This is a genomic window from Rhizobium sp. FG113 (genome assembly GCF_057809895.1).
Genome location: NZ_JBMDKV010000020.1, coordinates 1 through 54,544, shown reverse-complemented (window position 1 = coordinate 54,544; position 54,544 = coordinate 1). Strand labels below are relative to the sequence as shown.

At 62.6% G+C, this 54,544-nt stretch carries 56 protein-coding genes (1 of these 56 cut by a window edge); 32 read left to right on the top strand and 24 right to left on the bottom strand.

What is annotated here, in order from left to right:
• The 4 genes from ACODTZ_RS30300 to xylA all read left to right on the top strand — a co-directional run.
• Positions 1-976: the 3' portion of an alpha/beta fold hydrolase gene (locus ACODTZ_RS30300; RefSeq protein WP_489030299.1), read on the top strand. Its footprint begins 20 nt before the window's first position; the window shows 976 of its 996 coding nt (coding positions 21-996); the start codon falls outside the window, past its left edge; it ends in the stop codon at positions 974-976.
• 87 nt (positions 977-1,063) lie between these two features.
• Entirely contained in the window at positions 1,064-2,089 is a 1,026-nt protein-coding gene (locus ACODTZ_RS30295) for a LacI family DNA-binding transcriptional regulator (RefSeq protein ID WP_489030297.1), read from the top strand.
• Between the two features lie 18 nt (positions 2,090-2,107).
• Positions 2,108-3,562, top strand: a complete 1,455-nt coding sequence (gene xylB / locus ACODTZ_RS30290) for a xylulokinase (RefSeq protein WP_489030295.1) — start codon at positions 2,108-2,110, stop codon at positions 3,560-3,562.
• Between the two features lie 217 nt (positions 3,563-3,779).
• The gene (gene xylA, locus ACODTZ_RS30285) at positions 3,780-5,090 is read left to right on the top strand and encodes a xylose isomerase (protein ID WP_489030293.1); all 1,311 of its coding nucleotides are present in this window, start codon (positions 3,780-3,782) and stop codon (positions 5,088-5,090) included.
• A 79-nt stretch (positions 5,091-5,169) separates the two neighbouring features.
• On the opposite strand, the gene ACODTZ_RS30280 is transcribed toward xylA, so the two are convergent.
• Positions 5,170-6,771 carry an inorganic phosphate transporter gene (locus ACODTZ_RS30280; RefSeq protein WP_489030291.1) on the bottom strand — a complete coding sequence of 534 codons (1,602 nt, stop codon included), beginning with the start codon at positions 6,769-6,771 and terminating at the stop codon, positions 5,170-5,172.
• Between the two features lie 85 nt (positions 6,772-6,856).
• Between ACODTZ_RS30280 and ACODTZ_RS30275 the strand changes: the two genes are divergently transcribed.
• Positions 6,857-6,985, top strand: a complete 129-nt coding sequence (locus ACODTZ_RS30275) for a hypothetical protein (RefSeq protein WP_489030289.1) — start codon at positions 6,857-6,859, stop codon at positions 6,983-6,985.
• A gap of 92 nt (positions 6,986-7,077) precedes the next feature.
• On the opposite strand, the gene ACODTZ_RS30270 is transcribed toward ACODTZ_RS30275, so the two are convergent.
• Genes ACODTZ_RS30270 through ACODTZ_RS30260 form a run of 3 tightly spaced genes read right to left on the bottom strand, consistent with a single transcriptional unit; the run spans position 7,078 to position 8,866 of the window.
• Entirely contained in the window at positions 7,078-7,401 is a 324-nt protein-coding gene (locus ACODTZ_RS30270; RefSeq protein WP_489030288.1) for an addiction module antidote protein, read from the bottom strand.
• Positions 7,394-7,699 carry a type II toxin-antitoxin system RelE/ParE family toxin gene (locus tag ACODTZ_RS30265; protein WP_489030286.1) on the bottom strand — a complete coding sequence of 102 codons (306 nt, stop codon included), beginning with the start codon at positions 7,697-7,699 and terminating at the stop codon, positions 7,394-7,396. Before ACODTZ_RS30265 ends, ACODTZ_RS30270 begins: the two co-directional genes overlap by 8 nt.
• A 60-nt stretch (positions 7,700-7,759) precedes the next feature.
• A complete protein-coding gene (locus tag ACODTZ_RS30260) occupies positions 7,760-8,866 on the bottom strand; it encodes an SDR family oxidoreductase (protein WP_489030284.1) in 1,107 nt (368 codons plus the stop codon).
• A 59-nt stretch (positions 8,867-8,925) separates the two neighbouring features.
• Between ACODTZ_RS30260 and ACODTZ_RS30255 the strand changes: the two genes are divergently transcribed.
• From ACODTZ_RS30255 to ACODTZ_RS30240, 4 genes are all read left to right on the top strand, one after another.
• Positions 8,926-9,303, top strand: a complete 378-nt coding sequence (locus tag ACODTZ_RS30255) for a winged helix-turn-helix transcriptional regulator (protein WP_489030282.1) — start codon at positions 8,926-8,928, stop codon at positions 9,301-9,303.
• Between the two features lie 150 nt (positions 9,304-9,453).
• Entirely contained in the window at positions 9,454-10,503 is a 1,050-nt protein-coding gene (locus tag ACODTZ_RS30250; RefSeq protein ID WP_489030281.1) for an alpha/beta fold hydrolase, read from the top strand.
• A gap of 9 nt (positions 10,504-10,512) precedes the next feature.
• Entirely contained in the window at positions 10,513-11,025 is a 513-nt protein-coding gene (locus ACODTZ_RS30245) for a cytochrome P460 family protein (RefSeq protein ID WP_489030279.1), read from the top strand.
• Between the two features lie 203 nt (positions 11,026-11,228).
• Entirely contained in the window at positions 11,229-11,687 is a 459-nt protein-coding gene (locus tag ACODTZ_RS30240) for a hypothetical protein (protein ID WP_489030277.1), read from the top strand.
• Positions 11,688-11,705: 18 nt separating this feature from the next.
• On the opposite strand, the gene ACODTZ_RS30235 is transcribed toward ACODTZ_RS30240, so the two are convergent.
• Positions 11,706-12,737 (bottom strand): LacI family DNA-binding transcriptional regulator, encoded by a 1,032-nt coding sequence (locus ACODTZ_RS30235; RefSeq protein ID WP_112981757.1) that lies wholly within the window; start codon positions 12,735-12,737, stop codon positions 11,706-11,708.
• A 167-nt stretch (positions 12,738-12,904) separates the two neighbouring features.
• On the opposite strand from ACODTZ_RS30235, the gene ACODTZ_RS30230 reads away from it, so the two are divergent.
• The 3 genes from ACODTZ_RS30230 to ACODTZ_RS30220 all read left to right on the top strand — a co-directional run bounded on the left by ACODTZ_RS30230 (position 12,905) and on the right by ACODTZ_RS30220 (position 16,537).
• The gene (locus ACODTZ_RS30230; protein ID WP_489030276.1) at positions 12,905-14,428 is read left to right on the top strand and encodes a sugar ABC transporter ATP-binding protein; all 1,524 of its coding nucleotides are present in this window, start codon (positions 12,905-12,907) and stop codon (positions 14,426-14,428) included.
• Between the two features lie 82 nt (positions 14,429-14,510).
• Positions 14,511-15,512 carry an ABC transporter permease gene (locus tag ACODTZ_RS30225; protein ID WP_018901969.1) on the top strand — a complete coding sequence of 334 codons (1,002 nt, stop codon included), beginning with the start codon at positions 14,511-14,513 and terminating at the stop codon, positions 15,510-15,512.
• A 77-nt stretch (positions 15,513-15,589) separates the two neighbouring features.
• The gene (locus ACODTZ_RS30220) at positions 15,590-16,537 is read left to right on the top strand and encodes a substrate-binding domain-containing protein (protein ID WP_018901968.1); all 948 of its coding nucleotides are present in this window, start codon (positions 15,590-15,592) and stop codon (positions 16,535-16,537) included.
• A 45-nt stretch (positions 16,538-16,582) separates the two neighbouring features.
• Here the strand turns inward: ACODTZ_RS30220 and ACODTZ_RS30215 are convergent, their stop codons facing one another.
• The gene (locus tag ACODTZ_RS30215) at positions 16,583-18,373 is read right to left on the bottom strand and encodes an adenylate/guanylate cyclase domain-containing protein (protein ID WP_489030273.1); all 1,791 of its coding nucleotides are present in this window, start codon (positions 18,371-18,373) and stop codon (positions 16,583-16,585) included.
• 267 nt (positions 18,374-18,640) lie between these two features.
• On the opposite strand from ACODTZ_RS30215, the gene ACODTZ_RS30210 reads away from it, so the two are divergent.
• Entirely contained in the window at positions 18,641-19,693 is a 1,053-nt protein-coding gene (locus tag ACODTZ_RS30210; RefSeq protein ID WP_489030271.1) for a sugar phosphate isomerase/epimerase family protein, read from the top strand.
• A gap of 247 nt (positions 19,694-19,940) precedes the next feature.
• Positions 19,941-21,128 (top strand): Gfo/Idh/MocA family protein, encoded by a 1,188-nt coding sequence (locus ACODTZ_RS30205; RefSeq protein ID WP_047509694.1) that lies wholly within the window; start codon positions 19,941-19,943, stop codon positions 21,126-21,128.
• Between the two features lie 222 nt (positions 21,129-21,350).
• Here ACODTZ_RS30205 and ACODTZ_RS30200 read toward each other — a convergent pair whose 3' ends face one another.
• From ACODTZ_RS30200 to ACODTZ_RS30190, 3 genes are all read right to left on the bottom strand, one after another.
• A complete protein-coding gene (locus tag ACODTZ_RS30200; RefSeq protein WP_112981752.1) occupies positions 21,351-21,758 on the bottom strand; it encodes a DoxX family protein in 408 nt (135 codons plus the stop codon).
• Between the two features lie 133 nt (positions 21,759-21,891).
• Positions 21,892-22,620: an esterase family protein gene (locus ACODTZ_RS30195; protein ID WP_489030268.1), complete on the bottom strand. Its 729-nt coding sequence runs from the start codon at positions 22,618-22,620 to the stop codon at positions 21,892-21,894.
• Positions 22,592-23,581, bottom strand: a complete 990-nt coding sequence (locus ACODTZ_RS30190; protein ID WP_489030266.1) for an acetylxylan esterase — start codon at positions 23,579-23,581, stop codon at positions 22,592-22,594. The genes ACODTZ_RS30195 and ACODTZ_RS30190 overlap by 29 nt, the downstream gene beginning before the upstream one ends.
• A 419-nt stretch (positions 23,582-24,000) precedes the next feature.
• On the opposite strand from ACODTZ_RS30190, the gene ACODTZ_RS30185 reads away from it, so the two are divergent.
• The 7 genes from ACODTZ_RS30185 to ACODTZ_RS30155 all read left to right on the top strand — a co-directional run bounded on the left by ACODTZ_RS30185 (position 24,001) and on the right by ACODTZ_RS30155 (position 32,983).
• Positions 24,001-25,599 (top strand): ABC-F family ATP-binding cassette domain-containing protein, encoded by a 1,599-nt coding sequence (locus tag ACODTZ_RS30185; protein ID WP_489030264.1) that lies wholly within the window; start codon positions 24,001-24,003, stop codon positions 25,597-25,599.
• A 113-nt stretch (positions 25,600-25,712) separates the two neighbouring features.
• Entirely contained in the window at positions 25,713-27,104 is a 1,392-nt protein-coding gene (locus ACODTZ_RS30180; protein WP_489030263.1) for a GH1 family beta-glucosidase, read from the top strand.
• A 365-nt stretch (positions 27,105-27,469) separates the two neighbouring features.
• Positions 27,470-28,501, top strand: a complete 1,032-nt coding sequence (locus ACODTZ_RS30175) for a methionine ABC transporter ATP-binding protein (protein WP_489030370.1) — start codon at positions 27,470-27,472, stop codon at positions 28,499-28,501.
• Complete coding sequence (locus ACODTZ_RS30170) at positions 28,491-29,159, top strand: methionine ABC transporter permease (RefSeq protein WP_209235614.1); 669 nt, start codon at positions 28,491-28,493, stop codon at positions 29,157-29,159. Before ACODTZ_RS30175 ends, ACODTZ_RS30170 begins: the two co-directional genes overlap by 11 nt.
• Before the next feature lie 39 nt (positions 29,160-29,198).
• The gene (locus tag ACODTZ_RS30165) at positions 29,199-29,975 is read left to right on the top strand and encodes a MetQ/NlpA family ABC transporter substrate-binding protein (protein WP_489030260.1); all 777 of its coding nucleotides are present in this window, start codon (positions 29,199-29,201) and stop codon (positions 29,973-29,975) included.
• Positions 29,976-30,069: 94 nt separating this feature from the next.
• Complete coding sequence (locus ACODTZ_RS30160) at positions 30,070-30,612, top strand: NADPH-dependent FMN reductase (RefSeq protein ID WP_489030258.1); 543 nt, start codon at positions 30,070-30,072, stop codon at positions 30,610-30,612.
• A gap of 160 nt (positions 30,613-30,772) precedes the next feature.
• On the top strand, positions 30,773-32,983 hold the full coding sequence (locus ACODTZ_RS30155) for a bifunctional diguanylate cyclase/phosphodiesterase (RefSeq protein ID WP_489030256.1): 2,211 nt from the start codon (positions 30,773-30,775) through the stop codon (positions 32,981-32,983).
• Between the two features lie 30 nt (positions 32,984-33,013).
• Here the strand turns inward: ACODTZ_RS30155 and trhO are convergent, their stop codons facing one another.
• Genes trhO through ACODTZ_RS30140 form a run of 3 tightly spaced genes read right to left on the bottom strand, consistent with a single transcriptional unit; the run spans position 33,014 to position 35,383 of the window.
• Positions 33,014-33,949: an oxygen-dependent tRNA uridine(34) hydroxylase TrhO gene (gene trhO / locus ACODTZ_RS30150; protein WP_489030255.1), complete on the bottom strand. Its 936-nt coding sequence runs from the start codon at positions 33,947-33,949 to the stop codon at positions 33,014-33,016.
• 59 nt (positions 33,950-34,008) lie between these two features.
• Complete coding sequence (locus ACODTZ_RS30145; RefSeq protein ID WP_489030253.1) at positions 34,009-34,917, bottom strand: CHAD domain-containing protein; 909 nt, start codon at positions 34,915-34,917, stop codon at positions 34,009-34,011.
• Positions 34,895-35,383, bottom strand: coding sequence for a CYTH domain-containing protein (locus ACODTZ_RS30140; protein WP_113197908.1), 489 nt, complete (start codon positions 35,381-35,383; stop codon positions 34,895-34,897). Before ACODTZ_RS30140 ends, ACODTZ_RS30145 begins: the two co-directional genes overlap by 23 nt.
• Before the next feature lie 154 nt (positions 35,384-35,537).
• Between ACODTZ_RS30140 and ACODTZ_RS30135 the strand changes: the two genes are divergently transcribed.
• The 3 genes from ACODTZ_RS30135 to ACODTZ_RS30125 all read left to right on the top strand — a co-directional run bounded on the left by ACODTZ_RS30135 (position 35,538) and on the right by ACODTZ_RS30125 (position 37,345).
• A complete protein-coding gene (locus ACODTZ_RS30135; protein ID WP_047509676.1) occupies positions 35,538-36,176 on the top strand; it encodes a 2-dehydro-3-deoxy-phosphogluconate aldolase in 639 nt (212 codons plus the stop codon).
• Between the two features lie 119 nt (positions 36,177-36,295).
• On the top strand, positions 36,296-37,009 hold the full coding sequence (locus ACODTZ_RS30130) for a tellurite resistance TerB family protein (RefSeq protein WP_489030250.1): 714 nt from the start codon (positions 36,296-36,298) through the stop codon (positions 37,007-37,009).
• 120 nt (positions 37,010-37,129) lie between these two features.
• On the top strand, positions 37,130-37,345 hold the full coding sequence (locus tag ACODTZ_RS30125) for a hypothetical protein (protein WP_018901949.1): 216 nt from the start codon (positions 37,130-37,132) through the stop codon (positions 37,343-37,345).
• A gap of 189 nt (positions 37,346-37,534) precedes the next feature.
• Here ACODTZ_RS30125 and ACODTZ_RS30120 read toward each other — a convergent pair whose 3' ends face one another.
• The 5 genes from ACODTZ_RS30120 to ACODTZ_RS30100 all read right to left on the bottom strand — a co-directional run bounded on the left by ACODTZ_RS30120 (position 37,535) and on the right by ACODTZ_RS30100 (position 40,873).
• Positions 37,535-38,626 (bottom strand): nickel/cobalt transporter, encoded by a 1,092-nt coding sequence (locus tag ACODTZ_RS30120; RefSeq protein ID WP_489030247.1) that lies wholly within the window; start codon positions 38,624-38,626, stop codon positions 37,535-37,537.
• Positions 38,620-39,261, bottom strand: a complete 642-nt coding sequence (locus tag ACODTZ_RS30115) for a DUF1007 family protein (protein WP_413395858.1) — start codon at positions 39,259-39,261, stop codon at positions 38,620-38,622. Before ACODTZ_RS30115 ends, ACODTZ_RS30120 begins: the two co-directional genes overlap by 7 nt.
• A 143-nt stretch (positions 39,262-39,404) precedes the next feature.
• Positions 39,405-40,298 (bottom strand): LysR family transcriptional regulator, encoded by an 894-nt coding sequence (locus ACODTZ_RS30110; protein ID WP_047509896.1) that lies wholly within the window; start codon positions 40,296-40,298, stop codon positions 39,405-39,407.
• 18 nt (positions 40,299-40,316) lie between these two features.
• The gene (locus ACODTZ_RS30105) at positions 40,317-40,649 is read right to left on the bottom strand and encodes a type II toxin-antitoxin system PemK/MazF family toxin (RefSeq protein WP_489030245.1); all 333 of its coding nucleotides are present in this window, start codon (positions 40,647-40,649) and stop codon (positions 40,317-40,319) included.
• Positions 40,646-40,873 carry an antitoxin MazE-like protein gene (locus tag ACODTZ_RS30100; protein WP_489030243.1) on the bottom strand — a complete coding sequence of 76 codons (228 nt, stop codon included), beginning with the start codon at positions 40,871-40,873 and terminating at the stop codon, positions 40,646-40,648. Before ACODTZ_RS30100 ends, ACODTZ_RS30105 begins: the two co-directional genes overlap by 4 nt.
• A 563-nt stretch (positions 40,874-41,436) precedes the next feature.
• On the opposite strand from ACODTZ_RS30100, the gene odc2 reads away from it, so the two are divergent.
• The gene (gene odc2 / locus ACODTZ_RS30095) at positions 41,437-42,570 is read left to right on the top strand and encodes an ornithine/lysine decarboxylase (RefSeq protein WP_018901943.1); all 1,134 of its coding nucleotides are present in this window, start codon (positions 41,437-41,439) and stop codon (positions 42,568-42,570) included.
• 88 nt (positions 42,571-42,658) lie between these two features.
• The gene (locus ACODTZ_RS30090; RefSeq protein ID WP_209191720.1) at positions 42,659-43,249 is read left to right on the top strand and encodes a GNAT family N-acetyltransferase; all 591 of its coding nucleotides are present in this window, start codon (positions 42,659-42,661) and stop codon (positions 43,247-43,249) included.
• 151 nt (positions 43,250-43,400) lie between these two features.
• On the opposite strand, the gene ACODTZ_RS30085 is transcribed toward ACODTZ_RS30090, so the two are convergent.
• Entirely contained in the window at positions 43,401-43,535 is a 135-nt protein-coding gene (locus tag ACODTZ_RS30085; RefSeq protein ID WP_018901941.1) for a hypothetical protein, read from the bottom strand.
• 607 nt (positions 43,536-44,142) lie between these two features.
• Between ACODTZ_RS30085 and ACODTZ_RS30080 the strand changes: the two genes are divergently transcribed.
• From ACODTZ_RS30080 to ACODTZ_RS30070, 3 genes are all read left to right on the top strand, one after another.
• Complete coding sequence (locus ACODTZ_RS30080; RefSeq protein WP_489030240.1) at positions 44,143-44,373, top strand: DUF6719 family protein; 231 nt, start codon at positions 44,143-44,145, stop codon at positions 44,371-44,373.
• Positions 44,374-44,467: 94 nt separating this feature from the next.
• Positions 44,468-45,475: a serine hydrolase domain-containing protein gene (locus ACODTZ_RS30075; protein WP_489030238.1), complete on the top strand. Its 1,008-nt coding sequence runs from the start codon at positions 44,468-44,470 to the stop codon at positions 45,473-45,475.
• Between the two features lie 102 nt (positions 45,476-45,577).
• Positions 45,578-46,735: a GGDEF domain-containing protein gene (locus ACODTZ_RS30070; RefSeq protein WP_489030236.1), complete on the top strand. Its 1,158-nt coding sequence runs from the start codon at positions 45,578-45,580 to the stop codon at positions 46,733-46,735.
• 71 nt (positions 46,736-46,806) lie between these two features.
• On the opposite strand, the gene cysE is transcribed toward ACODTZ_RS30070, so the two are convergent.
• The 6 genes from cysE to ACODTZ_RS30040 all read right to left on the bottom strand — a co-directional run bounded on the left by cysE (position 46,807) and on the right by ACODTZ_RS30040 (position 51,578).
• The gene (gene cysE, locus ACODTZ_RS30065; protein ID WP_489030234.1) at positions 46,807-47,613 is read right to left on the bottom strand and encodes a serine O-acetyltransferase; all 807 of its coding nucleotides are present in this window, start codon (positions 47,611-47,613) and stop codon (positions 46,807-46,809) included.
• A gap of 189 nt (positions 47,614-47,802) precedes the next feature.
• Complete coding sequence (locus ACODTZ_RS30060) at positions 47,803-48,792, bottom strand: WD40 repeat domain-containing protein (protein WP_489030232.1); 990 nt, start codon at positions 48,790-48,792, stop codon at positions 47,803-47,805.
• The gene (locus ACODTZ_RS30055) at positions 48,792-49,934 is read right to left on the bottom strand and encodes a CobW family GTP-binding protein (RefSeq protein ID WP_489030230.1); all 1,143 of its coding nucleotides are present in this window, start codon (positions 49,932-49,934) and stop codon (positions 48,792-48,794) included. Before ACODTZ_RS30055 ends, ACODTZ_RS30060 begins: the two co-directional genes overlap by 1 nt.
• Before the next feature lie 118 nt (positions 49,935-50,052).
• Positions 50,053-50,451, bottom strand: a complete 399-nt coding sequence (locus tag ACODTZ_RS30050) for a type II toxin-antitoxin system VapC family toxin (RefSeq protein WP_489030228.1) — start codon at positions 50,449-50,451, stop codon at positions 50,053-50,055.
• Entirely contained in the window at positions 50,448-50,714 is a 267-nt protein-coding gene (locus tag ACODTZ_RS30045; protein WP_489030226.1) for a type II toxin-antitoxin system prevent-host-death family antitoxin, read from the bottom strand. Before ACODTZ_RS30045 ends, ACODTZ_RS30050 begins: the two co-directional genes overlap by 4 nt.
• Positions 50,715-50,786: 72 nt before the next feature.
• The gene (locus ACODTZ_RS30040; protein ID WP_489030224.1) at positions 50,787-51,578 is read right to left on the bottom strand and encodes a creatininase family protein; all 792 of its coding nucleotides are present in this window, start codon (positions 51,576-51,578) and stop codon (positions 50,787-50,789) included.
• Positions 51,579-51,763: 185 nt separating this feature from the next.
• On the opposite strand from ACODTZ_RS30040, the gene ACODTZ_RS30035 reads away from it, so the two are divergent.
• From ACODTZ_RS30035 to ACODTZ_RS30025, 3 genes are all read left to right on the top strand, one after another.
• A complete protein-coding gene (locus tag ACODTZ_RS30035; RefSeq protein ID WP_026283624.1) occupies positions 51,764-52,276 on the top strand; it encodes a MarR family winged helix-turn-helix transcriptional regulator in 513 nt (170 codons plus the stop codon).
• Between the two features lie 136 nt (positions 52,277-52,412).
• On the top strand, positions 52,413-53,435 hold the full coding sequence (locus ACODTZ_RS30030) for a LacI family DNA-binding transcriptional regulator (RefSeq protein WP_047509648.1): 1,023 nt from the start codon (positions 52,413-52,415) through the stop codon (positions 53,433-53,435).
• A 55-nt stretch (positions 53,436-53,490) separates the two neighbouring features.
• Entirely contained in the window at positions 53,491-54,438 is a 948-nt protein-coding gene (locus tag ACODTZ_RS30025; RefSeq protein WP_489030221.1) for a 2-hydroxyacid dehydrogenase, read from the top strand.
• Positions 54,439-54,544 lie beyond the last annotated feature (106 nt).

Genomic DNA, 54,544 nt, shown 5'->3' with positions numbered 1-54,544 from the left:
ATTCGTTGTACTCCTCACGCTTATGCTGTCCGTCGCCGTGAACCATGTGTTTGCCGCCAATCCATCCGCCGACGAGGCACGCATCGATGTCGGCGGCTACAGGATGAACAGTCTTTATCTCAAAGCGCGGCGGCCGGATCTGCCACCGATCGTGTTCATCCACGGTGCCAGCGCCAATCTCCACGATCCGGTGTTTTCGTTTCGAGATCGGCTGGAAGGGCGCGCCGATCTCCTGTTTGTCGATCGTCCCGGCCACGGGCGCTCGGATCGCGGCCGTCCGGAGAATGCATTGCCCGACGGGCAGGCCGATGCCATCGCTGATGTCATGACGAAACGCGGTATCAACAAGGCGATCATCGTCAGCCATTCCTTCGGCGGCGCGGTGGCGGCGAGCTTCGCGCTCCGGCATCCCGACCGGGTGCTCGGCCTCGTCTTTCTGTCGCCCGCCGTCTACCCCTGGCCGGGTGGTATCGCCTGGTATTACGATGCCGCGAAGGTGCCGGTGACGGGCGCGCTGTTCAGCGCCATCGTCGTGCCGCCGGTGGGGCTTGCGATGATCGACAGCGCCACGCGCTCGGTTTTCGCGCCCAATCCTCGGCCGCCCGGCTACATCAAGGAGACGCGGGCGCTGCAGGCGCTTGGGCCGAAGGCGTTCCGCGACAACGCCATCGATGTCGCCAATCTCCTGGAATGGACGAAGCGCAATTCGCCGCGCTATGGTCGCATCCATGCGCCGACGGTGATCATTTCCGGCGATACCGACAGCGTCGTCTCGCCTGATATCCACGCGCGCCATCTTGCCCGCGCCATCAAGGGCGCACGGCTGCTGATGATCCATAACATGGGCCACAAGTCGGATTACATCGCGCGGGATGTGGCGGTGGCGGCGATCGAAAGCATCGCCGGCAGGCCGCGTGATCTGAAGCGTGCGGCAGCCAGGCTCGAAGCAGAGATCGCCAAGGATCACGAAAAATAGCAGTCATTTCAATACGCAAAACACGTCGCCGAAAAATCTGATTTACGTACATCAGAAATGGCGCTAAAGGTCTCGTCAGGAGGAGCGATGAGACCTACGGTTCACGACATTGCCGCAGCTGCGGGCGTCAGCCTTGCGACTGTCGATCGGGTGCTGAACCAGCGCCCGGGCGTTCGGCACGTGACGCGGGAGAAGGTCGAAACCGCCATTCGCGAGATCGGTTATGTGCGCGACGTCGCCGCCGCCAATCTCGCGAAGGGGCGGACCTATTCGTTCGTGTTCATCGTCCCCGCCAGCGACAATTCCTTCATGCACGGGCTGAACGCCGAGGTGATGGCCGCCGTTGCGCGCTCGCCGGTGGAGCGCACGGATATCCGCACCGTCGAGGTTCCGGCCTTCGACCCTACGGCCCTTGCCGCTGCACTCGATACGCTGCGCAGCGAGCGGCCCGCCGGCGTGGCCCTGGTCGCGACCGATGCGCCCGAGGTTCGCGATGCCGTCGACCGGCTGGTGCAGGATGGCATTCCCGTCGTCACCGTGGTCTCCGATCTCACCGGTTCGCTGCGCCATCATTATGCCGGCGTCGACAATATCGCGGCCGGTCGCACGGCGGCGCGGCTGCTCGGCCGTTTTCTCGGTGGTGCCAAGGGCGATGTCGCGGTTCTCGCCGGCTCCATGCTGGTGCGCGACCATCGCGAGCGGCTGGAGGGTTTTGCGGCCGTCATGGCGGAAGAGTTTCCCGGTCTCTCCATCCTGCCCGTTATCGAGGGGCGCGACGATCCTGATATGGCGCATATGCGGGTTTCGGATGCGCTGTCGAAGCGCGACGGCATCATCGGCGTCTACAGCCTCGGCGCCGGCAACCGCAGCCTGATCCGGGCGCTGAAGGAGAAATCCGTCGACCGGGCGCTCACCGTCATCGCGCATGAGCTGACGGATCATACGCGCACGGCCCTTCTCGACGGTACGATCGACGCAATCTTGAACCAAGATGCGGGCCACGAGGTGCGCAGCGCCATCCGCGTGTTGAAGGCCAAGGCCGATGGGCTCTCGGTCATCGACGCGCAGGAGCGCATCCGTCTCGATATCTTTCTGAAAGACAATCTGCCGTAACGGCAAAGGGAGAAACACATGTATCTGGGTCTCGATCTCGGAACCTCCGGCGTCAAAGCCATGCTGATCGATGGCGATCAGAAGATCATCGGCTCGGCCAACGGTTCGCTCGACGTGTCGCGTCCGCATCACGGATGGTCGGAGCAGGAGCCGTCGCACTGGGTGCGCGCCACCGAGGAGGCGATCGCTGGGCTGAAGGCGAAGCATCCGAAGGAGCTTGCGGCCGTCAAGGGCATCGGCCTCTCCGGCCAGATGCACGGCGCGACGCTGCTTGATGCCGACGACAAGGTGCTGCGTCCCTGCATTCTCTGGAACGACACGCGCAGCTATCTTGAGGCGGCAGCGCTCGATGCCGATCCGAAGTTCCGCAAGCTCACCGGCAACATCGTTTTCCCCGGCTTCACCGCGCCGAAGCTTGCCTGGGTCGCCAAGCACGAGCCGGAGATTTTCGCCAAGGTCGCGAAGGTGCTGCTGCCGAAGGATTATCTGCGCCTGTGGCTGACCGGCGAGCACATTTCCGAAATGTCGGATTCGGCTGGCACCTCCTGGCTCGACACCGGCAAGCGCAATTGGTCATCCGAGCTCTTGGCCGCCACCGGTCTCGATGAAAAGCATATGCCAACGCTGGTCGAAGGCACGGAAGAGGGCGGCAAGCTGCGCGGCGAGCTCGCCTCGCAGTGGGGCATCACCGGTTCCGTCGTCGTTGCCGGCGGGGCGGGCGACAACGCGGCATCCGCCTGCGGCATGGGCACCGTCAGCCATGGCGCGGCCTTCGTGTCGCTCGGCACCTCGGGCGTGCTTTTTGCCGCCAACGGTTCCTATCTTCCCAAGCCGGAGAGTGCCGTTCACGCCTTCTGCCACGCGCTGCCCAACACCTGGCACCAGATGGGCGTCATTCTCTCGGCCACCGACGCGCTGAACTGGCACTCGCATGTGACGTCCAAGTCGGCGGCGGAACTGACCGCCGAGCTTGGCGAAACGCTGAAGGCGCCATCCGGCGTCACCTTCCTTCCCTATCTCTCCGGCGAGCGCACGCCGCACAACGACGCCGTCATCCGCGGCGCCTTCATCGGGCTCGAGCATGAGAGCAGCCGCGTGGTGCTGACCCAGGCGGTTCTCGAAGGCGTGTCTTTTGCGATCCGCGACAATCTCGAGGCGCTGCGCTCGGCCGGCACCGATATCGCCCGCGTCACCGCCATCGGCGGCGGCTCGCGCTCGCGCTACTGGCTGGCCTCGATCGCCACAGCACTCGGCGTCCCCGTCGACCTGCCCGCCGACGGCGACTTCGGCGCTGCCTTCGGCGCCGCGCGGCTTGGCCTGATTGCGGCGACTGGCGCTGACCCGGTCGCGGTATGCACGCCGCCGGCAACGGATGGGACGATCGAGCCGGTTGCTGCGCTGAGCGGGGCGTATGAGGAGGCTTATGGCCGCTATCGTGCGCTTTATCCGGCGATCAAGGCTTTGGCGCATTGAGCAGATCTTACTGGGAGGTGTCGAAAGACCCCTCCCCAACCCCTCCCCACAAGGGGGAGGGGCTTCGTGCCCCGCGCGCCCGCCTTCCGAGGTGAGGGGCGGTGCCACCAGCTTTCTCCCCCCTTGTGGGGGAGATGCCGGCAGGCAGAGGGGGTCTTAAGCCACAGGCTCCACGGAACACCATCACCATCGAACCACACCCAAGGAGGAGTACCCCATGAGCACCGGATTTTTCGGCGATATCCAGAAGATCAAGTATGAAGGCCCGGACAGCACCAATCCGCTGGCCTTCCGCTATTACCAGCCCGACGAGATCGTTCTCGGCAAGCGGATGGAAGACCATCTGCGTTTCGCCGTTGCCTACTGGCACACGTTCACATGGCCGGGCGGCGATCCCTTCGGCGGTCAGACCTTCCTGCGTCCGTGGTTCGAAGACACGATGAAGGCTGCGAAGCTGAAGGCCGATGTGGCTTTCGAATTCTTCTCGCTGCTCGGCGCGCCCTATTACTGCTTCCACGACGCCGATGTGCGCCCCGAGGGCAAGAACTTCGCCGAGAACACCAAGAACCTCAACGAGATCGTCGATTACTTCGCCGAGAAGCAGGCTGCCACCGGCACCAAGCTGCTCTGGGGCACGGCGAACCTCTTCTCCAACCGCCGCTTCATGTCGGGTGCGGCAACCAATCCCGATCCCGATGTCTTCGCTTTCTCCGCCGCGACCGTAAAGACCTGCATGGACGCGACGATGAAGCTCGGCGGCGAGAACTACGTTCTGTGGGGCGGTCGCGAAGGCTATGAGACGCTGCTCAACACCGACCTCAAGCGCGAGCTCGACCAGATGGGCCGCTTCCTCAACCTCGTGGTCGAGTACAAGCACAAGATCGGCTTCAAGGGCCAGATCCTGATCGAGCCGAAGCCGCAGGAGCCGACCAAGCACCAGTACGACTACGACGTCGCCACCGTTTACGGCTTCCTGAAGAAGAACGGCCTCGAAAACGAAGTGAAGCTCAACATCGAGCAGGGCCACGCGATCCTCGCCGGCCATTCCTTCGAGCACGAGCTGGCGCTCGCCAATGCGCTCGGCATCTTCGGTTCGATCGACATGAACCGCAACGACTATCAGTCCGGTTGGGATACCGACCAGTTCCCGAACAACGTTCCGGAAATGGCGCTGGCCTATTACCAGGTTCTGGCAGGCGGCGGGTTCACCTCCGGCGGCACCAACTTCGACGCCAAGCTGCGCCGCCAGTCGCTCGATCCGGCCGACCTCCTGATCGGTCACATCGGCGGCATGGATTGCTGCGCCCGTGGTCTGAAGGCTGCCGCCAAGATGATCGAGGACAAGGCGCTGTCGCAGCCGCTCGCCAACCGCTATGCTGGCTGGGATTCGGCCGAAAGCCAGAAGATGCTGCGCGGCGAATATTCGCTGGAGCAGATCACGGCGCGCGTCGAGAGCGAGGATATCAACCCGCAGCCGAAGTCCGGCCAGCAGGAACTGCTCGAAAACGTCGTCAACCGCTACGTCTGATCGGCAGCGGATTGCTGAAACAAAAAGGCCGGGGAGCATTCGCTTCCCGGCTTTTTCAATTGCGCTATCGGCTCACGCCTCAGAACACCTGGCGCAGGATGATGAAGAGCACGAAGGCGATGGCGATGGAGGCGGGTAGCGTCAGGATCCAGGCCATCAGCATGTTGCGCACCGTCGACCATTGCAGGCCGGAGCCGTTCGCGGCCATCGTGCCGGCGACGCCCGACGAGAGCACGTGGGTGGTTGAAACCGGCAGGCCGAGATGGTCGGCGGCGCCGATGGTGACCATGGCGACGACTTCGGCGGCTGCCCCCTGGCCATAGGTCAGGTGGGTCTTGCCGATCTTTTCGCCGACGGTGATGACGATGCGCTTCCAGCCGACCATGGTGCCGAGGCCGAGCGCGATGGCGACGGCGATCTTGACCCATAGCGGGATGAACTTGGTCGCGTTGTCGACCGCCTTGTGATAGGCGCTCACCGCCTGCAGGTCGGCCGGCTCCATGGCGAGCAGCTTCTGCTTGTCGATCAGCTTCAAGGCTTCGCCGATCAGGTAGATGTCGTTGCGGACGTTGCTGACCAGATGCGTGGGCACGGCCTCCAGCGTCGGGAAGGCGGCGACTTCGGCGCTTGTGGCGTGGATGAATTGCTGAAGTGCCGGCGTCGTCGCGTCCGTCCAGACCTTGTTCTTCACGGCGTTGCTCACCTCGACGCGGAAATCGCCGGCGGCCGCACCCGGCTTCACATATTTGCCGAGCGCGGTTTCCACCTGGGCCGAAGCGCTCTTGTAGGCTTCGAGATAGTTGACGTCAGGGGTGCGGTTGAGCGCGAAGGCGGTGGGGACAAGGCCGATCAGGATCAGCATGATCAGGCCCATGCCCTTCTGGCCGTCATTCGATCCGTGGGCGAAGCTGACGCCGGTGCAGGTGAAGATCAAAAGGCCGCGGATCCAGAGAGGCGGCGGGTTGTTGCCCTTCGGCTCCTCGTAGAGCGCCTTGTTGCGCACCAGCACCTTCATGACCAGAAGCAGGACGGCGGAGAGGCCGAAGCCGATCAGCGGCGAGATCAGCAGCGACAGGCCGATATTGGTGGCCTGCGACCAATCTACACCGCTGGTGGCGCTGCCTGATGGCGCCAGGAACTGGTTGGCGAGGCCGACGCCGATGATCGAGCCGACAAGCGTGTGCGAGCTCGACGACGGCAGGCCGAGATACCACGTGCCGAGGTTCCACAAGATGGCGGCGATCAAGAGCGCGAAGACCATGGCGAGGCCGGAACCGGAGCCGACCTGCAGGATGAGCTCGACCGGAAGCAGCGCCAGGATACCGAAGGCGACCGCGCCGCTCGACATCATGACGCCGAGGAAATTGAAGAAGCCCGACCAGATGACGGCGAGTTCGGCCGGCATGGAGCGGGTGTAGATGACGGTGGCTACGGCGTTGGCGGTATCGTGGAAACCGTTGACGAATTCGAAGCCGAGCGCGATGAGCAATGCCAAGCCGAGCATGATCCAGGGAACGGCGGCGACGCTGGTGAGATCGCGCCCGAGCGCGTAACCGACATAGCCGAGACCGGCGACAAGCAGCAGGATGATCGCTGGAAGGAACCACTTTTTCGAAGCCGACCCGTGCAGCGGGTGGTTTTCGTGATCCCGGTGAATAGTCTCGTTGGTGATGTCAGCCATCTCAGTTCCTCTCTCAGAAGCCGTCCCTTCGAGTTATGCCTGCTGCGTGAACCTCTCATGACAATCGTCAATTCCATGTGCCGGCATGGCACGCGATGTCGCATTGCGGCTGACCGCGATCTCGGCTCTATTGCGCATAGAAATCAGCATGCATGATCGGGAGGATCACATGAGCTCGCCTTTCAAGCTCGCCGGCTGCGCCGAGATGTTCTGACGCGACCGACCGATCAAATGCCGGGCCGCTCGGCATGGAAGCGTTTGCCTCGGGTGATCCCGAGGCGGCGCTTGCGGCGTGCCGCGAGGCGTTTACGGTTTAACGGCCGCCTTTGCCTCTCGATCGGCGTGCGCCGGCACTTTTGCCGTCAGGCCGATGCCAAGCGCCTTCATGACGGATAGCGTCGTCTTCAGCGTCGGGTTGCCCTCGGCGCTGAAGGAGCGATAGAGCTGCTCGCGGGAGAGCCCCGTCTCACTGGCAATCTGGGTCATGCCCTTGGCGCGCGCAACGACGCCCAGCGCATGGGCGATATAGCCGGCGTCCTCGGTCTCGAACGCTTCCTCGATGAAGACGGCAATTGCTTCGTCCGATGTCAGGTCATCGGCCGGATCATAGTGAGTGAATTTCTCAGCCATCGTTCTCATTCCATTCGCTGAGCAGCCGTTTCGCCTCGGCGATATCGCGCTTCTGGCTGCCTTTGTCGCCACCGCAAAGCAGGATGATCAGCGTTTTGCCATCCTGTTTGAAGTAGATGCGGTAGCCTGGTCCGTAATGTATCCTCAGTTCGCTGATCCCGTCGCCGACTGGAGCAGCATCGCCGGCATGGCCGAACGCCAGCCTATCCAGCCGTGAAGCGATCAACGCCCTGGCGCGCTCGTCTTTCAAGCGCGCCCGCCATTTTCGAAAGGTCTCGGACTGCCTAAGTTCGAACACAGGCGATCGTAGTTTTAAAACTACATTTCGTCAATGATCCGCGTTTGGCGAAGGCGGACCTTACGGAATCAACCGGTCCGCCCTTAGCCGCTTGAACAGGTCGAAAAACGCGTCGTCGGTGGGCTGGTAGTCGAGGAAGCCCATGCGGCGGCTTTTCGACATGTCGGTGACCACCTCGATCGGCCGGCCGAGGTCGGCGTCGGTGTGCCAGGGCGAGGCCAGGTGGTTGAGATCAGGCTCGGCGAGGCCGTGGCGCTTGGCGATCTCGCGCCAGAGGTCGGCGTCTTCGGCCATCTGCTGTTCCAGCGGGCGGACCACGCCATCGAAGGCGACCGGTTCGATGCCGAACCACGCGGCGATCCGGCCCCACATCCAGCTCCAGCGGAAGACGTCGCCGTTGACGACGTTGAAGCCGTGGTTGGCGGCGGCTGGCGTCGTCGATGCCCATTCGATGTGGCGCGCCAGCAGGCGTGCGTCGGTCATGTCGGTGAGGCTCTCCCATTGCGCGGCAACGCCGGGGAAGCGGAAGGGGCGGCCGGTTTCCTTGCAGATGCTGGCATAGACGGCGAGCGTGGTGCCCATGTTCATGGCGTTGCCGACCGCCTTGCCGACGATCGTGTGCGGACGGTGGACGCTCCAGGTGAAGCCGTCGCGGGCGGCGGCCGCGAAGACCTCGTCTTCCTGCGCGTAATAGAAGTTGTCGATATCGAGACGGGCCTGCTCCTCGCGAAACGGCGTCTGCGGCAGGCTGCCCTTGCCATAGGCTTCGAAGGGGCCGAGATAGTGCTTGAGGCCGGTGACCAGCGCGACGTGGCGCACCGAGCCCGAGAGCCTGACGGCATCGAGCAGATTGCGGACCATGGCCGAATTCACGCGGATGTTCTCCGCTTCCGTCGGCTGCCGCAGCCAGGTGGAGATGACGATGTGCGTGGGGGCGACATCGGCAAGCGCCGATTTGAGCGATGCTGGATCGAGCAGGTCGGCGGCAAGCGGCTGCACGCCGGGCGCTGCTTGCGGCTTGCGCGCGAGGCCGAAGACCTGCCAGCCCTTGGCGCTCAAGAGTTCCGCCGTGGCGCTGCCGACGATGCCGCTTGCGCCTGCGATCAATGCCTTGTTCAAATGCCTGTCTCCTGATGTCTCTCGGGCTGTTTTTCGGGATGTAGCCATTTCGACCGTTTGTCGCTAGAAGGCACCCATTCGAGACATAGACACCCTGAGGTAACCACATGCGAGCCGGCTCACCCGATCACGAATGGCGCGAGGATTGCGCGCCGCGCCGTGTTCTGGAGATCTTCTCCAGCAAATGGACGAGCATGATCCTGCATGTGCTGGACACGCGCCTCGACGGCTGCGCGCGTACCGGCGTGCTGCAGCGCAGTCTTCCAGGGATATCGAAGAAGATGCTGACGCAGACGCTGCGCGACATGGAGGCGGACGGGCTGGTGACGCGCCGGGTCTATGGGACGGTGCCGCCGGCCGTGGATTACACGCTGACGCCGCTCGGCAAGCGGTTCGTGGAGCCGATCGAGCTGCTCTACGGCTGGGGGCGGGCCAATGCGGATGCGCTCGACAGCCTGGCCGAAAGGCGCGCGGAGAAGGCGTGAGCCTATCCTTGCCGCGTATGGGCGCGTCCGCGCTCTATACCAACATATAGGCCATTTCATACCTCGGTTGCCTGTCGGTCCGTTGGGGCTCGCGCTAGCTCTCAAGCTGAGCATTCGCGCTCTCCTGCAACCGACAATCGAGAGGCCCCCATGTCCGATGATACCAATCACCAACGCCGCCGCTTCCTTGGCGCCGCGGCCTTCGCTGCCGCCGCTGTCGGCGTTGCCGGCACTGTGCGTGCGCAGACGGCGGAAGCGGGAAGTAGCGCGCTTGCGTCGGTCAAGCCGGGCACGAATACGTCCTTTCCAGCGCTGAAGCAGGTCAAGACCGGGGTGCTCGATATCGGCTATGCGGAGCTTGGTCCGGCGACCGGACCCGCCGTGCTGTTGCTGCATGGCTGGCCTTACGACATCTATAGCTTTGTCGATGTCGCGCCGGTTCTTGCCGATGCCGGCTATCGCGTGCTCATTCCCTATCTGCGCGGCTACGGGACGACGCGGTTCCTGTCTTCGAAGACACAGCGCAACGGACAGCAGGCGGCGATCGCCGTCGACATGATCGACTTCATGAATGCGCTGAAGATCGAGCGGGCGGTTATCGGCGGGTATGACTGGGGCGGGCGGACGGCGAATATCATGGCGGCGCTCTGGCCGGAACGCTGCAAGGCCATGGTGTCAGTCAGCGGCTACCTGATCGGCAGCCAGGCGATCAACGAAAAGCCGCTGCCACCGAAGGCGGAACTCTCCTGGTGGTATCAGTTCTATTTCGCCACCGAACGCGGGCGTGCCGGCTATGATGCCAACAGGCACGACTTTGCCAAGCTCATCTGGACGCTCGCCTCGCCGCAATGGCACTTCGACGACGCAACCTTCGATCGCACGGCAAAAGCCTTCGAAAACCCGGATCATGTCGCCATCACCATCCATAATTATCGCTGGCGGCTCGATCTCGCCCAGGGCGAGAAGAAATATGATGCGCTGGAGCGCAAGCTCGCGAAGCTGCCCGATATCGGCGTGCCTGCTATCACCATGGAAGGCGATGCCAATGGCGCGCCACACCCAGATCCTGCCTCCTACGCCAAGAAGTTCACCGGCAAGTACGAACATCGGACGATCACCGGCGGCATCGGTCACAATCTGCCGCAAGAGGCGCCGGCGGCCTTCGTCCAGGCGATCATCGATGCCGATAAACTTGCGTGAGTGGCTGCCATGACAGGGAAAATCATGCTGCTTGCCGCCGCCACCGCTGTCGGCGCCACCGTCTTCGCGATCGGCTCGCTCGCCGGCGAGACACCCGCCGCCAAGCCGGTCTCGCCGATCTACGGCGTCTCCCTTCCCGAGGGCTACCGGCAGTGGGAGCTGATTGCGCCGGCGCTCGAGGACGCACCTCTGAACGAGCTGCGCGTGGTCGTCGGCAACGATATCGCCGTCAAGGCCTATCGCGACGGCACGCTTCCTTTTCCTGATGGCAGCGTGCTCGTCAAGTTCGCCTGGAAACGCACTCCATCGGCCGAGTTCGCGCCTGCCTCGGTTCCCGGTGCGGCAACGACGGTGCAGGTCATGGTCAAGGATGCGAAGAAATACGCAGCCTCGGGCGGTTGGGGATTTGGCCGGTTCATCAATGGCGTTCCAGCCGACCAGGCTCAGCACGAGACCTGCTTTGCCTGTCACGAGGCGCGCGTGAACAATCACGACTATGTCTTCACGCGCTATGCGCCGTAGCTGACATTGCGCCCCATACTGGCCTAAGGCTAAGGCCGGGAAGTGCAAGCTTTCCGGCCTTTTCCGTTCGGATCCATAACGCCGACAGCTCTGCGGTATCTGGTCGCATCGGTGCCTTAAATGCGAATCTGAACATCCGCTTAAGTTGTTTTCAGGCAAATGAGCCACTAAGGGCTGCTGTTCGTGGACAACGGGTTGCAGAGATGGGCTATGCGACCGTTGTCGATGCTCAGATCATAAAGCCTGAAATTGAATCCATGAATTTTAAAGCAATTTACCTGGCCATGTCTCCGCTGAAGAGACTGCCTTACCTCGCCGGACAAATCGGACTTCTGCTGACGGGCGCAGCCGTTCTCGGCGCGCTTCGCTTGACGGAATACCTCTATCCGACGCGTGACGAGATCATCTTCTATGTGACGATCGCGGTCGCCTTGGCGTTTCTGCTCTATGCGGTGTTCCTGACGCTGAGGCGCATGATCGATATCGGCATAGCATCGTGGAACGCGGCGTTGGTCGTGACCTATCTTGTCGGCAACGCCGTGTATCCTCTTCTCAAGGTGTTTCCGCTTGTCGGCCAGGGCGTCATCGGCATCTATTTGCTGTTGATGCTATTGGTTCGCACCGGTGCCGTGTCGAAAAGAGAGCCCCAGATTCCAGCGTAATCGGCTCGCCCAGGCGTTCTACCTTTTTTCCCAGCCCTTCGACGGCACCGACACCGAGTTGCGGACGACGAGATCCGGCCGCAGCAGGATCTCGGTCTCGGCGGGCTGGCCATCGCCCAGGAACTCCAGCAGCAGGGCCATGGCCTGCTTGCCGATCGCGGTGCGCGGCTGGCGCACCGTCGTCAGCGGCGGCGACATGAAAACGGCCTGGGGGACGTCGTCGAAGCCGGTGACGGAGAAGTCGCGGGGGATGTCGTAGCCGCGGGCGTTGAGGCCGATCATCACGCCGATCGCCGTCTGGTCGTTGACGCACATGAAGGCTGTTGGCAGCGTGTCGCGCATGAAGAGTTGCTCGACGGCGTGGCGGCCGCTTTCGAGCGTGCCGTCGCCTTCGAGGATGATGCGCTGGCCTTTCGCCACGCCGGCTGCGTCCAGTCCCTCGTCATAGCCCTGGCGGCGTCTTGAATAGGCCAGCCTCGTCTTGCTGTCGCCGATGAAGGCTATTCTGCGGTGGCCTTCTGCGAGCAGCAGGTCGACCGCTTTGCGGGCGCCCTCGATATCGTCGACGCCGACATAGGGAATGCCGCCGTTGAAGACCGGCTCGAAGACGCCGACGCTGGGCGGGAGCCGCGCGGTCATCGTCTGGTGGCCGAAGGGCAGGATGCCGGTGAAGAGAATCAATCCGGCCGCTTGGTTTGAATTCAGGAATTTGAGATATTCGAGGCCGCGCTGGGCGTCATTCTGCGTATGGCCGATGAGAATGCCGTAGCCATGGGCGCGGGCCTCGTTCTCCAGGCCGATCAGAATGTTGGAAAAGTTGGGGTCGCCGATGTCGGGAGCCACGACCAGGATCATGTTGGAACGGCCGAGACGCAGGCTGCGAGCCATGGCGTTCGTCGTGTATCCCGTGATCGCGATTGCCTGGTTGACTTTCAGCCGCGTCGAGTTGGCGACCTTCTCCGGCGTATGGATCGCTCGCGACACGGTCGCGATCGAAACCTCGGCGATCCGGGCGACATCCTCGATGGTTGCTGGCGTGGAATTCGACACTGCGTTCTGCCTTGGGGCTCAATTCGCGGCGACACTACACAGACTGAAGGATACGTCAAAGGGCGAAGCCAAGAGAACTTCGTGATACGATGATGTAAACCTTTACATCGCACATGTAAAGGTTTACACAAGGGTCAAGCGGGTGGGAGCCCGCAGGGGAGGGCATCATGAGTTTGGAGACTGTCGAGGCTGCGCCGGTGGTGTTGTCGGCCCGACGCATATGCAAATCCTTCAATGGGGTGCAGGTCCTCTTCAGTGTCAATTTCGAGCTTCGCGCCGGTGAAATCCATGCGCTGATGGGCGAAAACGGCGCGGGAAAGTCGACCCTCGTCAAGGTGATGTCCGGCTTCGAACAGCCGACCTCGGGCGAGATCATCCTCGATGGCCAGCCGATCGTCCTGCCGCCGAATGGCGCCGCCGAGGCGCTTGGCATCGTCATCATCCACCAGGAATTCAATCTCGCGGATCACCTGACCGTCGCCGAAAGCCTGTTTCTCGGCCGCGAGGTCACGCGTTTCGGCGTGCTCGACCGCAAGTTCATGCGCGCGGAAACCCGCAAGGCGCTCGATCTGCTCGGCTCGCATGTCGATGAGAACGCGTTGATCAGCACGCTTTCCATTGCCGACAAGCAGATGGTGGAGATCGCCAAGGCGATCAGCCGCGATGCGCGCGTGGTCTTCATGGACGAGCCGACGGCGGTGCTGTCGCGCGAGGAAACCAATTTCCTGTTCAAGCAGGTGCGCAAGCTTCGCGACAAGGGCACCAGCTTCGTCTTCGTCTCGCACAAGCTCGACGAGGTCATGGAACTGACCGACCGGGTGACGGTGCTGCGCGACGGGCAGTGGGTGAAGACGGCGCCGACGGCGATGCTCGACGGTGAATCGATCGCCCAGCTGATGGTCGGACGCGAACTTTCCAGCCTCTATCCGACCAAGAACGAGCCCGATGTCGACGAAGAGATCGTGTTGAAGGTGGAGGGTATCTCGACCGGCTATGTGCAGGATGCGAGCTTCGAGGTGCGCAAGGGCGAGATCATCGGCTTTTCCGGCATGATCGGCTCCGGCCGCACGGAGCTGATGGAGGCGATTGCCGGCCTGCGCGGGCGTACCGCCGGCGAGGTGGTCATCCGCGGCGAGAGTGTTCAGTCGGGCGATGTGCATGCGGCCAATCGCGCCGGGCTCGCCTACATGACCAAGGATCGCAAGCACAAGGGCCTGCTGCTCGGCTCCAACATGCTGGCAAACCTGACGCTGCAGTCGCTGGGCCAGCATTCGCGGCACGGCTATCTCAGCCCCAGCAGCGAGGCTGCGGCGCTGGCGAAAGCACGGCGGCGCTTCGATATCCGCGTGCGCGACGCCAATATCGTGGCCGGGCGCATGTCGGGTGGTAATCAGCAGAAGCTGCTGCTCGCCAAGGTCATGGAGACGGACCCCGAGATCATCATCATCGACGAGCCGACGCGCGGCATCGATGTCGGCACCAAGCAGCAGATCTATCATTTCATCTCGGCGCTGGCGCGCGACGGGCGCTCGATCATCGTCGTCTCCTCGGAGATGCCCGAGGTGATCGGGCTCTGCACCCGGGTGGCTGTCATGCGCGAGGGGCGGATCGTCGGCGTGCTCGAGGGCGACGAGATCTCCGAGCAGGAGATCATGCGCTATGCGGCGGGCCTCAAGAAGAAGGCCGCGTAAGGCGGTCGCGAGAGACAAACCGCCGTTACGGCGGACCAAGAGACAAAATGCCTGCAGGCATGACGGGAGGATGGCTTTGGATATGAGTGCGAACGACGAGACCAGTCAGATCAGACGGCGTTCCTGGCGGGATATCGATCTCAGGGCGGTCGCGCCGTTCGCGGCGCTTGCGCTGTTGCTTGTTGTCGGCGCGCTGGTCAATCCGAATTTCATCGGCATCACCAATCTCGCCAATGTCGCGACCCGCAGCGCCTTCATCGCCATCATCGCCGTCGGCGCCACCTTCGTCATCTCGTCGGGGGATCTCGATCTCTCTGTCGGGTCGATGGTCGCCTTCGTCGCCAGCCTGATGATCCTGTTGATGAACTCCGGCCTTATCGCCGATCCTGCTCTGATGCTGGCTGTCGCTGTCGTCTTCACCATCGTTGCCGGCGCGCTCTGTGGGCTGGCGAACGGGCTGATCACCACCGTCGGCAAGATCGAGCCGTTCATCGCCACGCTCGGCACCATGGGCATCTATCGCGGCCTGACGACATGGCTCTCACAGGGCGGCGCGATCACGCTGCGCTCGGCCGAGCAGCAGTCGCTCTATCGTCCGGTCTATTTTGGCTCGATCGCCGGCGTGCCGGTACCGATCATCGTCATCCTCGCGGTCACTGCGGTCGCCGCCTTCATTCTCTATCGCACGCGCTATGGCCGCCATGTCACGGCCGTCGGCTCGAACCGTGATGTGGCGCGCTATTCCGGCATCGCCGTCAACAAAGTCCGCACCATCGCCTTCGTCATCCAGGGGCTCTGTGTCGCCATTGCCGTGCTGCTCTACGTGCCGCGTCTCGGCTCGACATCGGCAACAACGGGCATCCTGTGGGAACTGCAGGCGATCACCGCCGTCGTCGTCGGCGGCACGGCGCTGAAGGGCGGGGCAGGGCGCGTCTGGGGCACGATCTGCGGCGCCTTCATTCTAGAACTCGTCGGCAACATCATGCTGCTCTCGAACTTCATCTCGGAATATCTGATCGGCGCCATCCAGGGCTCGATCATCATCATCGCCATGCTCGTGCAGCGGTCGCTGGCGCGCAGGTAGCAAGGGATTGGCCGGGTCGGCGGGGCGCTCGGTCTCAAGGTTCGCAAGCCCTGGGGTTTAATGGGAGGAAAACAGACATGCGTAAGACACTATTCAGTTTGGCGGTCGTGACGGCGGCGCTGCTCGCCGGCGTCGCTCACTCAGCAGACAAGAAGACCATCGGCGTATCGATCCCGGCGGCCGACCACGGCTGGACCTCCGGCGTGGTGTTCCATGCCGAGCGCGTCGCCAAGCTTTTGATGGCCGAGCACCCTGACCTCACCGTCATCGTCAAGACCTCGCCGGATGCCGCAAGCCAGGCAAACGCGGTACAGGATCTGGCAACGCAGGGCATGGACGCGCTGGTCATCCTGCCGTCCGATCCGGATCCGCTCGTCAACGCGATCAAGGAAGTCAAGGACAAGGGCACCTTCGTGGCGCTGGTCGACCGCGCGCCGAGCACCAACGACGACAGCGTGCGTGACATCTACATCGCCGGCAACAACCCGGCGCTTGGCGAAGTCGCCGGCAAGTACATCAAGGAAACCACGCCGGACGCACAGGTCGTCGTCATCCGCGGCCTGCCGATCCCGATCGACCAGCAGCGCCAGGACGGCTTCGACAAGGGCATCGCCGGCTCCAACGTCAAGGTTCTCGACCGCCAGTTCGGCAACTGGAACCGCGACGACGCCTTCAAGGTGATGCAGGACTATCTCACCAAGTACCCGAAGATCGACGTGGTCTGGTGCCAGGATGACGACATGGCCGTCGGCGTGCTGCAGGCGATCGAGCAGGCCAAGCGCACCGACATCCAGTATGTCGTGGCCGGCGCCGGCTCCAAGGACATGGTCAAGAAGGTCATGGACGGCGACAAGCTGATCCCGGTCGACGTCCTTTATCCGCCGGCAATGGTTGGCACCGCCATGGAACTGACGGCCGCGTCGCTCTACGACCAGGTCCCGGTTCGCGGCACCTACATCCTCGACGCCACGCTGGTGACGAAGGACAATGCCAAGGACTTCTACTTCCCGGATTCGCCGTTCTGATCCTGATCTGAATACGAGGCGCCCGCTCGCAAGGGCGGGCGTCTTTCATTGTGGCGGCAGGCCTGCCTTGGCGAGGTCGCCGACAAAGCGCTCGATAAAGGTTTTGCTCATCGCGGGCTTGAGGCCGAAATAGAATTCACGCCTGGCATCATCAAGCGTCATGCCCGGCCGGAAGCTGTAGAGCTTGTCGATCGTACGGCGCGCCTCCTCGATCTTGCCCTGCCGTCCCTGGATCGCCACCAGCGCCATCGCCGGCCAGAAGGTGACGTTCGGTGAGCGCATCGATGCGCGGGCAGCGTCCGCTGCCTCGTCGAGTTTGTCCATCTGGTAGTTCGCGAACGCCATCATGCTGTGAAAGGTCCAGAGATGCGGGTCGCGCGGGCTGAGACGAAAGGCTTCACTGAATTCGGGCATGCCCTCCTGCGGCCGGTCGGCGTAGCAGAGCGCCTGGCCGAGCGCGAAATGCGCCTGGGCAAAGCTGTGGTCCAGTTTCACCGCATGACGAAGATGGGCAATCCCTGCCTCCGTGGCGCCGTCGAGAGCCAGCGCCCGGCCGAGTGCCAGATGTGCCGCGGGTTCCTTCTGATCAAGCGTGATCGCCCTTTCGGCAAGCTCGATCGCCTCGCATATGCGCCCCGAGCGCTCCTCCAGCGAGCCGTACCAGCCGAGCTGGATGTGAACGTAAGCGAGCCGCGCCTGCGCCTGCGCGAAGGTCGGATCGATGGCAATCGCCTGCTCGAACAGCTGTTTGGCCGTGTTCAATTCGTCGACGGTGAAGCGGTAGAGATGCCAGAGGCCCTTCAGATAGATTTCCCAGGCGGTCATGTCGACGATCGAGCGGCCGCGCAGAGCCGCGAATTCGATGGCGCTCAATTCGGGCTCGATGGTTCCGGTAATCTCGGAGGCGATCTCGTCCTGGAGGTCGAATATATCGGCCAGCATGCGGTCATAGCGTTCGGCCCAGAGCAGCGTGCCCTCGCTTCCATCCAAGAGCTGCGCGGTGATGCGGATGCGCGTGTCGGAACGGCGGACGCTGCCTTCAAGCACGTATTTGACGCCGAGATCCTCGGCAACGCGGCGGGCATCGACGGCGCGGCCCTTGAAGCTGAAGGAGGAATTGCGGGCGGCAACCAGCAACCAGCGACAGCGCGCCAGGGTCGCGATCAGCTCGTCGGTGAAGCCGTCGGAAAAATGCTCCTGCCCCTCGATGCTCGACATGTTCGTAAAAGGAAGCACGGCGATCGACGGACGCTTGCGCTGAGGCGACTGGCTTGGGATCGCCCGGTCCGGAGTATCCTCGTCGGGGCCGTCCGTCTGGCTGCCCGGCGGGAACCAGCGCCACACCCTGACGGGCTGCTCGATATTCTTCAGTTTGCGATTGCCGAAGTCGGTGGCCTCGAAATCGAGCGCCGTGCCGATCTGGTCGCGCACCTGCTGCGACAGGCAGATGCCGCCGGCCGGCGCCAGCGCCTGCAGCCGCGCGGCGATGTTGACGCTCTCGCCGAAGATGTCGCCATCCTCGTTGAGGACGTCACCGACATGGATGCCGATCCGCCAGATCATTCGGCGGTCGGGCACGACATCGTGATTGTCGGCGAGAATGGCCTGCTGGATCTCCATCGCGCAGCGCAACGCGTCGACCACGCTGGAAAACTCCGCCAGCGTGCCGTCTCCGACGAACTTCACGACATGTCCGCGATGCCTTGTGATGGTGGGAACGATGGTCTCGGTGTTGTGGCGTTTCAGCGCCGCGAAGGTGCCCGCTTCGTCGAGGCCCATCAGCCGGGAGAAGCCGACAACATCCGCATCCAAGATTGCCGCCAGCCGCCTCGTCATGGACCACCCTCCTGGTCGACCAAGAGTAGCACGCGGTGGCGGGAAGTCTACAAAGATGCGCCGCGGCATGGCCTCTCACGACGCAAGCGCCAAGAAATGCGGTACGTACGTCTTGCGGGTAGGTGCCCGACATGGTTTAGTCCCCACCGCGAAATTATGTTGATCATGATCGATTTGCATTCTCGCCGAAATCGGCTTGCAGAGCGTCAATCGCGTGTTAAAACTGAACCAGAAACGTTTACGGTCATCTTTTAGGGAGGAATTGACATGAAAACGATCAAGGGCCCAGGCTTGTTCCTCGGGCAGTTCGCGGGCGACGCCGCACCTTTCAACTCGTGGGATTCGATCACCAAGTGGGCAGCCGACATCGGCTACAAGGGCGTGCAGGTACCGACCTGGGCGGGCCAGCTGATCGACCTCAAGAAGGCTGCATCATCCAAGGATTATTGCGACGAGTTCGCCGGCGTGGCGCGCCAGAACGGCGTCGAGATCACCGAACTCTCCACCCATCTTCAGGGCCAGCTGGTCGCCGTGCATCCCGCTTATGACGAAGCCTTCGACGGCTTCGCCGCTCCCGAAGTGCGCGGCAATCCCAAGGCGCGCCAGGAATGGGCCGTCGAGCAGGTGAAGATGGCGCTGACCGCCTCCAAGCATCTCGGCATCAAGGCGCATGCGACCTTCTCCGGCGCGCTTGCCTGGCCTTACATCTATCCGTGGCCGCAGCGCCCGGCCGGTCTCGTCGAGACCGCCTTCGCCGAACTTGCCAAGCGCTGGACGCCGATCCTCAATCACGCCGACGAAAACGGCGTCGACATTTGCTACGAAATCCATCCCGGCGAAGACCTGCATGATGGCGTCACCTTCGAGATGTTCCTTGAGCGCGTGAAGAACCATCCGCGCGCCAACATGCTCTACGATCCCTCGCACTACGTGCTGCAGTGCCTGGATTACCTCGATAACATCGACATCTACAAAGACCGGATCAAGATGTTCCACGTCAAGGATGCCGAGTTCAACCCGACGGGCCGCCAGGGCGTCTATGGCGGTTACCAGGGCTGGGTCGAACGCGCCGGCCGCTTCCGCTCGCTCGGCGACGGTCAGGTCGATTTCGGCGCGGTGTTCTCGAAGATGACGGCCAACAACTTCGATGGCTGGGCCGTGGTCGAATGGGAATGCGCGCTGAAGCATCCCGAGGACGGCGCGCGCGAGGGTGCCGAGTTCGTCAAGTCGCACATCATCCGCGTCACCGAACACGCCTTCGACGACTTCGCCGGCAGCGGCACGGACCAGGCGGCCAATCGGCGGATGCTGGGGATTTAACGAGGGCTTTGAGGGCGGCAGTAGGAGAGGTGGTGCCGAGTGGCCCCCTCATCCGCCTGCCGGCACCTTCTCCCCGTTGGGGAGAAGAGACCTGGAGCGGGCCGCTCGCGCCGACCTCCCCTTCTCCCCCACGGGGAGAAGGTGGCCCGAAGGCTTCAGGTGCAACAAGTTGCACCGGGGATGAGGGGGCCACACGGCAGAACCTCAAATCGAGCGCACCCAGACACACACAATTTTGGAGAAACCAATGACAATCGAAGCATCAACGCAGCAGACGCGCGAGCCGCGCATCCGTCTTGGCATGGTCGGCGGTGGCGCCGGCGCTTTCATTGGCGCGGTGCACCGCATCGCTGCCCGTATCGACGATCAGTATGAGCTGATCGCCGGCGCTCTGTCGTCGACGCCGGAAAAGGCAATGGCCTCGGGCGCCGATCTCGGGCTCGATCCGACCCGCACCTATTCCAGCTATCGCGAGATGGCGATCCGCGAGGCGAAGCTGAAGAACGGCATCGAGGCGGTGTCGATCGTCACGCCGAACCACGTGCACTATGACGCCGCCAAGGAGTTTCTCCGCCGCGGCATCCACGTCATCTGCGACAAGCCGCTGACCTCGAATCTAGCCGACGCCAAGAAGCTGAAGAAGGTGGCCGACGAGAGCGGCGCGCTGTTCATCCTCACGCACAATTACACCGGCTATCCGATGGTGCGCCAGGCGCGCGAGATGATCGCCAATGGCGAACTCGGCGACATCCGCCTCGTCCAGGCTGAGTATCCGCAGGACTGGCTGACCGAGGCCGTCGAGCAGCAGGGCGCCAAGCAGGCCGTGTGGCGCACCGACCCGGCGCAGTCGGGTGCGGGCGGTTCCACCGGCGATATCGGCACGCATGCCTATAACCTCGCCACCTTCGTCTCCGGCCTCGAGCTCGACAGCCTTGCCGCCGATCTCGACAGCTTCGTGCCCGGCCGCCGTCTCGATGACAACGCCCATGTGATGCTGCGCTTCAAGGCCAAGGGCTCGGAAAAGCCGGCCAAGGGCATGCTCTGGTGCAGCCAGGTCGCCCCCGGCCACGAGAACGGCCTGAAGGTCCGCGTCTACGGCACCAAGGGTGGTCTGGAATGGGTGCAGGCCGATCCGAACTATCTCTGGTTCACGCCGTTCGGCGAACCGAAGCGCCTGATCACCCGCAACGGCGCCGGCTCCGGAGCCGCCGCTGCCCGCGTCTCGCGCATTCCATCGGGTCACCCGGAGGGTTATCTCGAGGCGTTCGCGACGATCTACACGGAAGCCGCGCATGCCATCAACGCGCATAAGAAGGGCAAGGCGGTCGACAAGGCCGTGGTTTATCCGACGGTCGATGACGGCGTGAAGGGTGTTGCCTTCGTGGATGCCTGCGTGGCGTCGTCGAAGCGGAATGGGGCCTGGGTGAAGGTGTAAGCCGTTTGGGTTTGGCTTGGGTGGAGGGGTTGTACCGTGGGGCACCCCCCTCTGTCCTGCCGGACATCTCCCCCACAAGGGGGGAGATCGACTCGTTGCGATGTTTACGCCAAACAATGAAGGTGGAACGAGCGGCTGCGCCCAGCCAATCTCCCCACTTGTGGGGGAGATGCCCGGCAGGGCAGAGGGGGTATCCCCACTCCAGCGTTTACGAAAATCGCATCAAGCCGCAACCACACCCTGCTTGCGCTTCATCATCGCATCGACGCTGAACGGACCAGCGCCGGCGGCGACGATGTAGAGGAAGACGAAGCAGAAGAGGATGGCGGCGACGCCGCCGTTTTGGGCGGGGAAGAAGCCGCGCGAGGCGTGGCCGATGAAATAGGCGAACGCCATCAGGCCGGAGAGGACGAAGGCAGCGGCGCGGGTCTGAAAGCCAATCAGCACGAGGAAGCCGAGCGTCAGTTCAAGCAGGCCTGCAATCCAGGACATCGACCCTACATCGGGCACGCGCTCGGCAGCAGGGAAATGCAGGATCTTCTGCGTCCCATAGCTGAAGAGAACGAGCGCGGAGACGATGCGCAGCAGGCTGAGCAAAGCCGGCTGCAGGGCGTGGATCGAAGCGAACATGAAAGACCTTTCTTTAGGAATGACTGTTCGAAGCCTTTAGCCACAGTCCCGGCAATGACAATTCACGAGTTTTGACATCGGCGTTATTGGCCGCTTGCCGTTGAGGCGGCAGGGATTGCCGGCGTTTGATGGCTCAGATGTAGAGTGCTGCCATCTTGCGCCAGGCGCTGGCGCGGTGGGCACGGCCATCCCAGACATGCAGCTGGTGGCCGACCTGCTTGTCCGACAAAAGCCGGCTCAGATAATGGTTGTTGTCTAGAAAGGGATCGGCATTGCCGATCGTCATGACGATCTCGACCTCACGCAGCTTGTCCAGCTGCCAGCCGTGATGGAGCCCCGGCAGGAAATGCGTCGGGGTGTGGAAATAGACGGCGTTGTCATAATATCCGTCAAGCAAGTCGCCGAAGGCTTCGACCCTCAGCGTCAGGTCGTAGCGCCCGGAGAATGCAACGAGCTTGCGGAACAGATGCGGGTGGCGGAAGACGAGGCTGGCCGCCTGGAAGGCGCCGAGGCTGCAGCCATGCACGATGGTGCAGTCGTGCCCGTTTTTTGCGGCCATCAGCGGCAGGACTTCGTGGAGAATATAGTCCTCGAAGGCCTGGTGGCGGTGGATGCGAGCGGCCGGGTGGCGGTCGAAGCCGTAGAAGGTCTCCGTGGCGAGACCCTCAATGCAATAGAGCTGCAACTGGCCGGCTTCGAGCTTGTGGGCCAGGCTGGCGACAAGGCCGATCCGTTCGTATTCCCAGAAACGGCCATCGCGCGTCGGAAACATCAAGACCTTGGCGCCGGCATGGCCGAACACCAACAGCTCCATCTCGCGATGCAGGCGCGGGCTAAACCAGCGCAGATATTCCCGGTTCATGAAGCTTCAAAAAACCTCGCAGCTTTTCGCGCAGAGCAAAATTCTGTTCCGTCATTCCAGGATAGTCGAAATGTCCGGCGTCGAGGATGAAGATTTCATTATATTTTGACGGCGGCACCGCGTTGGCCACGGCGAACTGGCAGGGCGGGGCGACGGCCGGATCGAACAGGGCGACGGCCATCAGCATCGGCACCTTGATGCGGGTCGCTGATGTCGCGGCGTCGAAGAGGCGCAGATGATCGAGCACGTCGGGATGGGTCTTCTGGTAGGTCTGCACGGAATCGGCGCTGCCGACCGTCGGTAGCGTGAGCCACTGCTTACGGTCGCCGAAGGTGGGGACGATCAGGTGGCCGCGATCGATGCGATTGTCGAAGGGGATCGCCAGCGCGCCCAGGCCGCCGCCGAAGCTGCCGCCGATATAGCCTATGCAGTTTGCGAGCCATGGATAAAGCGCCTGCAGCGTCGAGACGGCGATCCAGAGATCCTCGACACAGCCGCCGATGACGTAGTCGTCGGGCCGGTCGATATTGTGCAGCACATGGCCGGGAGCCTCCGGCGGGATCGGCGCCTGTGCGCTCCGCGACATGCCGCGGGCGCAGGGGAAGAGGATGGCGGTCTGTTCCACAGGCAGATCGAAATCCGGCGCATCGCGGCCGCCATAGCCGTGGCTGACCACCAGCCCGCGCCGCACCGGCGCATCGCGCGGCAGAAGCAGCCAGCCGCCGATCGTGACGTTATCCGTCGAGGTGTAGGTGATGTCGAGCACCTGCCAGGCGGGGTGGGTGAGGCTGCTTTGCTTCAGCGTCGGCTGCGGGTCGATGGCGAGCGCCCGCTTGTACCGCTTCTGCCAGAAGGCGTCGAAGCCTGGCGGTGCCTCGGGCGGGACGATGGCGCGCAGCGTGTCGAGCGTCATGCCGTAGGTGGGGTCGAAGGGGAAGGGGTGCGTCTTGGGGATGGTCATTGGGGAGTTGTTTCGTGGAAATGGGGGGATTGCAAGGCGGGGTGAGGGGATTTGGGTTCGGGGGAGAATGAGCGCTCCGCATCCGGCCTAAAGGCCTCTCCGCATTCGGGGCCCAAAGACCCCTCCCCACAAGGGGAGGGGCTTGCTGGGCGCACCCTCTTCGCCAGACCGAAACCTCTCAACAGCCGCTGCTGATATGAGGAGCACAGAGCATGCCACCGGTTAGCCCCTCCCCCTTGTGGGGAGGGGTTGGGGAGGGGACTTGTTATGAGAGGGTGGTGAGAGTTTTCACCCCGCCTTGATTTCACCCAACCACCTGCCTAGATTGCAGCCATCCGCAATACCAACAGGACGGTGCACCATGGATTTCAACCCGATCGCAATGCCGCTTTGCCTTGCCATCCGGGAGTTCCATGTCCATGCCTGCATCCATTACCCTTTCCAATCTTTCGTGGTCCACGCCTGACGGGCGGCCGCTTTTTTCCAATCTCGATCTGAGCTTCGGGGCCGAACGCGCTGGGCTGGTCGGCCGCAATGGCGTCGGCAAGACGACGCTTTTGAGGCTGATCACCGGTGAACTCGCGCCGCAATCCGGCAACGTCGCCGTCAGCGGGCGTCTCGGCGTGCTGCGCCAGACGGTGCAGGTCGATGCTGATGCCACGGTCGCCGATCTCTTCGGCGTGCGCGAAGCACTCGATGTCGTCGCGCGCGCAGTGGCCGGCGAGGCGTCGGCCGACGAGGTCGCCTCCGCCGATTGGACGCTTGAGACCCGGCTTGCCGATGCGCTGGAGCGGATGGGTTTCTCGGCGGAATCCGATACGCTGCTCACCTCGCTGTCGGGCGGCCAGCGCACGCGGGTCGGGCTGGCGGCGCTGATCTTCAGCGAACCGGATTTCCTCATCCTCGATGAGCCGACGAACAATCTCGATCGCGATGGACGCGAGGCGGTGATTGCACTGCTTCAAAGCTGGCGGGGCGGCGCGCTTGTGGTCAGCCATGATCGCGCGCTGCTCGAACGGACGGATGCGATCGTCGAGCTGACGACGCTGGGCGCCAGGCGCTATGGCGGCAATTGGAGCGCGTTCCAGGCGCGCAAGGCGGTCGAGCTCGCGGCGGCCGAACATGACCTTGCGGATGCGGAAAAGCGGGTGGTGGATGTCGCCCGCAGCGCGCAACTCTCGGCTGAGCGGCAGGCGCGCAGCGACAAAGTTGGCGCCAAGAAAGCGGCGCGGGGCGACATGCCCCGTATCGTCGCCGGCGGCCTGAAGCGGGCGGCGGAGAACACCAGAGGAGACAAGGTCCGGCTCGGCGAGAAGCGGCGCGAGGAGGCGATGGAGGATGCCAGTGCGGCGCGCGAGCGCATCGAGATCCTGCAGCCCTTTTCCGCGAAGCTGGCGTCGACGCATCTGCCCGCGTCGCGGGTGGTGCTGCGGCTCGATGGTGTGACGGCTGGATACGAGCCGGATCAACCCGTGATCACCGATCTCTCCTTTGCCATGACGGGGCCGGAGCGGGTGGCGGTCGAGGGGCCGAATGGTTCGGGCAAGACGACGCTGCTGTCGCTCGTCACCGGACGCATCGCGCCTTGGGCGGGAACGGTCTCGGTGCCCGTGCGCCTTGCGGTCTTCGACCAGAGCGTCAGCCTGCTCGACCGGTCGCTTTCGATCGCCGAGAATTTCCGCAGGCTCAATCCCGGTGCGAACGAGAATGCCTGCCGCGCGGCACTGGCGCGGTTCATGTTCCGGGCCGATGCGGCGCTGCAAGAGGTTTCGACGCTGAGCGGCGGGCAGCTTTTGCGCGCTGGGCTCGCTTGCGTGCTGGGTGGTGCAGAGCCGCCGCCGCTGCTGGTGCTCGACGAGCCGACCAACCATCTCGACATCGATTCCATCGCCGCCGTCGAGGCGGGGCTCGCCGCCTATGACGGGGCGCTGCTTGTCGTCAGCCACGATGCGGTGTTTCTCGAGCGGATCGGCATCACGCGGCGGCTGTTGCTTCCATCCGGCGAGGATGTGCTCTGAGAGCGCGCGTTCCTATCTGCAACGTTACAGATTTGACATTTCAAACCTATACGTAGAGTAGAGAGCAGCCGGAAGCGCGACGCAGCCGCCGGCCGAGTTTGGAGGATTTCAGTTTGACGATTGATGCAAAAACCATTGATGCGAAGGCCCTGGCCGCCCGCTTCCCCGGCGATTTCACCTTTGGCGTGGCGACGGCCGCCTTCCAGATCGAGGGCGCTTCGAAGGCCGATGGGCGCAAGCCGTCGATCTGGGATGCCTTCTGCAACATGCCGGGCCGGGTCTTCAATCGCGACAATGGCGACGTCGCCTGCGATCACTATAACCGCCTCGACGAGGATCTCGATCTCATCAAGTCGCTCGGCGTCGAGGCCTATCGCTTCTCCATCGCCTGGCCGCGCATCATCCCTGATGGCACCGGGCCGGTGAACGAGAAGGGGCTCGATTTCTATGATCGCCTCGTCGATGGCTGCAAGGCACGGGGTATCAAGACCTTCGCGACGCTCTATCACTGGGACCTGCCGCTCTTGCTTGCCGGCGATGGCGGCTGGACGGCGCGGTCGACGGCCTATGCCTACCAGCGCTACGCCAAGACGGTGATGGCGCGCCTCGGCGATCGTCTGGATAGCGTCGCGACCTTCAACGAGCCCTGGTGCATCGTCTGGCTCAGCCATCTCTACGGCATTCACGCGCCCGGCGAGCGCAACATGCAGGCAGCACTGCACGCCATGCACTACATGAACCTCGCCCATGGCCTCGGCGTCGAGGCGATCCGCTCGGAAGCGCCGAACGTGCCTGTCGGACTGGTACTTAACGCCATGTCGGTCATCCCGGGTTCCGACGGTGCTAGCGACCAGGCCGCCGGCGAGCGGGCGCACCAGTTCCACAACGGCGCCTTCTTCGATCCCGTCTTCAAGGGCGAATATCCGAAGGAGTTCCTGGAGGCGCTCGGCGACCGCATGCCTGTCGTTGAGGAGGGTGATCTAGCTGTTATCAGCCAGAAGCTCGACTGGTGGGGCCTCAACTATTACACGCCGCTGCGCGTCGCCGACGATCCCAAGAAGACCGGCGATTTTCCCTGGACGGTCGAGGCGCCCCGCGTCAGCGACGTCAAGACCGATATCGGCTGGGAGGTTTATGCGCCGGCGCTGAAGCATGTGGTGGAGGATCTCTACCGCCGCTACGACCTGCCGGAATGCTACATCACCGAGAACGGCGCTTGCGACAACACCGGCATCGAAGCGGGCGTGGTCGAGGACAGGATGCGCCTCGATTACTATATTCAGCACCTCGATGTCGTCGCCGACCTCATCAAGGACGGCTATCCGATGCGCGGCTATTTCGCCTGGAGCCTGATGGACAATTTCGAATGGGCGGAGGGTTATCGCATGCGCTTCGGCCTCGTGCATGTCGATTACGACACCCAAGTGCGCACGGTGAAGACGAGCGGCAAGTGGTATTCGGAGCTCGCCGCGCAGTTTCCGAAGGGGAACCACAAGAGCGCCTGATCGCCCTCGGGCGAATTGTCTATGCGGCAGGTAGATTTTTTCCTGCCGCATCGCACAAATAAAAAAACATCCCTGTCCGGTTTCAACCACCGGCGGCATAAGTTGCAGCAACAGGAAAGGCGAAACGTCTTTCTTTCCCGCCCGCAACGAAAGCCGCGTCCATGTCTCGCACCCGTGATTGTCTTCGAATGTGCCGCCCGATTGGCTAATCGGCGCGATAGCGGTTATAGAACCGCCAGTTTTTGAAGACCAACATACGTGAGCATGAAATGACACTCCAACACCAGGCCCAACAAGACGCTGCCCAGGGCGCGTCCGGCGGCCATTCCGGGCGAGAGCCAGAGGGCGCGGCGGGGGCGATCCCGATGGTCGCCTTTCAGGGTGCCGGCAAGCGCTACGGACCATCAGGCGAGGGCGGTTTCACCGCGGTCGAAAAGGTCGATCTCACGGTTGCGCGCGGTGCCATCACCGGCATCATCGGCCGCTCCGGCGCCGGCAAGTCGACGCTGATCCGCATGGTCAACGGACTGGAGACGGCAACCTCCGGCAAAGTGCTCGTCGATGGCGTGGATGTCGGCGCGCTCAGCGAAGAGGGGCTTCGCGGCCTGCGCCGCCAGGTCGGCATGATCTTCCAGCACTTCAACTTGCTTTCCTCGCGCACCGCATTCGATAATGTGGCGCTGCCGCTGGAGATCGCGGGTGTCGACAAGCAGACGATCCGCGCCAAGGTCGGGCCGCTGCTCGATCTCGTCGGTCTCGGCGACAAGGCGGGCAACTATCCCTCGGAGCTGTCGGGCGGCCAGAAGCAGCGCGTCGGCATCGCTCGCGCGCTGGCGACCGATCCGAAGCTGCTGCTTTCCGACGAAGCCACCTCGGCGCTCGATCCGGAGACGACGCAGTCGATCCTGGAACTGCTGAAGCGCATCAATGCTGAACTCGGCCTCACCGTTCTCCTCATCACCCACGAGATGGAGGTGGTGAAGACCATCGCCAGCCACGTGGCGGTGATCGATGCCGGCCAGATCGTCGAGGCCGGCCGCACCTTCGACGTCTACACAAATCCGCAGCACCAGACGACGCGCACGCTGCTTGCCTCGGCGCTGAAGCTGCCGGAATGGCTGCGTTCGGGCATCAAGGCGCAGCCGTCTGCGGGCGACCGGGCGCTGGTGCGGCTGGTGTTCTTCGGCGAGACGGCCTTCAAGCCATTGACCGGGCGGCTGGTCGCGGAGCTCGGCTCCGACGTCAATATTCTCGCCGGCGCGATCGAGGAGATCGGGGGCGAGCCCTTCGGTTCGCTGGTCGTTTCCTATTCCGCCGATCCTGAGGTGATCGCGCGTGCCGATCGTTTCTATTCGGAAACGGGTCTCAAGACGGAGGTGCTCGGTTATGTCGCCTGATATGATCTACAACCTCCTCTCCAAGGCCCTGATGCAGACGCTGCAGATGGTGTTCGTCGCCGGTATCGTCGGCTCGATCATCGGTCTGCCGATCGGCGTGTTCCTGGCCACATCGGGCAAGGGCGAGCTGTTTCCGGCGCCGAAGACCAACCGCGTGCTCGGGCTGATCGTCAACGCCGCGCGTTCGACGCCGTTCATTATTCTCGTCGTCGCCATCGTGCCCCTGACGCGCCTTTTGACGGGAACGTCGATCGGCACTTGGGCGGCGATCGTGCCGCTCACCATCGCCACCATCCCCTTCTTCGCCCGCCTGGTCGAATCCGCCATCCGCGAGATCGACAAGGGGCTGATCGAGGCTGCCCGCGCCATGGGCGCCACGCCGTTCCAGATCGTCTTCAAGGTGCTGTTGCCTGAGGCGCGGCCGAGCATTCTGATGGCGCTGACGATGACCATCGTCAGCTTGATCGGCTACTCGGCCATGGTCGGCGCCGTCGGCGGCGGCGGGCTGGGCGACCTCGGCATCCGCTACGGCTACCAGCGCTTCAATCCAGAGATGATGGTGATGGTCGTCATCGTGCTGATCGTTCTCGTGCAGCTCGTGCAGAGCGCCGGCGACGGGCTTGCCCGCCGCTTCGACAAGCGCAACCGGAAAAACTGATCCTTTAACAACAACCATAATTCAACACAGGAGACACCCATGAAGAAGTTCATCATCGCAGCCGCGCTCGCTGCCTTCGCAGCCGGCTCGGCACTCGCCGAAGACATCAAGGTCGGCGTCACGCCGGGCGAGCACGCGCAGATCATGGAAAAGGTCGCCGAGATCGCCAAGACCAAGGGTCTCAACATCGAGATCGTCGAGTTCTCCGACTACGTCGTGCCGAACCAGGCGCTCAACGATGGCGACATCCAGGCCAACTCGTTCCAGCACCAGCCCTACCTCGACAACCAGATCGCTGATCGCAAGTTCGATCTCGTCAGCATCGGCACGACGATCACCACCCCGATGGGCGTCTATTCCAAGAAGGTGAAGAGCCTCGACGAGCTGAAGGAAGGCGCAACCGTCGCCATCCCGAACGACCCGACCAATGGCGGCCGCGCGCTGCTCGTTCTCGCCTCGAAGGGCCTGATCAAGTTCAAGGACAACCCTGGCGTCAAGGTCACCGTCGCCGACATCATCGAGAACCCGAAGAAGATCGAATTCGCCGAAATCGACGCCGCGCAGCTGCCGCGTTCGCTCGATGACGTCGATGCCGCGGTCATCAACACCAACTACGCCATGGAAGCCGGCCTGCATCCGAAGACCGACGCCATCGCCATCGAGAGCGAAAAGTCGCCTTACGCCAACGTGATCGTTGTTCGCACCGCCGACAAGGACGCACCGTGGGCGAAGACGCTGGTCGAGTCCTACCACGACGAGAGCATCCGCAAGTTCATCAACGAACAGTTCAAGGGCGCCCTGATCGCGTCCTGGTAAGAGCTGGTCTTATCCTTATACGACATGAAGCGGTCCGGCCTTGCCGGGCCGCTTTTTCGTTGGGGCGAATCGTCGGATGCCGTAGACCAGTGGCATGGACGCCAAGCCGCTCTTTCTCTATGCGCTCTGCGGCAGCCAGCGGAAGGTCTCGACCAATCGCCGGCTGCTCACGACCTTGCGCGATCACGCGCCGGACGATGTGACAATCGAGATCTGCGATCTCATCGGCGATCTGCCGATCTTCAATCCCGATCGCGAAGGCGAGCATACGCCTGATATCGTCAAGCGGTTGGGCGCGAAGATGCGCGACGCCGATGGCGTCATCGTCGCCTGCCCGGAATATGCGCACGGGCTGCCGGGCGGGCTGAAGAATGCGCTGGACTGGCTGGTCTCGCGCGACGAGGTGCCATTCAAGCCTGTGATGATCGCGCATGCATCGCATCGCGGCGACTTCGCGCTGTCTCAGTTGACCGAGGTCTTGAAGACTATGTCGTTCGATATCGTCGAGGAGGCGCATCTGCGGATCGGGCTGCTCGGGAAGGACGATGCAACGCAGGCGGCGGTTCTCGATGCGGCAGTGCGTGACGGCGTTATTTTGAACGCGCTTGCAAAATTCTGCGGCCATATTCGTAAGTGAGTGCTTTATAAGGATATTTGAATAGAATTATCCGTTTGAAATGAAATGATTTTTATCGCTCTTGCGTTCGTGCCATCGATGCAAAAATGCTTAATCGTTCAATCGCGTTTTAACCGTTTTTTGAAGGCTTCCCGTCAGTATTTGCCGACAGGGAGAATGAATGCCGTCGATCTTCAGCAAACGAAGCGCGATTATCGGAGCTGGTCGCCACACAACCGTGGCCGGCGTTCTGTTTTCGTTTGCCGTCGTCGTCGCTGTGGTGACGATGATGGTGCTGAATGCGCTCGATCACGTGGCGCAGAAATCCAACGTGCTCGATGACGAGCGCTCGCGCGAAACCGTTTCCGGCGCGCTGCAGAATTTCGTGGCCCAACTCGGCGCCACCCTCAACGACTATGCCGCATGGGACGACGCCGCGACCAATGTCTACGCCACCGATGGCATGGACTGGACGGTGTCGAATTATGGCGAAATGTCCGTCAACAGCGCGCTGTTCGACATGGCTGTTGTGATTGACGACGACAAGACGCCGATCCTGGTCTATCGCGACGGCAAGCCGATGGCGGGCAGCTTGCAGGAGTTCTTTTCGCCGGCGCTCTGGGCGCTGTTCGACAAGGTGAAGGCCGCCGGCCCGAAGGACCTGCCCGAGGCGTCCGGCTTCATCAGCACGAAGTCGGGTATCGCCGTCGGCGGCGTGGCACTGGTGCGCGAAAAGTCCGGTGCGCTCGCAGCCGCTCCCGGCAAGCATCGCTATCTCATCTTCATCCGCCATCTCGACGCCGCCAAGATCGACGATATCGGCAAGACCTATGTCATCGGCGGACTGCAGCTCGTTGGCGCCGATCAGGCCGCTGCCTATTCCGTGCCTATCGTGGATGCGCTTGGCGCATCGCTCGGCAAGCTGATCTGGACGTCGCGCGCGCCTGGTGATGTCGGCTATGCAGACGTGCGCAGCCAGGTGGTGCAGGCGATCTGCCTTGTCGGCCTGTTCTTCGTCGTGCTCCTGATCATCGGCTGGCTGGCCGGGCGCAGGCTGAAGAGCGAGGAGATCATCGCGCGCGAGGATGCGCTGCGCGACCGGCTGAGCGGACTTCTGAACCGCGACGGCCTGCGCGTCTCTGTCGATGCGATGGTGACGCTTGCCAGGCAGTCCCAGGATAATGTCCAGCTTCTCTATCTCGACCTCGATGGTTTCAAGGAAGTCAACGATTCCTACGGCCACGGCACTGGCGACCAGCTGATCCGGGCGGTTGCGGCCGGGCTAAAGGTGCTGATCCCCGATGGCGCCGTGCTTGCCCGCATCGGCGGCGACGAGTTCGCCATCGTCTTTGTCTCGCAGCAGGGGGATGCGGCGGCATTGCAGCTCTCCGAGCATATTCTGGACTTCCTGGCCGAGCCGCTGGAAATCGGCCGCCGCGTGGTCGTCATCGGCGCCAGCATCGGCATCGCGGTTTCGCCCGCGGGCAGTGTCGATCGCGAAGAACTGGTGCGGCGCGCCGATCTGGCCATGTACAAGGCCAAGGAAGCCGGCCGCGCCCGCATGACGCTCTACGATCCCGCGATGGATGCCGATCGCGAGGAGCGCAACGCGCTGGAGCTCGATCTGCGCCAGGCGATCGAAGGCGGCGACCTGACGCTTGCCTACCAGCCGTTGATCGGCGCCGACAGCAACGAGATGGTCGGCGTGGAAGCACTTGTGCGCTGGAACCGACCGGGCCATGGGCCGGTGTCGCCTGATGTGTTCATCCCGGTTGCCGAGACCAGCGGTCTCATCGAGGCGCTCGGCCTGTTCGTGCTGCGCAAGGCCTGCGAGACGGCCAAGCAATGGCCGGAGCTCAGGATCGCGGTCAACGTTTCGCCCGGCCAGTTCCGCAACCCGGCCTTCACCGATTATGTGCGCTACGTGCTGCGCCAGACGGAGATCGAGGCCAAGCGGGTGACGCTCGAGGTGACCGAGGGTTACATGATCCAGAACCCGAAGCGGACGCGGCAGGCGATCGAGCAGTTGAAGACGCTTGGCGTGAAGATCGCGCTCGACGATTTCGGTTCGGGCTTCTCGTCGATCGGTTATCTCCGCCAGTTCGGCTTCGACCGCATCAAGATCGACCGTTCGCTGATCATGGATATCGAGCACAGCGAGAGCCAGCGCGAGATGCTGAAGGCGACCGTGGCGCTTGCGAGCTCGCTCGATATTCCCGTCACGGCCGAGGGCATCGAGACGCCGGAGCAGGCCGATATCGCTTCGCAGTTCGGTTGCGATACGTTGCAGGGCTTCTTCTTCAGCAGGCCTGTCGCCGCCGAGGACATCACCGAGCGGCTGATGGAAGCACGCGCGCGCAAGACCAGCGGACGGCGCGTCAGCGCCGCCTGATCAAGCCACTATACCGCCCCTTGGACGATTTCAGGTGCCGATGTGCTTCTGGCCGCGCTTCTTGGCCAGCGCGATCTGCAGCTGGCGCTGACGGTAGCGCAGCCGGTCTTCCTCGGTGCGGCTGTCGTAGCAATGGCTGCAGGACACGCCTTCCTCGTATTTCTCCGAGGTGATCTCTTCCGCGGTGATCGGATTGCGGCAGGCGTGGCAGAGCTTGTGGTCGCCCTCCTTCAACCCGTGCTCGACCGAAACGCGCTCGTCGAAGACGAAGCAGGCGCCTTCCCACAGGCTCTCTTCCTGCGGCACTTCCTCGAGGTATTTCAGGATGCCGCCCTTGAGGTGGTAAACCTCGTCGAAGCCCTGCTCCTTCATGAAGGCGGTGGCCTTCTCGCAGCGGATGCCGCCGGTGCAGTACATGGCGATCTTCGGCTTGTTGTGCAGGCCGGTGTTGTTCTTCACCCAGTCCGGAAACTCGCGGAAGGTCTTGGTGTTCGGGTCGACGGCGCCCTTGAAGATGCCGATCGCCGTTTCGTAATCGTTGCGGGTGTCGATGACGATCGTATCGGGATCGGAGATCAGCGCGTTCCAATCCTGCGGCGCGACATAGGTGCCGACAATCTTGTTGGGGTCGATGTTTTCGACGCCCATCGTCACGATCTCTTTCTTCAGCTTCACCTTCATGCGCACGAAGGGCATTTTCGACGCGCGGCTTTCCTTGTGCTCCAGGCGGGCGAACTCCGGCATGGCGCGCAGATGGGCGAGCACCGTCGCGATCCCCGCATCCGGCCCGGCGATCGTGCCGTTGATGCCTTCATGGGCGAGCAGCAGCGTGCCCTTGACCCCATTATCCTCGCACAGCTGTTGCAGCGGCGCGCGCAGGCTTTCGAAGTGCGGCACGGAAACGAAATGATAAAGGGCCGCGACGAGGAAAGGGCTCGTCGCCTGTTGGGTCGATGTGTCGGTCATGCGGCTGGAAATACAGCTTTCGGCGTCTAAGCGCAATCGCCTGCAGATGCGGCTAATGTTCAGCCGCCGAAGGCGATCCAGAGCATCTCGATGCGCATCGCCTCGTCATCCGCATCCGGGCCGAAGATGGTCTCGGCGCGATCCAGCGCATCGTGGCGACCCTGCTGCTGGTGGAAGATGATGGCGTAGAGCAGGTGCGCGAGGTCGTCGGCATTCTCGAAATGGTGATGCTCGGTCTCGACCAGCTCGCACAGCAGCTCAAGATCGTTGATGCGCCCGAGCAGGTCGACCAGCGTGCTCGCCGCGTCGTATTTCGCGTTCATGGCGGTCGGCCAGAGCGGATTGAGCAGCTTGTGATAGGCGCGGTAATCCTGCGTGCGCTTGCGCAGCGTGTGAAAGGCCTCGGCCGAGACATGCCCCTCGCAGGCGGCGAGCGCCTTGCGCGCCTTGCGGACTGTCGTGTCCCACCCATGCGCCAGAAGCCGCCCATGCCGGCGGTGGCCGCCCTTGAGGTTGACGTCTTGAATGGCCGCGATCGCCCGTTTCAGCGCCAAGATGGTGTCCGAGACGACCTTTTCGGGATCGCGCCTGGCGGCGATCAGCCGGTCGCGCCGTGCGGTGAGCGCCACGACGATGCGGCCGAGCGCCTCGGCCTCGTCGCTGTCGCGGGCGCGTTCGTGCAGATAGGTGGCCGTCTCGACGAGCGCCGCCGCATCCCGCAGCGAGGACAGCGAGCGGGCGATGCCGCGCAGCCTGATGTTCTCGCGGGCGGAAAATTTCGGCACGGCGCTGGCGACCAGGCGGTAGAGCGAGCGCACCCGCTTCAGCCGCTTGCGCGCTTCATGGATCGCGTGGTCGGTGCCTTGAGGCCGCGTTTCGAGCACATCGATCGCATGGCGCAGCTGGCGTCGCGCGAGCTTGTGGAACTGTGATTTGAAGGACCGGTCAGGCCGTATGCTGAAGGGCATGCCGGTCGTGCTCAAATTCGGTTGCCAATGCCTGATTTGAGTATCTGAAATCGCCGGTGACCTCGCGGCCGAGCCAGGCGGGAAGCGCCGGCCGTTCGGCTTCCGACCCCATCTCGACCTCGGCGATGACGAGGCCGCGATGCTGGCCGGCGAAAACGTCGACCTCCCAGACGTAGCCCTCATAGGGCACGCGGTAGCGGGTCTTTTCGATGACGATGCCGATCGCCGCATCGAGCAGCTCTTCGGCATCGGTAACCGGGATTTCGTATTCGAATTCGTCGCGGGTCATCTTGCTGCGGCCGATCTTGGTGGTCAGTCGCGCGCTCTTCCTGTCGATGATGCGCACACGTACCGAGCGATCGTCCATAGACGCGATATAGCCCTGTCTGAGGACAGATTTCGTTTCCGCGCCGGAGCGCCAGCCATCGCTGCGTACCAGGAACTTCCGCTCGATCTCTTTTGCCATGACCGATGAACCTCTTTGACGACGGCGGGTACGCTAGCGCAAATTGGCTGAGGTTGATACCCATTCCATTCCAAAGATGGTTGCGGTCTCGACAAACTTTAGCGGTAGGTCTATTCCGTTGCCGGAATTAAATCGTTTCAAAGGAACCACGGCCATGGGCGAAAAGACAGAGAAACTCCTTTCCATCCTGAAACTGCAGCCCGTCGTGCCGGTTCTGATCGTCGACGACGTCAAGTCGGGCGTTTCGCTGGCGCGGGCGCTGGTCGCGGGCGGTCTGAAGGCTATCGAAATCACCATGCGCACGCCTGCAGCGCTCGACACTGTGCGCGCCGTGGCCGACGAGGTCGAGGGTGCCGAGGTCGGCGCCGGCACCATTCTCAATGCCAAGCATTGGGAAGCCGCGGTTGCCGCCGGCTCCAAGTTCATCGTCAGCCCGGGCACCACGCAGGAGCTGCTCGACGCGGCCCGCGATTCTTCAGTGCCGCTTCTGCCGGGTGCCGCGACCGCCAGCGAAGTCATGGCGCTGCGCGAAGAAGGCTACCAGGTGCTGAAGTTCTTCCCGGCCGAACAGGCCGGTGGTGCCGCCATGCTGAAGGCGTTCTCCTCACCGCTCGCTGGCACGCTGTTCTGCCCGACCGGCGGCATCTCGCTGAAGAACGCGATGGATTACCTGTCGCTTCCCAACGTCATCTGCGTCGGCGGCTCCTGGGTCGCACCGAAGGAACTGATCGCTGCAGGCGACTGGGCCGGCATCACCAAGCTCGCCGCCGAGGCGGCCGCGCTGAAGGGCTGAGGCGGCTTTCTCCTGACATTTTTGTGATCTGCATGGTGCGGGCGGCCTTGCCGCCCGCATTTGTATTCGTGCCGGGCGTACCTATCTTCCGTTTTAGCTTAAAAGGGAGACAATCAGGTATGTTCGACGCGAAGAAGCTTCTTGAGCAGTTTCTGGGATCACAGATTCCAGGTGTCGGCGGCAGCGTTCGCGATCGGGCGGGCGGCGCGATCGAGATGGCCAAGAACAATCCGTGGAAGGCAGGGGCGCTTGCGACCGCCGTGCTCGGCACCAAGACCGGCCGCAACATCGCCGGCAATGTCGCGACGATCGGCGGGCTCGCGGCCGTCGCCGGGCTCGGTTATCTCGCCTACAAGAACTACCAGTCGGGAAAATCGCCTGAGGCCACACCACAGCCGGCCGCAACCACAGGCCAGCCGATCGCGCTGCCGCCGCCGGATTCAGCCTTCAGCCTGGAAGGGCCGCAGCTCTCCAATGATTTCGCCCTGACGCTGATCCGCGCAATGATCGCCGCCGCCAAGGCCGACGGCCATATCGACGATGCCGAGCGCGCCAACATCATGGAAAAGGTGCGCGAAGTCGATCTCGGCTCGGAAGCCGAGGCCTTCCTGCGCAACGAACTCGCCAACCCCGTCGATATCGACGATCTCGTGGCCGCCGCGCGCACCGAGGAGCAGAAGGTCGAGCTCTATACCGCGACGCGGCTGACCATCAATCCCGACACCCGTGCCGAACGCGGCTATCTCGACCTGCTCGCCGGCCGCCTCTGCCTGCCGGACGCGCTGCTCGACCATATCGACGCGACCGTGTCGTCCGCCAAGGTCACGGCCTGAGTCGAAAAAGGCTTGCCGTTTGACGATTGGCAAGCCTGTGCTCGCGGCGAGTGGCACGGCCAGTTGCCTTTCGCCGGCGGCTGGCCTAAGCCCTTCTCCTCACCCGCAGGAGATTTTCGCATGGCCGACCCCAAATCCGACCGCCGCTCGCCGGCGATTGCCGCGGCGATCATCCTCGTCTGCGCCGGGCTCGTCATCTATTTCCTGCCGTCGGTGGTGCTGTGGATCGGCAATTACTCGCCGACGCTGGCGATCGTCGTCGGGGTGTGCCTGGTGATGGCGTTTTTCGCGGTGTTCTGGCTGCGGGCGCGGTATCAGCGTCGGCGGGGTGGGTGAAGGTTTAGGGTAGCCTTCATCTAGGTTGTGCCGTGCGGCCCCCTCATCCGACCCTTCGGGCTACCTTCTCCCCGTTGGGGCGAAGGGAAGATGGAGCGAGCGGCCTGCTACGAGTCTCTTCTCCCCCGCGGGGAGAAGGTGCCGGCAGGCGGATGAGGGGGCCACGCAGCACACCCTCACCAATCAACCCTACCCACCAAACCCCACACCCTGCAGCGACGCGCCGAGCAATAGCACGCCCATCACGATGACAAGCAGCGCGCCCAGCAACTCGATGCCGTTGCCCACCCATGTCGAGACGCGCGAGCCGTGGCCGGCGAGGCGCATGGCGGTGCCTTTGGCAGTCACGGCAAGCGTTGCGAGAATGGCGACGGTGATGGCGGTGCCGAGCGACATGGCGAAGACCGAGAGAACTCCGCCGAGATAGAGGCCGTTCAGCAAGGAGAAGGTGAGCACCAGCAGCGCGCCGGAGCAGGGGCGCAGCCCGACGGCGACGATTGCCGACCAGGCCTCGCGGATGCTGAACTTTTCCGCGCCGAGCATCGCGGGATCGGGCATGTGCGATTGGCCGCAGGTCTCGCAGGCCATGCCTGAAATGAACTTGTGGCCGGCCTTGGCGGCCTGGGTTTCACCGAAGGCGTAAGAGCTGCTTTCGCCCCGCTGGTCGGCGTCCTGCCAGTCGAGCATCATGCTGACGGGGCCGGATGCCAGCGCTTCCTGCCTTGGCTGGAAGGCCGGGATGATGGTGCGCAGCTTGCGCAGCAAAAGCCACAGGCCGAAGAGAATGACCATGACGAAGCTTGCGATCTCCATCGCCTGCGTGGCCATGGTGAGCGTGATGCCCGAGCCGCGCAGCACCAGCCAGGCACCGCCGACAAGCAGGATCGCGACCAGCCCCTGAACGAAGGCCGAGACGAAGGAGATGGCGACGCCGCGCTTCAGCTCGATCTCGTTGGCGATCATGTAGGAGGAGATGACAGCCTTGCCGTGGCCGGGGCCGGCGGCGTGGAAGACACCATACGCAAACGACAGGCCGACCAGCGTGCCGAGCTGCCAGGGATCCTCACGCATCGCCTTCAGCGCGTTGGTCAGCGCGCGATAGAAGGCCTGCTGCTCGTGATTGATGTAGAGAAACAGCGGCGCCAGCGGGCCGCCGGAGGGCTGGAAGCTCGGCTCCGCCGTGCCGATGCCGAGCGGCGATTGCGCATGCGCGGCGGCAAGGCCGGTCACGAGCAGCAGGCCGGCGGCGTAAAGCAGCAGCGTGGGCTTGCGCCTCAGCATGTGACGTCCAGCTTGGTGGCGAAGAGCTTCGACATGTTGGTGCCGGTCGGATCGTTGAAGAAGGCGTCGGTCAGCGATTGCTTGTTCTGCGAGATCACCTGGTCGGCATCGGGCCTCACCACCTGGTGCTTGCAGGCCTTGAAGGCGTCGCCGACGAGGATCATTTCCTTGTCGGTCGGAAAGTCGATCGAGGTGTAGAGCGTCGGGTCGTAGACACCGAAGGTGAGATTGCCCTTGAGCGGCATCTTCTCGACCGGCTTGACGGCGAAGAACATCAAGAGCTGGCCGTCGCGGTAATCGACGTGGATGATGTCGGGCTTCTGAACCGTCACGTTCTTCCCGTTCATCGTCAGGTTCATGTAGTAATCATAGTCGGCCAGTGAATCGCGGACCGTCTTGCCGACCTCGGCGAGCTCGTTCGGCTCCAGCTTCAGGTCGGTGTTCTTGTCGAAATCCATGACGACCGAGGAGGTGAAGACCTCGTCGAAACGCCAGACGTTGCGGAACTCCGCGACATTGCCGTCATCGCCGGCGACGACCTCGAGACGGGCCTCCACGAAGATATGCGGATGCGCGAAGGCTGCGGCTGGCACGAGCGTCAGAAAGCCGGCCGTCAGGAATGTCGATATCTTCATGCGTCCGCTAACTTCATCTCTAGAGTTCGGGCCAGGTTCGGTTGCCGGAAAGGCGATAAATCCGGGTGGGGCGGCCCAAATCAGTTGCTGAGATCTTGCCGGAAAATGGGACCGAATTGGGACCGGATTTCCTTGGGTTCGGCTTAGGGGTGCTTCTTGAACCAATTATAGAGGTAGTCGACGAAAATGCGCACCTTGGCCGGCAGGTAGCGGCGGTGCGGATAGACGGCGTAAATGCCGCGATCGGTGGCGATGTAGTCGTTGAAGAGCGTCACCAGCTCGCCGCTTTCGATCGGCTTGCGGGCGATGAAATCGGGAATGAAGGCGATGCCGATGCCCGACAGTGCGGCGCGCAGCGTCGCATGCGGGCTGTTGACCTCGATCGGGCCGGAGACGGCGACGGCAAACGAGGTGCCGTCAGGGTTCTGAAAGCGGATGCTGCCCTGGCTGCGCGAATTGGTGTCGATGATGAAGGGCACGTTGGAGAGGTCGGCCGGGTTCTGCAGTTGCGGATGACGCTCCAGAAACTCCGGCGTGGCGCAGAGATGAATGCGGAAATCCGAGATCTTGCGGGCGATCATGCCGGAATCCTCAAGCTTCGTCACCCGGATCGCCACGTCAAAGCCCTCCTCGATCAGGTCGACGAAGCGGTCGTCGGCGGAGATTTCCAGCTGGAGATCAGGGTTTTCGCGGGCGAAATCGATCAGCGACTGGCCGACATCGGCGTCGACATAAGTGCGCGGCACCGAGATTTTCAGCTTGCCCTTCAGCTGCGCGTTGTTCTCGCGCACGAGATCGGCAAGGTTGTCGATCTCCTTCAGGATGTCGGAGGCGGTGCGATAATAGGTGTGGCCGGCCTCGGTCATCGAGAACTGGCGGGTTGTGCGGTTCAAGAGCAGCGCGCCAAGCTCATCCTCGAGCTCGCGGACGTATTTCGACAGCAGCGCCTTGGACCGGCCGGTCTTGCGGGCGGCAGCGGAAAAACCCTCGGCTTCGACGACGTCGATGAAGGCGCGGATGCGGGTGAGGGTGTCCATATTGGCTCCGGAAGGTCGTTAGTCTTGCAGACCGAGCGCAAAAACAAGCGCCTTGTCCAGCCTTTGGAGATCCGCTTCGTTCAGCCGACCAATCACCGAGCCGATTCGCCGGCGCGGGACCGAGATCGGTTTATCCGCCATGATATCCGAGCGCAATTTCAATCCGTTATGGGCGGTCGGTTCGATGGTAACCCGGAACAGCGCGAGATCGTTGATCGTCGATGTGAATTGACACAGCGCTATCGCGTCATGTCCGCCATCTAGAATAATGTTGGAGGTGACCACAACAGCGGGACGTGGTTTGCCATAATCGCCAGCAATCGCGACGGTGACCATATCGCCACGCTTCATTCGGCGTCGCTGTCTTCATGATCGAGGGCCGTGACGGCTTCGATCCAGCGCATGGCTTCCTCTTCGTCTTCGGGGTCCAGCGCGGCGATGGCAGCCTTGGTTTGTGCGATCACGTCAGGATGGCGTGCGTCGGGAACAAGCAACCGAAGCTCGCGCATCGGCAGCCCGGTGCGCGTGTCTCTGACAGCGTCCTGCATCGACTTCTTCTTTCCTGCAGTCGACATAGCCAATCCCAAGAATATCCATTGTGGGCCGCGATTTGGACAATGTAATCGGTCAGCCTTCCTTATGCAAATTCGGCCTAGAGTTGCCGAATACGTTTTTTGGGCGAGGGTCAAAAAAACTCTTGATTATGACCGCGAATATTCTTATCTCGACCTCAGCCCAAAGTCGCACGTGCCCATGGGTGTCCGCCGAACCCTCGAATTGGTGAGGAAATCGGTAAGGTACCTGGAATTAACCCCTCCAGTCGCTATTCCGGCCAACCGGAAAATGCGAGGACGCCTGAAGCAACGACGGTGCGGGCCTTTTTGTTCTCTCCCTGCTTTCCATCAGCGGGGGTTACTGAAGAGGCACACCTTCATTGCCGGAAGTGCGGTAGGGATCCCCTCCAATCCATGGCAGACAAAGCCGAATCCATGTCGCTTTCGCGGCGTTGATTCATCATTCGCGCATTCGAGCGCTTGCTAAGGTTCCGGGGTCTCCACCGGCTGGTTCCTATGCGAGTGATCGGCTGCCCTTTGTCCTCCGGTTTTTCCGGAGCTCTGGAATTGAAAAGGGAATCGATATGACCACTCAGCGCATCCGCGACTTTCTCGCAACCCGACGTCCCGACGGTCCCTGCCTTGTGGTCGACCTCGACGTCGTGCGCGACAATTTCTCCGCTTTTCGTCACGCCATGCCTGACAGCGCCATCTACTACGCCGTCAAGGCAAACCCGGCTCCAGAAGTCCTGAAGCTGCTCGCCGACATGGGCTCCAACTTCGATTGCGCGTCCGTCGCCGAAATCGAAATGGCGCTCAACGCCGGTGCGACCGCTGCCCGTATCTCCTACGGCAACACGATCAAGAAGGAACGCGACGTTGCCCGCGCGCATGCGCTCGGCGTCAGCCTCTTTGCGGTCGACAGCCACGAGGAAGTCGAGAAGATCGCGCGTGCCGCTCCCGGCGCCCGCGTGTTCTGCCGCGTTCTGACCGATGGCGAAGGTGCTGAATGGCCGCTCAGCCGCAAGTTCGGCTGCGTCCCGCAGATGGCCGTCGACGTTCTCGTCTACGCGCATCAGCTGGGCCTCGAATCCTACGGTGTGTCGTTCCACGTCGGTTCGCAGATGACCAAGGTCGATGCCTGGGATTCGGCTCTTGCCGATGCCAAGCGCGTCTTCGTTCAGCTGGCCAAGCAGGGTATCCACCTGCAGATGGTCAACATGGGTGGCGGCTTCCCGACCAAGTACCTGCGCGACGTTCCGTCGGCCGAAGCTTACGGTCGTGCGATCTACCAGAGCCTTCGTGACCACTTCGGCAACAACCTGCCGAAGACGATCATCGAGCCGGGCCGCGGCATGGTCGGCAACGCCGGCGTCATCAAGACGGAAGTCGTGCTGATCTCGAAGAAGTCCGACAACGATGCCGCTCGCTGGGTGTTCCTCGACATCGGCAAGTTCGGCGGTCTGGCCGAAACGATGGACGAAGCCATTCGTTACCCGATCCGCACCGAGCGCGACGGCGACGAAATGGAGCCCTGCGTCATCGCCGGCCCGACCTGCGATTCCGCCGACGTGCTTTACGAGAAGAACCTCTACCCGCTGCCGCTCACCCTTTCGATCGGCGACGAGATCCTGATCGAAGGCACCGGCGCCTACACGACCACCTACTCGGCGGTCGCGTTCAACGGCTTCGAGCCGCTGAAGGCCTACATCATCTGATACCGCCGGCCCCGTAGCCAGCCGGGGCGGCACCTTCACAATGATCTGACGATACCGTTTGAAACGGTTTTGAGTTCGGGAGGCCACGATGGCCGCTGTTCTTGATTCTGTCCGCGCATTCTTTGCGCATTCCATTTTCACCATCGACGCCGAAAATGCCGGCGATGTCGTTGCGCGCGAGACCCTGCTCGATCGCGCCATGGGCCCGAACCGCCGCCGCAAGTCGTCGGAAAAGATCCGCCGTGGCCGTGTTCCGGCCGAAGGCCTGGCGCTGGTCGCGCGTGATCGCGACGGTCACGTCATCGGCACCGTGCGCCTGTGGAACGTCGAAGCCGGCGTCAATGCCGATGGCACTGCCATCGACGCGCTGCTGCTCGGACCGCTGGCGGTCGATTCCAGCTTCGAGGGCAAGGGTGTCGGCTCGGCGCTGATGCGCGCCGCCATGCTGGAAGCCAAGACCCGTGGTCACGGCGCCATCCTGCTTGTAGGCGATGCCCCTTATTACGAGCGTTTCGGCTTCTTTGCCGCAAAGGCTCAGCATCTCGTCATGCCTGGTCCGTTCGAACGCTCGCGCTTTCTGGCGCTCGAGCTTGTCGAGGGCTGGCTTGACGGCGCGGCCGGCATGATCGTCCCCACGGGGCGGATGCTGGCCAGCGCGCCGATCCGCAGGGCGGCCTGATCGGCTAAGCCTCTCCCCTAAAGGGAGGGGCTTTTTTGTTTCATTTCCAGTTTCAGGAAATCAGTTTGAAGGGGCGCCGGAAGAGCCGGCGGACTATGTTCCCCTCTGTATTCGCTGCGCCCGTAGTGTGAGGGCGCTTACTTGACGACGCCTATTTCACGACGCTGGCGTCGACCAGCTGTGTCCCGGCAGTCTGTACGATATTGTCCGGTATGGCGGCGATGAAAAACATCGTGAAAGCATAGACCGCGAATATGGTCGCTGCGGCTGTGGCCTTAAGAATCATTCATGCACTCCTAGTTCTCTGGTATCTAATGTGAGCGCAAAAGTCGGCTTTCCCAAGAGTTTTCTGAACGCCAGATGAACAAAAAACTGTGACGGTAAATTTTAACGATATTTTAGCAACACTGCAGCTTCGCCTTTATGGGGAAGAAATTCACTTTTCGTTCTAATAAAATGCAGAAAAAACAATCATATGGATGAAAATATGGGCGAGAATCATCCCCATGGCGTAGGGTCGGCGCATCATGAACGCGTCATCGAGCAGGGAGCCGGGTTCATGAACCGGTTCGGTCTCCGTTCATAATTCGGCGCTTGATGACGGTCGCGAAAGGTCGAATCGGATGCCGTCAGGGCAGATGATTCGTCCGGGGACGCCAGATCGAGAGACGCTCCTGTCGGTCTGATGAAGCCGGAAAGCCTGAAACGATCGGGCAGGCGGACCAGCCTGACACCCACTACTCAATACCTCGACCGCCTGCCTTCTCCCGTTTTTCACCGCCGTGGCCAGTCCGCGCGCGGATATTCGTGCTGCCCGCCGATCGGATGACTTGCCGCCGGCGAGATTCCGTAGGAATGTATTTTAGTGATCACTAAAACGTGAGGGCGAGCATATGACACGGTCTCTACTTCTTTCCCTTTCCGCCGCCTGCCTGCTGTCGCTTGCAGGCGCGTCGACTTCCTTTGCAGCAATCAAGACGGTGACGGCGAAGCCGACGGTCGAAACGATGGCACCGGGAGAATCCGTTCTCTTCGACGACAAGAAATGTCCGGCGGGGATGATCGCGAAATTCACCAAGGCGCAAAAGCGAACCCAGATGAACCGAAAATGCGTGCATCAATGATCTTGAGCCAAGCGCGATCATAAGGTTTCACATCCCTGTGAGATGGGTTGGACGGCCGATGATTTGATCTGCCGTCCAACATAGATAATGGCGCATGATCAAGCGCCTCGCATTTCTCTTCGTCCTGTCGCTCACGCCGGCCGTCGCATTCGCGCAGCAGGCCAACCCGGTTGCCACGCTGCTCGATGGTGGCTCGTCGCGCGAGGAGTTGCGGCCGCTGAAGGCTGTCATCGTCGCCAAGGATGGCGAGGTCATCGCCGAGCATGGCTATCGCGGCCATTCGACGCGTGAATCCGTCAACATCAAGTCGGCCTCCAAGTCGATCATCTCGAGCCTCGTCGGCATCGCCATCGGCAAGGGCCTGCTGGAAGGGCCGGACCAGAAGATCGCACCGATCCTGAAGGCCGACCTGCCCGATAATCCGGACCCGAGGCTCGGCGAGATCACCATCGGTAATCTGCTCTCGATGCAGGCGGGGCTTGGTCGCCTGTCGGGGCCCGACTACGGTCGTTTCGTGTCGTCGCGCAACTGGGTGCGGTTCGCGCTTGCGCAGCCCTTTGCCGATGAGCCGGGCGGGCAGATGCTCTATTCCACAGCCTCCACGCATCTCCTCTCGGCGATCCTGACCAAGGTCGGCGGGAAATCGACGCTCGCCTTGGCGCGCGAATGGCTGGCGCCGATCGATGGCTTTCGCATCGGTGCCTGGGAGCGGGATCCGCAGGGGATCTATCTCGGCGGCAATCAGATGGCGATGACCGCGCGCTCGCTGCTTGCCTTCGGCGAGCTCTACCGCAATGGCGGCAAGGCTCCAGATGGCACGCAGGTCGTGCCCGCCGATTGGGTCATCCAGTCCTGGCAGCACCGTACCAATTCGCGCTTCTCCGGTGACGACTACGGTTACGGCTGGTTCTCGCGGCAGATCGGCGGCGAGCAAGTGCATTTCGGCTGGGGCTATGGCGGCCAGATGCTCTATATCGTGCCGTCGCTGAAGCTCACCGTCGTGATGACGTCAGACGAGAACGGCCCCTCGGCGAGAACCGGTTATCGTGATGCCCTGCACGGGCTTCTCTCCGAGATCATTGCCGCCGCACGTCCTGTCTGAGCGGGGTTTTCGGCGCGTTGATTAAAATGCGACCGAGCGTTCCAATCAAAACGCAATAGCGATCTCGTAACGTGTCCGCGCCGGTGGATTGGAGGCGCGTACATGATTTTGGATCTGCGGACGATCTACGTCGTCTCCGCCATGACGCTGCTGGTTCTCGGAAGCGCGCATATGGTGAGCTATTGGACCGGGCGGTTCGGCCGCTGGCCGGCCTGGTGGGGCGCCAGCTATCTGGTGCTCGGCGTCGGCACGCTGCTCGTCTGCCTGCGCAATTTCATTCCCTATGTGCTGTCGATCCAGCTTGGCAATGTGCTGACCATTGCCGGCTACCTGCTGTCGTTCTTCGCCATCCGCGTGCTCGCCGGCCGGCCGGCGTCGATGCGCGTTTGTGCGCTGGCGCTCGTCTGCATCAGCCTCCCGGTTGCGGCTCTGCCCTCCGGCGATATGTCTGTGTCTGTGCGGCTGTTCTATGTTTCGGCCATCTGCTGCCTGTGCGATCTGGCGGTGCTGCGCGAGGGGATCGGCATCTACAGGCGCGAGAAGCTTTTCTCGGCAGGCCTGCTGGCATGGCTCTATCTGCCGACGGCGGCGATTTTCCTGGTGCGTAGCGTCATGGCGGCAACGGGGGAGATTGCGGGTCCCGATCCCTACGGCGCCACCGTCGCCCATAGCTGGATGGCGTCGACGGCGGTCATTTTCCTGGCGCTGCGCAGCATGCTGATCGTGCTGATGGCGGCCGAGCGCAACAGGAGCGAACTGATCGCGCTGGCGCATCATGATCCGTTGACGGGCGCTCTCAATCGCGGCGGGCTGGCGCAACGGCTGCCGGTGCGCGACGCCCACGCGTTGGCGCTTCTGGTGGTCGATATCGATCACTTCAAGCAGCTGAACGATCAGCACGGTCATCTCGTCGGAGACGATGTGCTCCGGCTGTTTTCAAGTGCGGCGCGCAGCGTGCTGGGGCCCGATGATCTCTTGTCGCGCCACGGCGGCGACGAGTTTCTCGTGGTGCTGAAGAATACCGCCGAGGACGGGGCGATTGCCGTCGCCGAGCGGATGCGGCTGGAATTTTCGGAGCAGGTTTCGGCGATGGCAGTGTTCGCGTCGCTTCCGACGCTGAGTATCGGCGTTGCCGCCTGCAGCGGCCCGGATATCGACTTCAAGAAGCTTCTGGGGCGGGCCGATACGGCGCTCTACGCCTCCAAGCGCCAGGGCCGCGACCGGGTAGAGGCATCACCGGCGCAGGAGCAGGCGGCCTAGAGCATTTGTTATTACGCAATTCCGGACGCAAAACCGCGCTGCACTTTTGCTGGAATTGCTTTAGCCCGAACTCAGATATTCTGGTCCATGCTCTCGGCGGGGATTTCGCTGGCGGAATGGATGCGCACCACCGCCGCCGGGACACCGGCCACCGTGCAATGCGCTGGAACCGGCTTCACCACCACACTGCCGGCCGCCACCTTGCTAAAGGCGCCGATCTCGATATTGCCGAGGATCTTGGCGCCTGCGCCGATCATCACGCCGCGGCGGATCTTCGGGTGGCGGTCTCCAGTTTCCTTGCCGGTGCCGCCCAGCGTGACGCCCTGGAGGATGGAGACCTCGTCCTCGATGACGGCAGTCTCGCCGATGACGATACCGGAGCCGTGGTCGAGCATGATGCCGGAGCCGATCCTTGCCGCCGGATGGATATCCGGGCCGAAGACCAGCGAGGCGAGATTAGCAAGCCAGCTGGCGATCTCGACGCGGCCTTCGTTCCACAATTTGTGGGCGGCGCGGTGGATCTGCAGGGCGTGGAAGCCCTTCAGGTTGAGCAGCGCATGCAGATAGGTCGTGCAGGCCGGATCGCGCTTGCGCACTGCCATCAGGTCGGCCTGGATCTCGGTCAGAATATCAGATGTCAGCGTCTCCTGGAGGAGCGTCGTCAGAGCCGCCGTATCGACATCGGCGCGCGCGAGGCGCGCGGCGAGCACGCGGGCGACGATTGCGCTATCCGCAGCCTCGATTACCTGCGATGTCAGAAGAGGCCGCAGCACCGGTTCGCGTTCGCACAGCGCCAGGGCCTCGGCGCGGATCAACACCCATGCCGATGCATCGTTGGCGGCTGCGGTTTCGGCGATGGCGGTTCTGGTCTGCGACATCTGGCTCAGCTCTCTGTTTTCACGCCCATTGCTTTCAAGCGTGTCTTTATCCCGAAACCGGAGGCCAGTCTCGGGATAAGTGTCTTAAAGCGTGTCGCGATCCTTCGGATGCGCTCGTCACGCTTTAAGATTTTTGTTCTGTCGCATGTCGGTGCCGCAAAACCGCTGCACACTTTCGCTCGTCACGCTTTAGGCGGCGATATCGACCACGCCGCAATCGCCGGCTTCCGAAGCGAAGGCCAGCAGCTTGCCGTTCCTGCTCCAGCTCATGGCCGTGATCGCACCCTTGCCGGGGCGGCGGATCAGCGCTTCCTTGCTGTCGGCGAGGCGAACGGCGAGGATCATGCCGTCGATGAAGCCGATGGCGAGAATGTCCTCGGCCGGATGGAACTTGACCGATGTCGCCATGATGTTGGCGCGGGTGCCGAGCTCGAGCGGCGACCTGCCCATCGGGCCGTCCTTGCCCTGGAAGGGCCAGACGATGGCAGCCGGAGCGCCTGATGAGGCCAGCCACTTGCCCTTGGCCGACCAGGAGAGCGACTTGACCTTGGCGGGGTAGCCGGTCATGCGCATGTGGCGGGCTTCGGCGCCAGGCTTGGTGTCGAGCTTCCAGCCATGGAGCGCGTTTTCCTGCATGGTCGTGACGAGGAAGTTGCCATCCGGCGAGAAGGTGACGCCGGTATGAGCGCCCTTCCATTCGAGATCGACGGGCTTGGCTTCGCCCACAACCCAATGCAGCGACACGCCATTATAGCGGGCGGCAGCGACGCGCATGCCCTTGGGGGCAAAGGCGAGGCCTTCGACCGTGCGCTCCTCGGTGAATTCGCGGGTGGTGCCGTCAGAAAGGCGAACGATCGCGCTCTTGCCGTGGGAATAGGCGATGGCGCCCTGCGGGCCGGCGGCGAGCTGCGAGATCCACTTGCGCGGCGCATGCGCCAGCTCGGTGACGCTGCCATCGGCGGCAATCCGCAGCACCTTGCCGTCTTCGCCGCCCGAGATCAGGCTTTCGCTATAGGGATCGCGGATGCAGGTGAGCATGCCCTGATGGGCTTCGGTGACCTTTTCCGAACCGTCCAGCCGGTGAAACGTGCCGGTGGCGCTGGCGAAGAAGGGGGTATCACCTAAAAATTCGACGGCCAGGATATGGCCGTCGAGATCAAACGGGGCAACAGTCGGCATCAGGCAGCGGCCTCGCACGCCTTGAAGGAGGCTTCGAGCTTTTCGCGGTCAAGCTCGCGGCCGATGAAGACGAGACGGGTCTCGCGCTTCTCGCCGTCCTTCCAGGCGCGCTGGTGGTCGCCTTCGATGATCATGTGCACGCCCTGAACGACATAGCGCTCGGCATCGTCCTTGAAGGCGATGATGCCCTTGAGACGCAGGATGTTCGGGCCCTGCGTCTGGGTGATCTTCTGGATCCAGGGGAAGAAACGGTCTGGATTCATCTCGCCGCCGCGCAGCGACACCGACTGCACCGTCACGTCATGGATCGGGGAGACGGCGCCATGGTGATGGTGGTCGTGTCCATGATCGTGGTGGTGATGGTCATGCCCGTGGTCATGATCGTGGTGATGATGATCATGATCATGGTCGTGCGCATGGTGATGGTGGCCATGGTCGTGGCCGCAATCGGGACCGCAGACATGGTCGGGGTGATCGTGGTCGAGGAAGTGCGGGTCGTTTTCCAGCGCGCGTTCCAGGTTGAAGGCGCCCTGGTCGAGCACGCGGGCGAGATCGACGCCGGAGCGGCTGGTCTTGTAGACGCGGGCCGACGGGTTGATGGCGCGCACGACGTCTTCGATCTGCGCCAGCTCTTCCGGGGTGACGAGGTCGGTCTTGTTGATCAGGACGACGTCGGCAAAGGCGATCTGGTCTTCGGCCTCGCGGCTGTCTTTCAGCCGCAGCGGCAGGTGTTTGGCATCGACGAGGGCGACCACGGCATCGAGCTCGGTCTTGGCGCGGACGTCGTCATCCATGAAGAAGGTCTGGGCAACAGGCACCGGATCGGCAAGGCCCGTCGTCTCGACGATGATGCCGTCGAAACGGCCGGGGCGGCGCATCAGGCCTTCGACGACGCGGATCAGGTCGCCGCGCACCGTGCAACAGACACAGCCGTTGTTCATCTCGTAGATCTCTTCGTCGGATTCGACGATGAGGTCGTTGTCGATGCCGATCTCGCCGAACTCGTTGACGATGACGGCATACTTCTTGCCATGCGCTTCCGTCAGGATGCGATTCAACAGCGTCGTCTTGCCGGCGCCGAGGTAGCCGGTGAGAACGGTGACGGGGATGGGCTTGGGTTGCGTCTGGAGAGCGTCGGTCATGAGAACCTCGATAGGTGGGGGCTTGCTCGGGTGTTTATCCCGGGCCTTTCAAATTCGTCGTCTCATATAAGGGGTGCGGCGCGGCAGTTCAAAGGGATTCGTATGTTATAAGATCACATTAGGATGTGGCGCGCGGAATCGCGGATTTCACGTCGGTCTTTGAGAAGTCGTTGCCGATATAGAGCAGTGGGCAGTCGAATTCCTTGGCGGTGGCGTAGGAGAAGCAATCGCCAAAGTTTAGGGAAGCTGGGTGAAAGCCTTTGCCCCATGCAGAATAAATATCAGAAACGAAGCGTGCCCGACCGTCGGTTACCGGGATGACCTCACCGATTGACGCGTTAATGATATCCAGCAATTCCGGTAAACGGTTCGCGCGAAGCGCCACAATCTGAGCCTCCGCGAGCGTGCCGGCAGAGATGATCACCTTTTGAACGCTCGCCATTGCCTTTGAGCAGATATAGGCATCTTGCTCATCCTTGACGATGGCGATCAACGCTGACGTGTCGACCGCGATCATCCCGGCAATCCGTTTTCGTCGTAAAGGAAGTCCTGACTATGGGCGGCGTCAGTCTCGAAATTTGCCGGGCCTTTTTCGCGGCCTCGTTGCCTCACCCTGTCGAAGACCGCCATTCTTTCTTCGGGCGGTAAGGGCGATCTGGCAATCGGGAAGAGTTGGAGAGAAGGTTGTCCTTCCTCGGTGAAAATGATGTCGGCGCCGTCTTGTGCTAGCTTTGCAATACGCGAAAATTCGCGTTCAGCCTCTTTCACGGAAATGCGCATGCGGGCCTCCTTGGTGAGCCACTGCGATTGCAATCAATATGATGAAAAGCCCGCGCCGATACAAGCGGCCCGCTATGTCAGCGTGTCCACGTCGAAGGCGTCCATATCTTCCAGCAATTCCACCAGGCCCTTCACCGCGTGGGCGATCAGCGCCTCGCCTTTTGCGGTGGTCGCTTTGGCGGCGTTGCCAGCGACGCCCTGACTGTTGAGGTCGGACATTTTCCAGCCGAAGGCGTGGGGGCCGTAGGCGCGCAGGTGCTTGTAGCGAGCCGCGAAGTCGGATTGGCGGGAGGGGAAATTTTCGGCTTTTGCCATGTCCACCTTGTCCGGATGCAGCGCCAGCATGACCGAGGTCTCGATGTCGCCGCCGTGGATGTCGATCGCCTTTTCTTCCGGCGAGATCACGCCATCAGGCAGGCCGAAGCGGGTCCAGCTGGTGGCGACGGCAAGCATGTTGAAGCGCACGCGGGCTTCCGTCGCGACAACAGTCATCAGCGGCGAGTTGCCGCCATGAGCGTTGAGCAAAACGAACTTGCGGATGCCCTGTCGCGACAGTTTTTCGGCGATGCCGAGCCAGCGTTCGATCGCTTCGCCGTAGGTCAGCGTTTGCGTTCCTGTCACATCCATATGCTCGATTGAGTAGCCAACTGATTCCGTCGGCAGGAAGGTCACGGGAAGCGTTTTGGGAAGCGCGGTTTTGAGCCTGCTAACGATGCCGTTGGCGATCAGCGTATCGGTATCGAAGGGAAGGTGAGGGCCGTGCTGTTCATGGGCGCCGAGCGGCAGGACAACGATGTGCCGGTTGCGCTGCGCACCAGAAAATTGCGGATCGTGGTCGTCGAACTCGGTCGCTGGCGCGTTCATCCGGCTAAGGCCTCTTGTTTATGACGAGATCATGCGCAATGTCATAACGCAACGATCTCAATGCTTAATGCATAAGCCTTTAAATCAAAATGGATTTGGAGGAAGGCTTAGGCGCCAAATGAAACTGTTGCCGTCCCTCACAACCTCAATTGGGTGCAGGGCGCGGCAAGATCAAAGGGACGGCAATGGGTAAGAAGCACAAGGACGGCAAGAAGCAGAAGTCGAAGAAGAAGGACCAGACCGAATATACGGTGGTCGATCTTTCGCCGGCTTTGACGCAAGCCGCCCGATCGATGCGCACCGTGCTCTCCCGCAACCTTCTGGAGAGCGGGCTCTATGCCGGGCAGGATGGCGTCATCACCTCTCTCGCCGAAAGCGACGGCATGACGGCGGGCGCTCTGGCGCACAAGCTCGGCGTCAAGGCGCCGACCATGACGCGCACGATCGGCCGCATGGAGGCCCAGGGCTTTCTCGAGCGCAAGGCCGATGCCGACGACGCGCGCCTCACCAAGGTCTACCTCACCGATCTCGGCCGCGGCAGTGTTGCTGCCATCGAGCAGGCTGCGACAGCCTGCGACCGGCTGGCGACGCTCGATTTCTCCGAGAAGGAAATCCGCAATCTGGTGCGGCTTCTGAAGGCGATCGACGGCAATCTGCAGGCCGATGCCATCGTGCTCGACGAGCCGGATGAAATCTGACGGTTTTGTGAAATTAGAAATTGCCTGCTCCGGTTTAATCTTTTAATTAAACATTTTAAGGACGCCCGGCTCACAGCTGGCCGGGTGCATATGTTCATCGCGCGTCACAGTCCTTCCGCGCGATCCGGGAGGCACAGTGGCGCAGAAGATCAAGCTTTCGACGATCGCCGAAACGCTCGGCATTTCCACCGCAACCGTATCCCTGGCGCTCCGCGACAGCCCGCTGGTCGCCGGCGCCACCCGCGACAAGATCAAGGAACAGGCGCGCGCGCTCGGCTATATCTACAATCGCCGCGCGGCCAGCCTGCGCACCTCGCGCTCGGGCATCATCGGCGTCGTCGTGCACGACATCATGAACCCGTTCTACGGGGAAATCCTGAAAGCGATCGAAAGCGAGCTCGACCGCAGCCGGCACACCTTCATTCTTTCCAACCATTACGATTCCGTCGAAAAGCAGCGCACCTTCATCGAGACGCTGCTGCAGCTCGGCGGCGACGGCGTCATCATGTCGCCGGCGATCGGTACCCCGCCGGAGGACATGCAGCTCGCCGAGGATAATGGCATGCCGGCCATTCTGGTCGCCCGCTCCTTGGATGGGTCTGATCTCCCGACCTATCGCGGCGACGACAGCTACGGCATCTCGCTTGCCACCAATCATCTGATCGGCCTCGGTCATCGCTCGATCGCCATGATCGGCGGCACCGACCAGACCTCCACCGGCCGCGACCGCTACCAGGGTTATGTCAACGCGCTGCGCAAGGCGGAGATCGAGGTCGATCCCGGCCTGCGCATTCCGGGCCCCCGCTCGATGCAGGGCGGCTTCGAGGCGGCGGTGCATTTCCTGTCCCTGCCGCAGAAGCCGACGGCTGCCGTCTGCTGGAACGATCTGGTCGCCATCGGCCTGATGAACGGCATCGCCCGCGCCGGTCTCGTGCCCGGCACCGATATTTCCGTGACCGGCTATGACGACCTCGAGGAGGCGTCGATCTCGATGCCGGCGCTGACAACCGTGTGGAACGGCCAGGCCGAAGTAGGCCGGCTTGCCGCCCGCGCGCTGCTCGATCGCCTCGCCGGCAGCCATGAACCCGACGGCATCCATCTCATCAAGCCCGAGATGCGCATCCGCCAATCGACCAGCCCCATCCGGCCCCGGTCATAATCCCGCCCTTTATCCCAAATTTCCAAGGGCGCGCGACAATCGAAGAGGAAAAGCAATGTCCCGTACCGCTGTTCTCGTTCCGGGGAAAATGCACGAGCGCGTTCTGGCGCGCCTGAGGCAAGGTTTTGACGTCATCGAGGCCGACGCCAAGTCGCTCGACGCGGAGACCGCAGGCCGTATTCGCGGTGTCGCCGTATCCGGCACTTTCTCCGCCGCCGATATCGATGCGCTGCCCAGTCTGGAGCTGATCTCCAGCTTCGGCGTCGGCTATGACAATGTCGACGCCAAGCATGCGGCGACCAAGGACGTGGTAGTCACCAACACCCCTGATGTCCTCAACGACGAAGTGGCCGACACCGCGATCGGCCTGCTGCTCAACACCATCCGCGAGTTTCCGCGCGCCGAAAACTGGCTGCGCGCCGGCAACTGGAAGCCGGGGCAGAGCTATCCGCTGTCGCGTTTCTCACTGAAGGGCCGCCATGTCGGCTTCTACGGCCTCGGCCGCATCGGCCAGGAGATCGCCAAGCGGCTGGAGCCGTTCAAGGTGAAGATCAGCTACCACACCCGCACGCGCAACGAGGCGCTGCCCTATGATCACTATCCGACGCTGGGGGGTCTCGCCGAAGCCGTCGATACGATGATCGCGATCGTGCCGAAGACGCCGCAGACGCACAAGACCGTTACTGCCGATATCTTGAAGGCGCTCGGGCCGGATGGCGTGTTCATCAATGTCGGGCGCGGCTGGACGGTCGATGAAGATGCGCTGATCGAGGCGCTGTCCTCCGGTGCCTTGGGTGCTGCCGGTCTCGACGTGTTTTATGACGAACCGAACGTTCCAGCAGCGCTGATGGCGCTCCCGAACGCCGTGCTGTTGCCGCACATCGCTTCGGGCTCGGTTCCGACCCGGGATGCGATGGCCGATCTGGTGGTCGACAATCTGGTTGGGTGGTTCGATGCGCGCAAGCCGCTGACGCCGGTGGCCGAGACGCCCGTCAAGGGGTGACGGTTTTGGGGCGGGCGGTGCTTTGTGACCGCCCTCGCGGTTACTCCATCCCCGTTGCATTCTTGGATGCGTGCTTAGATCCTCGGGACGAGCCCGAGGATGACGG

Excerpts from the sequence above, each read along its gene's own strand:
- ACODTZ_RS30295 (WP_489030297.1), top strand. The coding sequence starts at position 1,064 with ATGAGACCTACGGTTCACGACATTGCCGCAGCTGCGGGCGTCAGCCTT.
- xylB (WP_489030295.1), top strand. The coding sequence starts at position 2,108 with ATGTATCTGGGTCTCGATCTCGGAACCTCCGGCGTCAAAGCCATGCTG.
- xylA (WP_489030293.1), top strand. The coding sequence starts at position 3,780 with ATGAGCACCGGATTTTTCGGCGATATCCAGAAGATCAAGTATGAAGGC.
- ACODTZ_RS30280 (WP_489030291.1), bottom strand. The coding sequence starts at position 6,771 with ATGGCTGACATCACCAACGAGACTATTCACCGGGATCACGAAAACCAC.
- ACODTZ_RS30275 (WP_489030289.1), top strand. The coding sequence starts at position 6,857 with ATGGCACGCGATGTCGCATTGCGGCTGACCGCGATCTCGGCTCTATTG.
- ACODTZ_RS30270 (WP_489030288.1), bottom strand. The coding sequence starts at position 7,401 with ATGGCTGAGAAATTCACTCACTATGATCCGGCCGATGACCTGACATCG.
- ACODTZ_RS30260 (WP_489030284.1), bottom strand. The coding sequence starts at position 8,866 with ATGGCTACATCCCGAAAAACAGCCCGAGAGACATCAGGAGACAGGCAT.
- ACODTZ_RS30255 (WP_489030282.1), top strand. The coding sequence starts at position 8,926 with ATGCGAGCCGGCTCACCCGATCACGAATGGCGCGAGGATTGCGCGCCG.
- ACODTZ_RS30250 (WP_489030281.1), top strand. The coding sequence starts at position 9,454 with ATGTCCGATGATACCAATCACCAACGCCGCCGCTTCCTTGGCGCCGCG.
- ACODTZ_RS30245 (WP_489030279.1), top strand. The coding sequence starts at position 10,513 with ATGACAGGGAAAATCATGCTGCTTGCCGCCGCCACCGCTGTCGGCGCC.
- ACODTZ_RS30240 (WP_489030277.1), top strand. The coding sequence starts at position 11,229 with ATGGGCTATGCGACCGTTGTCGATGCTCAGATCATAAAGCCTGAAATT.
- ACODTZ_RS30230 (WP_489030276.1), top strand. The coding sequence starts at position 12,905 with ATGAGTTTGGAGACTGTCGAGGCTGCGCCGGTGGTGTTGTCGGCCCGA.
- ACODTZ_RS30225 (WP_018901969.1), top strand. The coding sequence starts at position 14,511 with ATGAGTGCGAACGACGAGACCAGTCAGATCAGACGGCGTTCCTGGCGG.
- ACODTZ_RS30220 (WP_018901968.1), top strand. The coding sequence starts at position 15,590 with ATGCGTAAGACACTATTCAGTTTGGCGGTCGTGACGGCGGCGCTGCTC.
- ACODTZ_RS30215 (WP_489030273.1), bottom strand. The coding sequence starts at position 18,373 with ATGACGAGGCGGCTGGCGGCAATCTTGGATGCGGATGTTGTCGGCTTC.
- ACODTZ_RS30210 (WP_489030271.1), top strand. The coding sequence starts at position 18,641 with ATGAAAACGATCAAGGGCCCAGGCTTGTTCCTCGGGCAGTTCGCGGGC.
- ACODTZ_RS30205 (WP_047509694.1), top strand. The coding sequence starts at position 19,941 with ATGACAATCGAAGCATCAACGCAGCAGACGCGCGAGCCGCGCATCCGT.
- ACODTZ_RS30200 (WP_112981752.1), bottom strand. The coding sequence starts at position 21,758 with ATGTTCGCTTCGATCCACGCCCTGCAGCCGGCTTTGCTCAGCCTGCTG.
- ACODTZ_RS30195 (WP_489030268.1), bottom strand. The coding sequence starts at position 22,620 with ATGAACCGGGAATATCTGCGCTGGTTTAGCCCGCGCCTGCATCGCGAG.
- ACODTZ_RS30190 (WP_489030266.1), bottom strand. The coding sequence starts at position 23,581 with ATGACCATCCCCAAGACGCACCCCTTCCCCTTCGACCCCACCTACGGC.
- ACODTZ_RS30185 (WP_489030264.1), top strand. The coding sequence starts at position 24,001 with ATGCCTGCATCCATTACCCTTTCCAATCTTTCGTGGTCCACGCCTGAC.
- ACODTZ_RS30175 (WP_489030370.1), top strand. The coding sequence starts at position 27,470 with ATGGTCGCCTTTCAGGGTGCCGGCAAGCGCTACGGACCATCAGGCGAG.
- ACODTZ_RS30170 (WP_209235614.1), top strand. The coding sequence starts at position 28,491 with ATGTCGCCTGATATGATCTACAACCTCCTCTCCAAGGCCCTGATGCAG.
- ACODTZ_RS30165 (WP_489030260.1), top strand. The coding sequence starts at position 29,199 with ATGAAGAAGTTCATCATCGCAGCCGCGCTCGCTGCCTTCGCAGCCGGC.
- ACODTZ_RS30160 (WP_489030258.1), top strand. The coding sequence starts at position 30,070 with ATGGACGCCAAGCCGCTCTTTCTCTATGCGCTCTGCGGCAGCCAGCGG.
- ACODTZ_RS30155 (WP_489030256.1), top strand. The coding sequence starts at position 30,773 with ATGCCGTCGATCTTCAGCAAACGAAGCGCGATTATCGGAGCTGGTCGC.
- trhO (WP_489030255.1), bottom strand. The coding sequence starts at position 33,949 with ATGACCGACACATCGACCCAACAGGCGACGAGCCCTTTCCTCGTCGCG.
- ACODTZ_RS30145 (WP_489030253.1), bottom strand. The coding sequence starts at position 34,917 with ATGCCCTTCAGCATACGGCCTGACCGGTCCTTCAAATCACAGTTCCAC.
- ACODTZ_RS30140 (WP_113197908.1), bottom strand. The coding sequence starts at position 35,383 with ATGGCAAAAGAGATCGAGCGGAAGTTCCTGGTACGCAGCGATGGCTGG.
- ACODTZ_RS30135 (WP_047509676.1), top strand. The coding sequence starts at position 35,538 with ATGGGCGAAAAGACAGAGAAACTCCTTTCCATCCTGAAACTGCAGCCC.
- ACODTZ_RS30130 (WP_489030250.1), top strand. The coding sequence starts at position 36,296 with ATGTTCGACGCGAAGAAGCTTCTTGAGCAGTTTCTGGGATCACAGATT.
- ACODTZ_RS30125 (WP_018901949.1), top strand. The coding sequence starts at position 37,130 with ATGGCCGACCCCAAATCCGACCGCCGCTCGCCGGCGATTGCCGCGGCG.
- ACODTZ_RS30120 (WP_489030247.1), bottom strand. The coding sequence starts at position 38,626 with ATGCTGAGGCGCAAGCCCACGCTGCTGCTTTACGCCGCCGGCCTGCTG.
- ACODTZ_RS30115 (WP_413395858.1), bottom strand. The coding sequence starts at position 39,261 with ATGAAGATATCGACATTCCTGACGGCCGGCTTTCTGACGCTCGTGCCA.
- ACODTZ_RS30110 (WP_047509896.1), bottom strand. The coding sequence starts at position 40,298 with ATGGACACCCTCACCCGCATCCGCGCCTTCATCGACGTCGTCGAAGCC.
- ACODTZ_RS30105 (WP_489030245.1), bottom strand. The coding sequence starts at position 40,649 with ATGAAGCGTGGCGATATGGTCACCGTCGCGATTGCTGGCGATTATGGC.
- ACODTZ_RS30100 (WP_489030243.1), bottom strand. The coding sequence starts at position 40,873 with ATGTCGACTGCAGGAAAGAAGAAGTCGATGCAGGACGCTGTCAGAGAC.
- odc2 (WP_018901943.1), top strand. The coding sequence starts at position 41,437 with ATGACCACTCAGCGCATCCGCGACTTTCTCGCAACCCGACGTCCCGAC.
- ACODTZ_RS30090 (WP_209191720.1), top strand. The coding sequence starts at position 42,659 with ATGGCCGCTGTTCTTGATTCTGTCCGCGCATTCTTTGCGCATTCCATT.
- ACODTZ_RS30085 (WP_018901941.1), bottom strand. The coding sequence starts at position 43,535 with ATGATTCTTAAGGCCACAGCCGCAGCGACCATATTCGCGGTCTATGCT.
- ACODTZ_RS30080 (WP_489030240.1), top strand. The coding sequence starts at position 44,143 with ATGACACGGTCTCTACTTCTTTCCCTTTCCGCCGCCTGCCTGCTGTCG.
- ACODTZ_RS30075 (WP_489030238.1), top strand. The coding sequence starts at position 44,468 with ATGATCAAGCGCCTCGCATTTCTCTTCGTCCTGTCGCTCACGCCGGCC.
- ACODTZ_RS30070 (WP_489030236.1), top strand. The coding sequence starts at position 45,578 with ATGATTTTGGATCTGCGGACGATCTACGTCGTCTCCGCCATGACGCTG.
- cysE (WP_489030234.1), bottom strand. The coding sequence starts at position 47,613 with ATGTCGCAGACCAGAACCGCCATCGCCGAAACCGCAGCCGCCAACGAT.
- ACODTZ_RS30060 (WP_489030232.1), bottom strand. The coding sequence starts at position 48,792 with ATGCCGACTGTTGCCCCGTTTGATCTCGACGGCCATATCCTGGCCGTC.
- ACODTZ_RS30055 (WP_489030230.1), bottom strand. The coding sequence starts at position 49,934 with ATGACCGACGCTCTCCAGACGCAACCCAAGCCCATCCCCGTCACCGTT.
- ACODTZ_RS30050 (WP_489030228.1), bottom strand. The coding sequence starts at position 50,451 with ATGATCGCGGTCGACACGTCAGCGTTGATCGCCATCGTCAAGGATGAG.
- ACODTZ_RS30045 (WP_489030226.1), bottom strand. The coding sequence starts at position 50,714 with ATGCGCATTTCCGTGAAAGAGGCTGAACGCGAATTTTCGCGTATTGCA.
- ACODTZ_RS30040 (WP_489030224.1), bottom strand. The coding sequence starts at position 51,578 with ATGAACGCGCCAGCGACCGAGTTCGACGACCACGATCCGCAATTTTCT.
- ACODTZ_RS30035 (WP_026283624.1), top strand. The coding sequence starts at position 51,764 with ATGGGTAAGAAGCACAAGGACGGCAAGAAGCAGAAGTCGAAGAAGAAG.
- ACODTZ_RS30025 (WP_489030221.1), top strand. The coding sequence starts at position 53,491 with ATGTCCCGTACCGCTGTTCTCGTTCCGGGGAAAATGCACGAGCGCGTT.